This window comes from Streptomyces sp. NPDC030809, assembly GCF_055572195.1.
This window is the reverse complement of record NZ_JBVIDV010000032.1, coordinates 14,661-70,815: the sequence shown is the minus strand read 5'-3', so window position 1 is coordinate 70,815 and position 56,155 is coordinate 14,661. Positions and strand designations below refer to the sequence as shown.

The 56,155-nt window shown below is 73.0% G+C and carries 52 protein-coding genes and 1 pseudogene (1 of these 53 running past the window's edge); 24 read left to right on the top strand and 29 right to left on the bottom strand.

All coding sequences use genetic code 11. From position 1 onward, the window contains the following. Positions 1-6: the 5' portion of a BACON domain-containing protein gene (locus ACZ407_RS31610; protein WP_468134342.1), read on the bottom strand. The gene continues 1,896 nt to the left of window position 1, outside the view; 6 of the gene's 1,902 nt are visible here — the first part of the coding sequence; the start codon lies at positions 4-6; the stop codon falls past the left edge of the window. A gap of 207 nt (positions 7-213) precedes the next feature. On the opposite strand from ACZ407_RS31610, the gene radA reads away from it, so the two are divergent. The 3 genes from radA (at position 214) to ACZ407_RS31595 (ending at position 3,853) form a co-directional block, all read left to right on the top strand. Next, a complete protein-coding gene (gene radA, locus ACZ407_RS31605; protein WP_468134340.1) occupies positions 214-1,656 on the top strand; it encodes a DNA repair protein RadA in 1,443 nt (480 codons plus the stop codon). A 112-nt stretch (positions 1,657-1,768) separates the two neighbouring features. Then, the gene (disA, locus tag ACZ407_RS31600; RefSeq protein WP_468134338.1) at positions 1,769-2,893 is read left to right on the top strand and encodes a DNA integrity scanning diadenylate cyclase DisA; all 1,125 of its coding nucleotides are present in this window, start codon (positions 1,769-1,771) and stop codon (positions 2,891-2,893) included. A gap of 288 nt (positions 2,894-3,181) precedes the next feature. Then, a complete protein-coding gene (locus ACZ407_RS31595; protein ID WP_468134336.1) occupies positions 3,182-3,853 on the top strand; it encodes a DUF4360 domain-containing protein in 672 nt (223 codons plus the stop codon). Positions 3,854-3,916: 63 nt separating this feature from the next. Here the strand turns inward: ACZ407_RS31595 and ACZ407_RS31590 are convergent, their stop codons facing one another. Continuing rightward, entirely contained in the window at positions 3,917-4,759 is an 843-nt protein-coding gene (locus ACZ407_RS31590; protein WP_468134334.1) for a hypothetical protein, read from the bottom strand. Between the two features lie 191 nt (positions 4,760-4,950). On the opposite strand from ACZ407_RS31590, the gene ACZ407_RS31585 reads away from it, so the two are divergent. From ACZ407_RS31585 to cseC, 6 genes are all read left to right on the top strand, one after another. Continuing rightward, entirely contained in the window at positions 4,951-5,556 is a 606-nt protein-coding gene (locus ACZ407_RS31585) for a phosphatase PAP2 family protein (protein ID WP_468134332.1), read from the top strand. Positions 5,557-5,584: 28 nt separating this feature from the next. Beyond that, positions 5,585-6,559, top strand: a complete 975-nt coding sequence (locus ACZ407_RS31580) for an HhH-GPD family protein (RefSeq protein ID WP_468134330.1) — start codon at positions 5,585-5,587, stop codon at positions 6,557-6,559. A 152-nt stretch (positions 6,560-6,711) separates the two neighbouring features. Further along, a complete protein-coding gene (locus ACZ407_RS31575) occupies positions 6,712-7,272 on the top strand; it encodes a SigE family RNA polymerase sigma factor (RefSeq protein WP_226740914.1) in 561 nt (186 codons plus the stop codon). A gap of 35 nt (positions 7,273-7,307) precedes the next feature. Continuing rightward, positions 7,308-7,919, top strand: coding sequence for a hypothetical protein (locus ACZ407_RS31570; protein ID WP_468134327.1), 612 nt, complete (start codon positions 7,308-7,310; stop codon positions 7,917-7,919). A 9-nt stretch (positions 7,920-7,928) separates the two neighbouring features. Next, a complete protein-coding gene (cseB, locus tag ACZ407_RS31565; RefSeq protein WP_468134325.1) occupies positions 7,929-8,630 on the top strand; it encodes a two-component system response regulator CseB in 702 nt (233 codons plus the stop codon). Beyond that, positions 8,627-9,940 carry a two-component system sensor histidine kinase CseC gene (gene cseC, locus ACZ407_RS31560; RefSeq protein ID WP_468134323.1) on the top strand — a complete coding sequence of 438 codons (1,314 nt, stop codon included), beginning with the start codon at positions 8,627-8,629 and terminating at the stop codon, positions 9,938-9,940. The genes cseB and cseC overlap by 4 nt, the downstream gene beginning before the upstream one ends. A 122-nt stretch (positions 9,941-10,062) precedes the next feature. Here cseC and ACZ407_RS31555 read toward each other — a convergent pair whose 3' ends face one another. Further along, positions 10,063-11,658 carry an MDR family MFS transporter gene (locus tag ACZ407_RS31555; protein ID WP_468134370.1) on the bottom strand — a complete coding sequence of 532 codons (1,596 nt, stop codon included), beginning with the start codon at positions 11,656-11,658 and terminating at the stop codon, positions 10,063-10,065. 121 nt (positions 11,659-11,779) lie between these two features. Between ACZ407_RS31555 and ACZ407_RS31550 the strand changes: the two genes are divergently transcribed. Then, positions 11,780-12,352, top strand: coding sequence for a TetR/AcrR family transcriptional regulator (locus ACZ407_RS31550; RefSeq protein WP_468134321.1), 573 nt, complete (start codon positions 11,780-11,782; stop codon positions 12,350-12,352). Positions 12,353-12,372: 20 nt separating this feature from the next. Here the strand turns inward: ACZ407_RS31550 and ACZ407_RS31545 are convergent, their stop codons facing one another. Beyond that, positions 12,373-13,071, bottom strand: a complete 699-nt coding sequence (locus ACZ407_RS31545; RefSeq protein ID WP_468134319.1) for a M23 family metallopeptidase — start codon at positions 13,069-13,071, stop codon at positions 12,373-12,375. Between the two features lie 278 nt (positions 13,072-13,349). On the opposite strand from ACZ407_RS31545, the gene ACZ407_RS31540 reads away from it, so the two are divergent. After that, on the top strand, positions 13,350-16,526 hold the full coding sequence (locus tag ACZ407_RS31540) for an NACHT domain-containing protein (RefSeq protein WP_468134317.1): 3,177 nt from the start codon (positions 13,350-13,352) through the stop codon (positions 16,524-16,526). A gap of 83 nt (positions 16,527-16,609) precedes the next feature. Here the strand turns inward: ACZ407_RS31540 and ACZ407_RS31535 are convergent, their stop codons facing one another. After that, positions 16,610-19,132, bottom strand: coding sequence for an ATP-dependent Clp protease ATP-binding subunit (locus tag ACZ407_RS31535; RefSeq protein WP_468134315.1), 2,523 nt, complete (start codon positions 19,130-19,132; stop codon positions 16,610-16,612). A gap of 463 nt (positions 19,133-19,595) precedes the next feature. Between ACZ407_RS31535 and ACZ407_RS31530 the strand changes: the two genes are divergently transcribed. Further along, positions 19,596-20,222 carry an SCO3374 family protein gene (locus ACZ407_RS31530; protein ID WP_468134313.1) on the top strand — a complete coding sequence of 209 codons (627 nt, stop codon included), beginning with the start codon at positions 19,596-19,598 and terminating at the stop codon, positions 20,220-20,222. On the opposite strand, the gene ACZ407_RS31525 is transcribed toward ACZ407_RS31530, so the two are convergent. From ACZ407_RS31525 to ACZ407_RS31480, 10 genes are all read right to left on the bottom strand, one after another. Then, positions 20,201-20,539, bottom strand: coding sequence for a histone-like nucleoid-structuring protein Lsr2 (locus tag ACZ407_RS31525; RefSeq protein WP_468134311.1), 339 nt, complete (start codon positions 20,537-20,539; stop codon positions 20,201-20,203). The two genes, ACZ407_RS31530 and ACZ407_RS31525, sit on opposite strands and share 22 nt — an antisense overlap. 162 nt (positions 20,540-20,701) lie before the next feature. Next, positions 20,702-21,271 carry an amino-acid N-acetyltransferase gene (locus ACZ407_RS31520; protein WP_468134309.1) on the bottom strand — a complete coding sequence of 190 codons (570 nt, stop codon included), beginning with the start codon at positions 21,269-21,271 and terminating at the stop codon, positions 20,702-20,704. 10 nt (positions 21,272-21,281) lie between these two features. Beyond that, positions 21,282-21,740, bottom strand: coding sequence for a BlaI/MecI/CopY family transcriptional regulator (locus ACZ407_RS31515; protein ID WP_468134307.1), 459 nt, complete (start codon positions 21,738-21,740; stop codon positions 21,282-21,284). Positions 21,741-21,872: 132 nt separating this feature from the next. Next, on the bottom strand, positions 21,873-22,052 hold the full coding sequence (locus ACZ407_RS31510; RefSeq protein WP_468134305.1) for a hypothetical protein: 180 nt from the start codon (positions 22,050-22,052) through the stop codon (positions 21,873-21,875). A 14-nt stretch (positions 22,053-22,066) separates the two neighbouring features. Then, positions 22,067-22,699 carry a hypothetical protein gene (locus ACZ407_RS31505; RefSeq protein WP_468134303.1) on the bottom strand — a complete coding sequence of 211 codons (633 nt, stop codon included), beginning with the start codon at positions 22,697-22,699 and terminating at the stop codon, positions 22,067-22,069. Positions 22,700-22,847: 148 nt separating this feature from the next. After that, entirely contained in the window at positions 22,848-23,657 is an 810-nt protein-coding gene (locus ACZ407_RS31500) for a type III pantothenate kinase (protein WP_468134301.1), read from the bottom strand. Continuing rightward, positions 23,657-24,640, bottom strand: coding sequence for a carboxylating nicotinate-nucleotide diphosphorylase (gene nadC / locus ACZ407_RS31495; protein WP_468134299.1), 984 nt, complete (start codon positions 24,638-24,640; stop codon positions 23,657-23,659). The genes ACZ407_RS31500 and nadC overlap by 1 nt, the downstream gene beginning before the upstream one ends. Positions 24,641-24,642: 2 nt before the next feature. Beyond that, positions 24,643-26,346, bottom strand: a complete 1,704-nt coding sequence (locus ACZ407_RS31490; RefSeq protein ID WP_468134297.1) for an L-aspartate oxidase — start codon at positions 26,344-26,346, stop codon at positions 24,643-24,645. Further along, the gene (gene panC, locus ACZ407_RS31485) at positions 26,343-27,338 is read right to left on the bottom strand and encodes a pantoate--beta-alanine ligase (protein WP_468134295.1); all 996 of its coding nucleotides are present in this window, start codon (positions 27,336-27,338) and stop codon (positions 26,343-26,345) included. Before panC ends, ACZ407_RS31490 begins: the two co-directional genes overlap by 4 nt. After that, complete coding sequence (locus tag ACZ407_RS31480) at positions 27,335-28,315, bottom strand: Rossmann-like and DUF2520 domain-containing protein (RefSeq protein WP_468134293.1); 981 nt, start codon at positions 28,313-28,315, stop codon at positions 27,335-27,337. The genes panC and ACZ407_RS31480 overlap by 4 nt, the downstream gene beginning before the upstream one ends. Before the next feature lie 42 nt (positions 28,316-28,357). Here ACZ407_RS31480 and ACZ407_RS31475 point away from each other — a divergent pair, with 42 nt between their 5' ends. Both ACZ407_RS31475 and ACZ407_RS31470 read left to right on the top strand, forming a co-directional pair. Beyond that, the gene (locus ACZ407_RS31475; protein ID WP_468134291.1) at positions 28,358-29,602 is read left to right on the top strand and encodes a threonine aldolase family protein; all 1,245 of its coding nucleotides are present in this window, start codon (positions 28,358-28,360) and stop codon (positions 29,600-29,602) included. A gap of 250 nt (positions 29,603-29,852) precedes the next feature. Then, positions 29,853-31,406 carry a M28 family metallopeptidase gene (locus ACZ407_RS31470; RefSeq protein WP_468134289.1) on the top strand — a complete coding sequence of 518 codons (1,554 nt, stop codon included), beginning with the start codon at positions 29,853-29,855 and terminating at the stop codon, positions 31,404-31,406. A gap of 75 nt (positions 31,407-31,481) precedes the next feature. On the opposite strand, the gene ACZ407_RS31465 is transcribed toward ACZ407_RS31470, so the two are convergent. Further along, positions 31,482-32,417 carry an SAM-dependent methyltransferase gene (locus ACZ407_RS31465; RefSeq protein ID WP_468134368.1) on the bottom strand — a complete coding sequence of 312 codons (936 nt, stop codon included), beginning with the start codon at positions 32,415-32,417 and terminating at the stop codon, positions 31,482-31,484. A gap of 236 nt (positions 32,418-32,653) precedes the next feature. Between ACZ407_RS31465 and ACZ407_RS31460 the strand changes: the two genes are divergently transcribed. Both ACZ407_RS31460 and ACZ407_RS31455 read left to right on the top strand, forming a co-directional pair. Beyond that, positions 32,654-33,856: a sensor histidine kinase gene (locus ACZ407_RS31460; RefSeq protein WP_468134287.1), complete on the top strand. Its 1,203-nt coding sequence runs from the start codon at positions 32,654-32,656 to the stop codon at positions 33,854-33,856. Positions 33,857-33,859: 3 nt separating this feature from the next. Beyond that, positions 33,860-34,537 carry a response regulator transcription factor gene (locus tag ACZ407_RS31455; protein ID WP_468134285.1) on the top strand — a complete coding sequence of 226 codons (678 nt, stop codon included), beginning with the start codon at positions 33,860-33,862 and terminating at the stop codon, positions 34,535-34,537. A gap of 174 nt (positions 34,538-34,711) precedes the next feature. Here the strand turns inward: ACZ407_RS31455 and ACZ407_RS31450 are convergent, their stop codons facing one another. Further along, a complete protein-coding gene (locus ACZ407_RS31450) occupies positions 34,712-36,088 on the bottom strand; it encodes a PH domain-containing protein (protein ID WP_468134283.1) in 1,377 nt (458 codons plus the stop codon). Next, complete coding sequence (locus tag ACZ407_RS31445; protein WP_468134281.1) at positions 36,085-36,585, bottom strand: PH domain-containing protein; 501 nt, start codon at positions 36,583-36,585, stop codon at positions 36,085-36,087. Before ACZ407_RS31445 ends, ACZ407_RS31450 begins: the two co-directional genes overlap by 4 nt. 31 nt (positions 36,586-36,616) lie before the next feature. Here ACZ407_RS31445 and ACZ407_RS31440 point away from each other — a divergent pair, with 31 nt between their 5' ends. Beyond that, positions 36,617-37,759: an NADH-quinone oxidoreductase subunit D gene (locus tag ACZ407_RS31440; protein WP_468134280.1), complete on the top strand. Its 1,143-nt coding sequence runs from the start codon at positions 36,617-36,619 to the stop codon at positions 37,757-37,759. Positions 37,760-37,831: 72 nt separating this feature from the next. On the opposite strand, the gene ACZ407_RS31435 is transcribed toward ACZ407_RS31440, so the two are convergent. The 5 genes from ACZ407_RS31435 to ACZ407_RS31415 all read right to left on the bottom strand — a co-directional run bounded on the left by ACZ407_RS31435 (position 37,832) and on the right by ACZ407_RS31415 (position 42,148). Continuing rightward, complete coding sequence (locus ACZ407_RS31435; protein ID WP_468134278.1) at positions 37,832-38,323, bottom strand: peptidylprolyl isomerase; 492 nt, start codon at positions 38,321-38,323, stop codon at positions 37,832-37,834. A 94-nt stretch (positions 38,324-38,417) separates the two neighbouring features. After that, positions 38,418-39,617 carry a hypothetical protein gene (locus ACZ407_RS31430; protein WP_468134276.1) on the bottom strand — a complete coding sequence of 400 codons (1,200 nt, stop codon included), beginning with the start codon at positions 39,615-39,617 and terminating at the stop codon, positions 38,418-38,420. Between the two features lie 95 nt (positions 39,618-39,712). Further along, the gene (locus ACZ407_RS31425) at positions 39,713-40,693 is read right to left on the bottom strand and encodes an ABC transporter substrate-binding protein (RefSeq protein WP_468134274.1); all 981 of its coding nucleotides are present in this window, start codon (positions 40,691-40,693) and stop codon (positions 39,713-39,715) included. Between the two features lie 104 nt (positions 40,694-40,797). Further along, positions 40,798-41,460, bottom strand: a complete 663-nt coding sequence (locus ACZ407_RS31420; protein ID WP_468134272.1) for an ABC transporter permease — start codon at positions 41,458-41,460, stop codon at positions 40,798-40,800. Between the two features lie 4 nt (positions 41,461-41,464). After that, on the bottom strand, positions 41,465-42,148 hold the full coding sequence (locus ACZ407_RS31415; protein WP_468134270.1) for an ABC transporter permease: 684 nt from the start codon (positions 42,146-42,148) through the stop codon (positions 41,465-41,467). A 162-nt stretch (positions 42,149-42,310) separates the two neighbouring features. On the opposite strand from ACZ407_RS31415, the gene ACZ407_RS31410 reads away from it, so the two are divergent. After that, positions 42,311-43,276, top strand: a complete 966-nt coding sequence (locus tag ACZ407_RS31410; RefSeq protein ID WP_468134268.1) for an ABC transporter ATP-binding protein — start codon at positions 42,311-42,313, stop codon at positions 43,274-43,276. 1 nt (position 43,277) lies between these two features. On the opposite strand, the gene ACZ407_RS31405 is transcribed toward ACZ407_RS31410, so the two are convergent. Next, entirely contained in the window at positions 43,278-44,387 is a 1,110-nt protein-coding gene (locus ACZ407_RS31405) for an alpha/beta hydrolase (protein WP_468134266.1), read from the bottom strand. A 149-nt stretch (positions 44,388-44,536) separates the two neighbouring features. On the opposite strand from ACZ407_RS31405, the gene ACZ407_RS31400 reads away from it, so the two are divergent. From ACZ407_RS31400 to ACZ407_RS31375, 6 genes are all read left to right on the top strand, one after another. Beyond that, positions 44,537-46,402: a phosphatidylglycerol lysyltransferase domain-containing protein gene (locus ACZ407_RS31400; protein ID WP_468134264.1), complete on the top strand. Its 1,866-nt coding sequence runs from the start codon at positions 44,537-44,539 to the stop codon at positions 46,400-46,402. Positions 46,403-46,431: 29 nt separating this feature from the next. Beyond that, a complete protein-coding gene (gene folP / locus ACZ407_RS31395; protein ID WP_468134262.1) occupies positions 46,432-47,307 on the top strand; it encodes a dihydropteroate synthase in 876 nt (291 codons plus the stop codon). Further along, positions 47,304-47,753: a nuclear transport factor 2 family protein gene (locus ACZ407_RS31390; protein WP_468134260.1), complete on the top strand. Its 450-nt coding sequence runs from the start codon at positions 47,304-47,306 to the stop codon at positions 47,751-47,753. Before folP ends, ACZ407_RS31390 begins: the two co-directional genes overlap by 4 nt. A gap of 284 nt (positions 47,754-48,037) precedes the next feature. Then, positions 48,038-48,397, top strand: coding sequence for a dihydroneopterin aldolase (gene folB / locus ACZ407_RS31385; RefSeq protein ID WP_150209025.1), 360 nt, complete (start codon positions 48,038-48,040; stop codon positions 48,395-48,397). Beyond that, positions 48,394-49,002 carry a 2-amino-4-hydroxy-6-hydroxymethyldihydropteridine diphosphokinase gene (folK, locus tag ACZ407_RS31380; RefSeq protein ID WP_468134258.1) on the top strand — a complete coding sequence of 203 codons (609 nt, stop codon included), beginning with the start codon at positions 48,394-48,396 and terminating at the stop codon, positions 49,000-49,002. Before folB ends, folK begins: the two co-directional genes overlap by 4 nt. 48 nt (positions 49,003-49,050) lie before the next feature. Beyond that, on the top strand, positions 49,051-49,545 hold the full coding sequence (locus ACZ407_RS31375) for a DUF3180 domain-containing protein (RefSeq protein WP_468134256.1): 495 nt from the start codon (positions 49,051-49,053) through the stop codon (positions 49,543-49,545). 73 nt (positions 49,546-49,618) lie between these two features. Here the strand turns inward: ACZ407_RS31375 and folE are convergent, their stop codons facing one another. From folE to ACZ407_RS31350, 5 genes and pseudogenes are all read right to left on the bottom strand, one after another. After that, complete coding sequence (folE, locus tag ACZ407_RS31370; protein ID WP_468134254.1) at positions 49,619-50,224, bottom strand: GTP cyclohydrolase I FolE; 606 nt, start codon at positions 50,222-50,224, stop codon at positions 49,619-49,621. A 119-nt stretch (positions 50,225-50,343) separates the two neighbouring features. After that, entirely contained in the window at positions 50,344-52,365 is a 2,022-nt protein-coding gene (ftsH, locus tag ACZ407_RS31365; protein ID WP_468134252.1) for an ATP-dependent zinc metalloprotease FtsH, read from the bottom strand. Positions 52,366-52,589: 224 nt separating this feature from the next. Continuing rightward, complete coding sequence (gene hpt, locus ACZ407_RS31360) at positions 52,590-53,129, bottom strand: hypoxanthine phosphoribosyltransferase (RefSeq protein WP_468134366.1); 540 nt, start codon at positions 53,127-53,129, stop codon at positions 52,590-52,592. An 85-nt stretch (positions 53,130-53,214) separates the two neighbouring features. Then, positions 53,215-54,258: a tRNA lysidine(34) synthetase TilS gene (tilS, locus tag ACZ407_RS31355; protein ID WP_468134250.1), complete on the bottom strand. Its 1,044-nt coding sequence runs from the start codon at positions 54,256-54,258 to the stop codon at positions 53,215-53,217. A 358-nt stretch (positions 54,259-54,616) separates the two neighbouring features. Then, a pseudogene (locus tag ACZ407_RS31350) lies at positions 54,617-55,726 on the bottom strand (zinc-dependent metalloprotease); the annotation flags it as partial. Positions 55,727-56,155 lie beyond the last annotated feature (429 nt).

Genomic DNA, 56,155 nt, shown 5'->3' with positions numbered 1-56,155 from the left:
TGTCACTCCGTGACCGTAGGGGCCGGGCAAGCGACGCTCCGGAAGCCTTGAGGAGTTTTAACCCTTACGGGTGAACAGATCACACGAAGCCGGACAAGGCCGTTGACCGCGCGTGGACCTGGCGTGACCCGGGCCCCGCGCCGGCCCCTCCCGTCCTCCCCCACCCGCCCGCGCCCGCGGCCGCTGTCGGTGCCGCCCGCTACCGTGTCCGGCATGGCTGCCCGTACATCCCGTTCATCCGCCAAGGACCGGCCGTCCTACCGCTGCACCGAGTGCGGCTGGACCACGGCCAAGTGGCTCGGCCGCTGCCCCGAGTGCCAGGCCTGGGGGACGGTCGAGGAGCAGGGCGTGGTGGCCGTGCGCACCACCGCGGCCGGCCGGGTGAGCGCGGCCGCCCTGCCGATCGCGCAGGTGGACGGGCGCCAGGCCACCGCGCGGTCCACGGGGGTGGACGAACTGGACCGGGTGCTCGGCGGCGGGCTGGTGCCGGGAGCCGTGGTCCTGCTCGCGGGCGAGCCGGGCGTGGGCAAGTCCACCCTGCTGCTGGACGTGGCGGCCAAGGCGGCGAGCGAGCAGCACCGGACCCTCTACGTGACCGGCGAGGAGTCCGCCTCCCAGGTGCGGCTGCGCGCCGACCGGATCAAGGCGCTCGACGACCACCTCTACCTGGCCGCGGAGACGGACCTGTCGGTGGTGCTGGGGCACCTGGACGAGGTCAAGCCCTCCCTGCTCGTCCTGGACTCGGTGCAGACCGTCGCCTCCCCCGAGATCGACGGCGCCCCCGGCGGCATGGCGCAGGTCCGCGAGGTGGCGGGGGCGCTGATCCGGGCCTCGAAGGAGCGCGGGATGTCCACCCTCCTGGTGGGCCACGTGACGAAGGACGGGGCGATCGCCGGTCCCCGGCTGCTGGAGCACCTGGTGGACGTGGTGCTGCACTTCGAGGGCGACCGGCACGCCCGGCTGCGGCTGGTCCGCGGGGTGAAGAACCGGTACGGGGCCACCGACGAGGTGGGCTGCTTCGAGCTGCACGACGAGGGGATCACCGGGCTGGCGGACCCGAGCGGGCTGTTCCTGACCCGGCGGGCGGAGCCGGTGCCGGGCACCTGCCTGACGGTGACCCTGGAGGGTCGGCGGCCGCTGGTGGCGGAGGTGCAGGCGCTGACCGTGGACTCGCAGATCCCCTCGCCCCGCCGCACCACCTCCGGCCTGGAGACCTCCCGGGTCTCGATGATGCTGGCGGTACTGGAGCAGCGCGGCCGGATCAGCGCACTCGGCAAGCGGGACATCTACAGCGCGACGGTGGGCGGGGTGAAGCTGTCCGAGCCGGCCGCCGACCTGGCGGTCGCGCTGGCGCTGGCCTCGGCGGCGAGCGACACCCCGCTGCCCAAGAACCTCGTCGCGATCGGCGAGGTGGGGCTGGCGGGCGAGGTCCGCCGGGTCACCGGGGTGCAGCGGCGGCTCGCGGAGGCGCACCGGCTGGGGTTCACACATGCACTCGTACCGGGCGATCCGGGCAAGGTCCCGCCGGGGATGAAGGTCGTGGAAGTGGCGGACATCGGGGAGGCCCTGCGGGTGCTCCCCCGCAGGCCGGCCCGCGGAAGGAGTGCTTCCGCAGAGGGTGCCGCGGACGGATCCGCGGGGTCCGGACACCGGTAGCCACCACGGAGGCACAGCGGGCGCCGGTAGACTTTGTGCTGGTCCGCCCGCCCGCAAGCACGCCCTGGTGCCCCCGGCGCCGGGTGGCGCAACCCGCGACCGGAGGAGTGCAGTGGCAGCCAAGGACGGGGCAGCAGCATCCGGGAAGTCCGGCGCGAGCTCCAAGCACGAGGCCCTGATGCGTGCTTCGCTGAGCGCCGTCGCCCCTGGTCAGGCCCTGCGCGACGGCCTTGAGCGGATCGTCCGCGGCAACACCGGCGGCTTGATCGTCCTGGGCATGGACAAGACCGTCGAGGCCATGTGCACCGGCGGTTTCGTGCTCGACGTGGAGTTCACCGCGACCCGGCTGCGCGAGCTGTGCAAGCTCGACGGAGCCCTCATCCTCGACAAGGACATCACCAAGATCCTGCGGGCCGGCGTGCAGCTGGTGCCCGACGCGTCGATCCCGACCGAGGAGACCGGCACCCGGCACCGCACCGCGGACCGCGTGTCCAAGCAGTGCGGCTTCCCGGTGGTGTCGGTCTCGCAGTCGATGCGCCTGATCGCCCTGTACGTGGACGGCGAGCGCCGGGTGCTGGAGGAGTCGGGCGCGATCCTGTCCCGCGCGAACCAGGCCCTGGCCACCCTGGAGCGCTACAAGCTCCGCCTGGACGAGGTCGCCGGCACCCTGTCGGCGCTGGAGATCGAGGACCTGGTGACGGTCCGCGACGTCACGGCGGTCGCGCAGCGGCTGGAGATGGTGCGCCGGATCGCCACCGAGATCGCGGAGTACGTGGTCGAGCTCGGCACCGACGGCCGGCTGCTGTCGCTCCAGCTGGACGAGCTGACGGTCGGCATCGAGCAGGAGCGCGAGCTGGTCATCCGCGACTACGTGCCGGAGCCGACGGCGAAGCGTTCCCGCACGGTGGACGAGGCGCTGGCCGAGCTGGACTCGCTCACCCACGCCGAGCTGCTGGACCTGCCCATCGTGGCGCGGGGGCTGGGGTACACGGGTGCGCCCGAGACCCTCGACTCGGCCATCTCCCCGCGCGGTTACCGGCTGCTGGCGAAGGTGCCGCGGCTGCCGGGCGCGATCATCGAGCGGCTGGTGGAGCACTTCGGCGGGCTGCAGAAGCTGCTCGCGGCGAGCGTGGACGACCTGCAGACGGTCGACGGCGTCGGCGAGGCGCGCGCCCGCAGCGTCCGCGAGGGCCTGTCCCGGCTCGCGGAGTCCTCGATCCTGGAGCGGTACGTCTGACCCCGGGGCGGTACGTCTGACCCCGGGACGGTACGCCTGACCCCGGGACGGTACGCCTGTACCCGGGGTCGTACGCCTGCCCCCGGGGCTCCTCTGATCACGGCCCGCCCGGTCCCCTGATCCCCACGCGCCCGGTCCCCGGCCCCTCTGATCCATTCCGGGGCTTTGCGGAGTCCGCCCGGGCGGCCTCCCCCTTCCTCACCCTCCGCGTCGTTACGATCGCGCGTCGTCACGGCCTGGCCGGCGTACGGGTCCGGCGGGCCGCGCTCTGCGATCGGAAGGACCCCCATGCTCAAGAAGGCGTTGACCGGCGGCGCGGGTGCAGTGCTCGTGGCCGCCGCGCTGTGTCCCGGGGCGGGAGCGGCGGCGGCTGCGGCCCCGGTCCCGGCCCCCGCACCCACCGGGCAGATCACCATCGACGTGGCCCAGGTGAACGGCTCGGGCTGCCGCCCGGGCAGCGCCTCGGTGTCCGTGGCGCCCGACAACACCGCGTTCACGGTCACGTACAGCGAGTACCTGGCCCAGGTGGGCAAGGACGCCAAGGCCACCGACTTCCGCAAGAACTGCCAGCTCGGGCTGCGCGTGAACGTCCCGCAGGGGTTCACGTACGCCATCGCGCAGGCGGACTACCGCGGCTTCGCGAGCCTCCAGTCGGGGGCCTCCGCCACCCAGCAGGCCGGCTACTACTTCCAGGGCATGTCCCAGACCGTCCGCAAGAGCCACACCCTGCGCGGGCCACTGGAGGGCAACTGGCAGGCGACGGACCGGGTGGGCGTGGAGGCGCTGGAGTTCGCCCCGTGCGGTTCCCAGCGCGACTTCAACATCAACACCGAGCTGCGGGTGAGTGCCGGGACCTCCGACACCGTGAACAGCACCAGCTTCGTGGCGATGGACTCGACCGACGCGAGCTTCAAGACCGTCTACCACTTCGCGTGGAAGGAGTGCCCGGCCCGACGCTGACGGGCGGGGGGAGCCGGGGGACTTGGGCCGGATGCGGCCCGAGTCCCCCGCCCTGTGTCCGGATCAGTCGCGGTCGAGCCGGAAGGAGGCCCGGAGGTCGGGCAGTCCGGGGGCCTTGACCTCGACGAGGTAGGTGCCGGGGGCCGCTTCGCCGGACGGCGGGGTGGCGCACCGGTCGGCGGCGCTCCCCTTGCGGTTCCACTCCAGGCTGTGGGTGATGGAGGACTTCGCGGGCACCCGGAAGTACACGCTGCCCGGGCCGGCGGGGCAGTGCGCCGAGGACCACAGGGGCTTGTCGGCGTCGGTCCCGGTGATGGTCAGCACGGCGGTGCGGGGGCCGAGGTCCACCTTGCAGGTGGTCCCGGAGGTGTTGGTGGCGACGAGGTCGAACCGGGGCCGGTCGCCCGGCTCGTAGGCGATCTGCGCGCTCTCGACCTTCCACTGCACCGCGCCGGGGGCGCAGGTGGGCAGCGGGGAGTCCGCCGGGACCCGGGTGCCGCCGCCGGCGGGGGCCCCGCCGGGGTCGCCGTTCTTGCCGCTGCCGGGCTCGCCGGCCGCGCCCGTGTCCCCGCCGGTCCCGGCGTCGGTTCCGGTGCCGGCGTCGGTGCCGCCGTGGTCCCCGCCGGTGCCCGCGCCGCCGCTGCCGCTGCCGCTGCCCGACTCGTCGCGGCCGCCCGGGTATTGGCTGATCGCCGAACCGGAGGGGTTGGGGCCGGGGGTGATCGCCCCGCCCGACTCCTGCCCGCGGCCGGGGCCCTTGGCATCGGAAACGCCCTTGCCGCCATCGGAACTGACGGCCCATACGGCGAGAATGGCGAGGAGCGCCCCGACGGACGCGAGGACGGCCCTCCGGCGCCAGTAGATGGAGGAGGGGAGCGGTCCGACCGGATTGCGCAGTGATCCCACGGGGGGAACTTTACGAGAGATCGGCCGCCGATCCGTGCCCACCCGCCGTACGGGGCACGTGTTTTGCCGATCATCATCCCGCCCGGGCTTCGGTCCGCAGGTGCCGCCGCTCGGGCCCCCGCTCAAGCGGAAGCGGAATCACGCCAATCTTTTGATCCTTTGATTACTTCGATTTACGTAGGCTCTCTCGGATGGACACCTCTGCCCTGTACCGCGATGTCACCGAGTTCGCCCACCGCACCCCGGGGTGGGTCCAAGGGTTCGTCGAGGTGTGGACCGAAGCCGGACTGCTGCTGTTCGGGGCCCTGTTCGTCCACCTGTGGTGGCAGGCGCGCCGACTGGACGACCGGGCGGCCGCCCTCGCGGTCCTCGCCCCGCTGGCGACGGCCCTCGGGTACGCGGCCTCGGAGGGGCTGAAGTCCGTGGTCCAGGAGGAGCGCCCGTGCCGGGCGGTGGCCGGGGCGCTGGCCCCGCTGGTGGACTGCCCGGTGCCGGGGGACTGGTCCTTCCCGAGCAACCACTCGGCGATCGCGGGGGCCGCCGCGGTCGCGCTGGCGCTGACCGTGGGCCGGCTGGCGCTGCTGACCGTGCCGATGGCCCTGCTGATGGCGTTCTCCCGGGTGTTCGTGGGCGTGCACTACCCGCACGACGTGGCGATGGGCCTGCTGCTGGGCGCTTCGGTCGCCGCGCTCGGGATGGTGCTGGCGGCCGGTCCGGCGAGCCGGATCATCCGCTCGGTCCGCGAGGGCGGGGCCGCCGGCGCCGTCTGGTTCACCGGTCCGGGCCCCGCGCGCTGAGCCCGAAACGTGCCAGGATGCAGATGCCATGACTGCTACGCCTGCCACCCCCGCGCCCCTCGACGCTCCCCCGGCCGCCGGCTCCCCGGCCGCCCCGGAACCGGGCGTCCCCGCCGACCCCGGCGCCCTGCACGAGTCCGTCGTCGCCTGGTTCGACGAGAACGCCCGGGACCTGCCCTGGCGCCGCCCCGAGGCGGGGCCCTGGGGGGTCATGGTCAGCGAGTTCATGCTCCAGCAGACCCCGGTCGCCCGGGTGCTGCCGGTGTACGAGCAGTGGCTGGCCCGCTGGCCCCGCCCGGCCGACCTGGCCGCGGAGGCCCCCGGCGAGGCGGTCCGGGCCTGGGGCCGGCTGGGCTATCCCCGGCGCGCCCTGCGGCTGCACGGCGCGGCGGTGGCCATAACGGAGCGGCACGGCGGCGACGTGCCCCGCGAACACGGCCAGCTGCTGGCGCTGCCGGGGATCGGCGAGTACACGGCCGCGGCCGTGGCCTCGTTCGCGTACGGGCAGCGGCACGCGGTCCTCGACACGAACGTCCGCCGGGTCTTCGCCCGGGTGGCCACCGGCACCGAGTACCCGCCGAACGCGACGACCGCCGCCGAACGCCGGCTGGCCCGCGCCCTGCTGCCGGAAGACGAGCCGACCGCGGCCCGCTGGGCCGCCGCCTCCATGGAGCTCGGCGCCCTGGTGTGCACGGCCAAGAGCCCGGACTGCGTCCGCTGCCCGGTCGCCGGCCGCTGCGCCTGGCGGCTGGCGGGCAAGCCCGCGCACGACGGGCCGCCGCGCCGGGGCCAGACGTACGCGGGCACCGACCGGCAGGTCCGCGGGAAGCTGCTGGCGGTGCTGCGCGAGGCCTTGGGGCCGGTGCCGCAGTCCGTGCTGGACGCCGTGTGGGACGAGCCGGTGCAGCGGGCCCGGGCCCTGGACGGCCTGGTCGCCGACGGGCTGGTGGAACCGCTGGCGGGCGGGCTGTACCGGCTGCCGCTGGGCCGGCCCGTGGGCTGAAACGGTTCCCGGCCGCCGGGGACTGTTACACAACCTATGGATGTCCGTGCGTCCGCCGAGGTCTGGCCCGCACAGCCTCGTGACAACGCCTCCGTACCTTCGAATCCGTAAGCAACCACGGGGATGCGGTAACGGAACGGAGGCGGTCTGAGATGGCGCACGGCGAGGTGCTCGAGTTCGAAGAGTACGTCCGCACCCGTCAGGACGCGCTGCTGCGCAGCGCCCGACGCCTGGTTCCGGACCCGGTGGACGCGCAGGACCTGCTCCAGACCGCACTGGTCCGGACCTACGGCCGCTGGGACGGCATCGCGGACAAGGCCCTTGCCGACGCCTACCTGCGCCGTGTCATGATCAACACGCGTACCGAGTGGTGGCGCGCCCGCAAGCTGGAAGAGGTCCCGACCGAGCAGCTGCCCGACGCGAGCGTCGAGGACGGCGCCGAGCAGCGCGCCGACCGCGCCCTGCTGATGGACATACTCGGCGTGCTGGCGCCCAAGCAGCGCAGCGTGGTCGTGCTGCGACACTGGGAGCAGATGAGCACCGAGGAGACGGCCACGGCGCTCGGAATGTCGGCAGGTACCGTGAAGAGCACGCTGCACCGGGCGCTGGCCAGGCTCCGCCAGGAGCTGGAGAGCCGGAACCTCGACATGCGGGCTCTGGAGCGCGGCGACCACAACGTTCGTCACGAGGGGCGGGAGCGGTGCGCGGCCTGAGCGGCAGACGCCTCGGCAGAGGCTCTCTCACTGCGATGTCGGCGGGGACCCTGGTCCTCGCCGGCTCCGTGCTGTTCATGGTCGCCTGCTCTTCCGGGGGTGCCGGGCTGAAGGACGAGGGTCCGGCCCGGTCGGAGCAGGCGGCGAAGGCGCTTCCGAGCCCGGTGTCCTCCCCCACGCCGGAGTTCAAGCGGGTGGACGCGGTCGCGCTGGTCAAGGCGGATCCCAAGGTGAGCGCCGAGGTCAAGCGGGACCTGAAGCCGTGCGTCGGCAAGGAGTACCCGGTGGACGTGACGTACGGGCGGGTGACGGGGAACTCCGCGGACGACGTGGTCGTCAACGTGCTGTCCTGTGCCGACGCGGTCGGCGTGGGCTCGTACGTGTACCGGCTGGAGGGCGGCTCGTACCAGAATGTCTTCGCGGACGAGCAGCCTCCGGTCTATGCCGAGATCGACCGGGGCGACCTCGTGGTGACCAAGCCCGTGTACGGCAAGAGCGACGCGATCGCGTACCCCTCGGGTGAAGACGTGATCACGTACCGGTGGACGGGGGACAAGTTCACCGAGCACGACCGCGTGCACACGGACTACAGCAACACGGCCGACGGCGGGGGCCAGCCCGCCCCGGCCATCACAGGGAAGAACTGAGGCAGGCGGATGGCCGAGACCCATGTGCTGTTTGTGGAGGACGACGACGTCATCCGGGAGGCCACGACCCTCGCGCTGGAACGCGACGGGTTCGTGGTCACCGCCATGCCCGACGGGCTGTCCGGCCTGGAGTCCTTCCGTGCGGACCGGCCGGACATCGCCCTGCTGGACGTGATGGTCCCCGGCATGGACGGGGTCAGCCTCTGCCGGCGGATCCGCGACGAGTCCACCGTGCCCGTCATCATGCTGTCCGCCCGGGCGGACTCGATCGACGTGGTCCTCGGTCTGGAGGCGGGCGCGGACGACTACGTGACCAAGCCCTTCGACGGGGCGGTGCTCGTGGCCCGCATCCGCGCGGTGCTGCGCCGCTTCGGGCACGCCGGGGCGCACGGGGCGGGTGCCGAGGAGGAGCCGGCGGGCGAGCGCGGGGTGCTGACCTTCGGCGAGCTGGAGGTGGACACCGAGGGCATGGAGGTCCGCCGCGGCGGTGCGCCGGTGGCCCTGACCCCGACCGAGATGCGGCTGCTGCTGGAGTTCTCGACCGCCCCGGGCACCGTGCTGAGCCGGGACCGGCTGCTGGAGCGGGTCTGGGACTACGACTGGGGCGGCGACACCCGCGTGGTGGACGTCCACGTGCAGCGGCTGCGTACGAAGATCGGACAGGACCGGATCGAGACGGTCCGGGGCTTCGGATACAAGCTCAAGGGATGAAGCGGTTCACCCTGCGCACGGGAATCCGCTGGAAGATCAGTTTCGCCATCGCCGCCGTGGGGGCGCTGATCGCCACGGCGCTGAGCCTCGTGGTGCACAACGCCGCGCGGGTCTCGATGCTCGAAAGCGCCCGCGAGGTCCAGATGGAGCGGGTCCAGTTCATCTCCCGCAGCGCCGAGATCACGAAGAAGCCCCCCATCTGGGCCAAGCTCAACGACCCCGACCTGCCCCAGGAGCTGCGGGACAAGGCCCGGTCGGGCCGTCGCGGCTCCTTCGTGCAGGAGCACCGCAACGCGGCCCCCGAGGTGTGGGCCGCGGTGCCGCTGAACAACGGGCAGATCCTGTCCGTGCACACCAGCTTCACCATGAACGCCAACATGATGAAGGACCTGGACCAGGCGCTGATCGCGGGCTCGCTCGCGGTGGTCGTCGCCGGGTCCGCCCTCGGCGTGCTCATCGGCGGGCAGATCTCCCGGCGGCTGCGCAAGGCCGCGGCGGCAGCGGGCAAGGTGGCCCAGGGCAACACCGACGTACGGGTACGGGAGGCGGTCGGCGGGGTGGTCCGCGACGAGACGGACGACCTGGCGCGGGCGGTCGACGCGATGGCGGCGGCGCTCCAGCAGCGGCTGGAGGCCGAGCGGCGGGTCACCGCGGACATCGCGCACGAGCTGCGCACCCCGGTCACCGGCCTGCTGACGGCGGCCGAGCTGCTGCCCCCGGGCCGGCCGACCGAGCTGGTGCGGGACCGGGCCCAGGCGATGCGCGTGCTGGTCGAGGACGTGCTGGAGGTGGCCCGGCTGGACGGCGCCTCGGAGCGGGCGGAGCTCCAGGAGATCGCCCTGGGCGAGTTCGTCGCCCGCCGGGTGGCCACGCTGATGCCGGACGCGACGGTGCGGATCGTCGCGGACGAGATCGTGGCCACCGATCCGCGGCGGCTGGAGCGGATCCTCGGCAACCTGCTGGCCAACGCGGCCCGCTACGGCAAGCCTCCGGTGGAGGTGGACGTGGAGGGCCGGGTGGTGCGGGTCCGCGACCACGGGCCGGGCTTCCCGGAGGCGCTGCTGCGCGAGGGCCCGAGCCGGTTCCGCACCGGGTCCTCGGACCGGGCGGGCGTGGGCCACGGGCTGGGCCTGACGATCGCGGCGGGCCAGGCGCGGGTGCTGGGCGCCCGGCTGACCTTCCGCAACGTGGCGGCGCCGGGCGGGATCGAGCGGCAGGGGGCCTCGGCGGGCGCGGTGGCGGTGCTGTGGCTGCCGGAGCACGCACCGACGAGCACGGGGAGCTTCCCGATCGTGCAACTGCCGCAGTAGCGGGAGCGGTACGGGCGCTGCGCACGCGGTGCCCGGACGTGCGGTGCCCGGACACGCGGAAGGGGCGCCCGCCGGTGGCGGGCACCCCTTCCGCTGCTCTGCTGCTGCCGGGCCGGGCCGGATCAGCCGACGAGCGAGGACTCCGAAGCGGACTGCGTGCCCGGCCCGGCCTGCTGCGACTCCGCGGGCTGCGGCCCGGCGCCCCGCAGCGGGACCTCCTTGACGAACCAGGCCGCCGCGAAGCCGAGCACCGCGATCGCCGCGGCCAGCAGGAAGGCCGCGTGCGTGCCCGCGGCCACCGCGTGCTGGTACGCCTCGCGGACCGCCTCGGGCAGCTTCGCCAGGCTCGCGGCGTCCAGCTGGGCCGAGGCGCCGGTGGCGTCGGCGCCGGCCGCGCCGAGCCGGTCGGTCATGGTGTCCTGCACCTGGCTGGTGAACAGCGAGCCCATGAGGGCCACGCCGAAGGAGCCGCCGAGGGTGCGGAAGAGGGTGGACGAGGACGAGGCCACGCCCATGTCCTTCATCTCCACGCTGTTCTGCGCGACCAGCATGGTGATCTGCATCAGGAAGCCGAGGCCGGCGCCGAGCACCGCCATGTAGATCCCGGAGACCAGCCGGGTGGTGCCGGTGTCCATCTGCGCCAGCAGGAACATGCCCGCGACCATCAGCGCGCCGCCCGCGATCGGGAAGGCCTTGTACTTGCCGCTGCTGGTGGTGATGCGGCCCGCGATCAGGGAGGCGACCATCATCGACAGGAGCATCGGGAGCAGCAGCAGGCCGGAGTTGGTGGCCGAGGCGCCCTGGACGGACTGCTGGAACAGCGGGAGGTAGAGCACGCCGCCGAACATGCCGAAGCCGGTCAGGAAGCCGATCACCGACATGAGGCTGAAGTTGCGGCTGCGGAAGATGTGCAGCGGGATGACCGGCTCGGCCGCCCGCGTCTCCGCGAACAGGAAGGCGGCGGTGGACACGGCGCCGACCGCGATCAGGCCGATGATCTGGGCGGAGCCCCAGGCGTACTCGGTGCCGCCCCAGGTGGTGACGAGGACGGTGGAGGTGATGGCGACGGTCAGCAGGGCCGCGCCCAGGTAGTCGATCTTCGCCTGGACCTTCTTCTTCGGCAGGTGCAGCACCGCGGTGACCATGGCCAGCGCGACCGCGCCGAGCGGCAGGTTGATGTAGAAGGACCAGCGCCAGCCCATGTGGTCGGTGATCGTGCCGCCGACGAGGGGGCCGCCGATCATGGCGAGCGCCATGACGCCGGCCATCATGCCCTGGTACTTGCCGCGCTCGCGGGGCGGGATGAGGTCGCCGATGATCGCCATGACGCCGACCATCAGACCGCCGGCGCCGAGGCCCTGGATGGCGCGGAAGCCGATGAGCTGGCCCATGTCCTGGGCCATGCCGCTGAGTGCGGAGCCGATCAGGAAGATCACGATCGAGGTGAGGAAGGCGCCCTTGCGCCCGTACATGTCACCGATCTTGCCCCAGATGGGGGTGGAGGCGGCCGTGGCCAGGGTGTAGGCGGTGACCACCCAGGACAGGTGCTCCATGCCGCCGAGGTCGCCGACGATCGTCGGCATCGCCGTACCGATGATCATGTTGTCCAGCATGGCGAGCAGCATGGCGATCATCAGCGCCATGAGCACGACCCGCACGCTGCGCGGCTGCGGTGGCGCCGCTTCTTCCTTCCCCGCCACTGCTCCGGTCCCCGTCATCTCACTCACGTCCCGCTCCCCTGGCACTTACTTGCCGCCCGGCTAGTTCACTACAATGGGGACGGTAGACCCCTAACTTGCCGGGCGTCAAGTAAGTAATTTCGGGACTCGGGAGAGAGACATGTCCAGCAGCACTCCGCAGCGCCGCGGCAACACGCGGCAGCGCATTCAGGACGTGGCCCTGGCGCTCTTCGCCGAGCAGGGGTACGAGAAGACCTCGCTGCGGGAGATCGCGGAGCGGCTGGAGGTCACCAAGGCGGCCCTCTACTACCACTTCAAGACCAAGGAAGAGATCCTGGTCAGCGTCTTCGAGGACAAGACCCGGCCCATCGACGAGCTGATCGAGTGGGCCCGGGCGCAGCCGGCCACCCTGGAGACCAAGCAGGAGATGCTGCGCCGCTACAGCAGCGCGATGGTCTCGGGCGCCCAGCTCTACCGCTTCATGCAGGAGAACCAGGCCACGATGCGCGAGCTCAGCATCGGGGAGACGGTCAGGCGGCGGCTGTTCACGATGGTCGAGCTGCTGCGCAAGCCGGACGCTCCGCTGGCCGACCAGGTCCGCTGCGTCAGCGCCCTGTTCACGCTGCACGCGGGGATGCTCTTCCTCCAGCAGGTCGAAGGCGACCCCGAGGAGACCCGGCAGGCCGCCCTCGAAGTCGCCATCGATCTGATCACGCAGGCGCACCACGCCTGAGGCGCACCGCCGGGGAGGCGTCAGACGGTGACGCCCTCGGCGCGCAGGAAGGCCACCGGGTTGATCGCGGACCCGTAGTTCGGGGTGGTGCGGATCTCGAAGTGCAGGTGCGGGCCGGTGGAGTTGCCGGTGTTGCCCGACAGGGCGATCCGCTGGTCGGTGCCGACCTTCTGGCCGATCCGGACCAGGACCTTGGAGAGGTGCGCGTACTGGGAGTACGTGCCGTTGGCGTGCTTGATCACGATGGCGTTGCCGTACGCCGGGCCGTCGCCCGCGCCGTTCGGGCCGGCCTTGACCACGACGCCGGAGTGCACGGCCTTGACCGGGGTGCCGACGGGGACGGCGAAGTCCTGGCCGGAGTGCTTGCTCGCCCAGCGGGCCCCGCTGTTGCCGAAGGTCGCGGTCAGCGTGTAGCGGTCGACCGGGTCGGCCCACGCGGCGGCCTTGGCGGCCTTCGCCTTCGCGGCCTTCGCCTTGGCCTCGGCCTTCGCCTTGGCGGCCAGGTCGGCGGCCTTGGCCTGGGCGGCGGCCTGCGCGGCCACCAGACCGGCCGGGCCGGACAGGGCGGCGCGGGCGTCGGCGACGGCCACGGTGTCCGCGGCGAGCGCGTGGCCGGCGGCGCCGAACACCATCACGGCCCCGAGGCCGGCTGCCGCGACGGCGGTGCGGCGGCGGAGGGCGGACGGCAGGAGGCGGCCGGTACGAGCGCTCTGGGACATGCGGAACCAATCTCGGGGCAACGGGGGCTCGTCTTTGGTAACCCGCACCCGGCGGACTTCCCAAACCACCCTCTTACTACCGAAGCTCGTAGAAACCGGCCGGGAATACCACGGCATTGCGGGCCATCACCCTCGGTCGGAGGTCTCCGGGCACCCTCCCGGGATCTACTAGAATTTCTAGTACGTCCGTTTTGTTCTGTGCGGCTTGTCACCGCCGGGGACCTTCGCCTGTCCGATTCGGGACCAAAGACCCGGAACCGCCGCTACGCTCGGCCGTCGTGGACCCCACCCTGATCGGCATCCGGCTCACGTCGAGCGCCCTGGCGCCACTGATCAAGAGGCTGTTCCGCCCCGAGCTCCCGGGAGCCGGGCTGGTGGACCGGCCCGTGCGCATCTCCTCGTACGTCTCCCTCAAGGAGAAGCGCGTCCTCGGCGAGCCCGAGCTGCGGCGGCTCGCCGCGGGGCTCGTCGCCCGGGCCCTGGAGGCACCCGGGGAACGGCCGCTCCCCGAGGGCGAGGGGCCCGCCGTGGTCGAAGCCCTCACCCGGACCCTGCACGCCCTCGGCGACCTCGGCCTCACCGACGTCCAGGCCGTGGAGCTCGGCGCCGAGCAGCTGGCCAGGCGGCTGCAGGCCGCCGCGGGCGACCCCGGGCTCTCCCGGGACGCAGGCTATTTCCACGAGCGGCTGCTCGGCACCGTCTGCCTGCACGTCCTGGAGTTCTTCACCCGGCGCTCCACCTTCGTGGCCGCCACCCTCGTCCACCAGACCCGCCGCCAGGCCGAGGCCATCGCCAGGATCGACGAGCTGATCGCCCGGATCCCCCGCCAGGACGCCCGCGACACCGCCTTCGAGCGCCGCTACCTCGCGTACGTGGCCCAGCGGCACGCCACCCTCACCATCTACGGCATCGACCTGCCCCCGGGCTCCGCGAAATGGCCGCTGGACGCCGCCTACATGAGCCTGGAGGGCATCGACCGGGGCCCCGGCCGCGGGCCCGGCGGCCCTGCCGCTCGCAGCCCCGCCGGTGGCGGCCCCGCCGAAGACGGCCCGGGCCGGGCCCGCCCGCTGCGCGCCGTGCCCGACCCCGGCGCGGCCCCCGTGCCCGCCGCGGACCCGGTGCCCGCGCGCCCGCGCATCCTCCCCGCCGACCAGGCCCTCGGCGAGCACGAGCGGGTGCTCCTGCGCGGCGAGGCCGGCTCCGGGAAGACCACCCTCGTGCAGTGGCTCGCCGTCCGCGCCGCCGGGCCGGTGCCCGCCGCCCCCCTCGGCTACCTGCGCGACCTGGTCCCGTACGTCCTCCCCCTGCGCACCCTCGCCCGGCACGGCGGGCGGCTGCCCGAGCCCCGGGCCTTCCTCTCCGCCGTCGGCTCCCCGCTGGCCGGGGCCCAGCCCGAGGGCTGGGAGACGCGGGTCCTGGACGCGGGCCGCGCGCTGGTGCTGGTGGACGGCCTGGACGAGATCCCCGAGGCGGAACGAGCCGAGGCCAGGGAATGGCTGGGCGGGCTGATCGCCGCGTACCCCGGCAACCGCTGGCTGGTCACCACCCGGCCCGCCGCGGTCCACGAGGACTGGCTCACCGACGAGGGCTTCAGCGAACTGGTCCTCGCCCCGATGACCGCCGCGGACGTGGCCGGCTTCATCGGCCGCTGGCACACCGCCGCCGCCACCGGCGACCCCCGCGCGGACGCCGGCCTCCGCGAGCTCGAAGCCCGGCTGCGGGACTCCGTGCGCGCCAAGGCCGATCTGGGGCGGCTGGCGACCAACCCGCTCATGTGCGGGCTGATCTGCGCCCTGCACCGGGAGCGCCGCGGCTTCCTGCCGACGGGCCGTCACGACCTGTACGCGGCCGCCCTGTCGATGCTGCTGACCCGCCGCGACCGGGAGCGCCGCGTCGCTGCCGCCGTGGAGCTGCGCGAGGAGCCCCAACTCCAACTGCTCCAGCGGCCGGCCTACTGGCTGATCCGCAACGGCCGGACCGAGATGGCCCGGGAGCGGGCCGAGACCCTCATCGGCGAGGCCCTGCCCTCGGTCCGGGAGGCGGCGGCCGTCTTCGCCGACGGCCGCGCCGCGTACGCCCACTTCCTCGCCCGCAGCGGACTGCTGCGCGAACCCGTCCCCGGCACGGTCGAGTTCGTACACCGCACCTTCCAGGACTTCCTGGGCGCCCGGGCCGCCGTGGACGAGGGCGGCTTCGGGGAACTCGCCGCGCACGCGGGCGACGACCAGTGGGAGGACGTGATCCGGATGGCCGTGGCCCAGGCCCGGCCCCGGGAACGCGCCGAGCTGATCCGGGCCCTCCTCGCCGACGAGGGCACCCGGGCCACCCTGCTCGCCTTCGCCTGCCTGGAGTACGCGGCCGAGCTGGACCCGGCCGTACGCGAGGAGGCGGAGCGGCGGGCGGCCCGGCTGATCCCCCCGGCGGACGAGCAGCAGGCCATGCGGCTCGCTCAGGCCGGGCCGCTGGTCCTGGACCTGCTGCCGGGGCCGGAGGACGTCGGGTCGGAAGCGGCCCGGAACACGGTCCTCACCGCCGTGCACGTGGGCACCGCCCGCGCGATCGGCTTCCTGTCCCGCTTCTGCACCCACCCCGACCTCGGCGTCCGGGGGCTGCTGCTGTCCTCGTGGCGCCTGTTCGACCCGTCCGCGTACGGGGACGAGATCATCGCCCGGGTGCCGGCCGGGGACCTGAGCATCTCGGTCTCCTCCGACGAGCAGCTGGCGGTGCTGGGCCGGCTGCCCCTGCCCCCCGTACGGCTGAGGGTGGAGCAGGCGGTGTCCGCGGAGGCCCTGCACGCCTATGCCGCGGGCCACCGGATCCGCGGCCTGTCGATGCGCGGGGACGCGGCCCCCGCGGACCTGTCGTTCCTCCGCGGGCAGACGGAGCTGGAAGCGGTCGAGCTGAGCCGCTGCGAGGCCCTGCGGAGCCTGCACGGCCTGGAGGGGCTCCCCGTGCAGCAGGTGTTCCTCACGGCCCACGGCACCCCGGCCGGACTGGAGGTGCTGGCCGCCCTGCCGCGGCTGCGGGGGCTGAGCCTGGGACTCGACGGCGGCTCCTGGTCCCTGGCCGAGCTGGGCCCCGGGACCTCGCTGGAATGGCTGAACCTGATCCGGACCCGGCTCGTGGACGGCCTCGCCGGACTGGAGCGGCACCGCGGGCTGCGCCTGCTCTACCTCTCACGGGGCTCCGGCCCGAGCACCGCGGAGGACTGGCGGCGCCTCGCGTCCCTGCCCGCCCTGCGGGAGCTGGAGCTGCCGGCGGGGGCCCTGCGGTGCGCGCCCGAGGGGCTGGAGCTGCCGCCGCTGCGGCGGCTCTACCTCAACCACCTCCTGGCCGAGGATCCCGTGCTGCGGCGGGTCCCCCGCCTGTTCCCGGGTCTGACGGACCTCTACGTCGTCAACGGCCAGACCTCGGAGGTCCTGCTGCCCCGGTCGATCACCGTGCACCGGATGTAGGCGGGTGAACGGAAAAGGGGCGGCCCCGGAACCCACAGGTTCCGGGGCCGCCCCTGGTGCCGTCCGGCTGGGCCGGCAGCCGCTTACGCGCCCTTGCTCAGGTCCGGGCCGGAGCCCGTGGCCTCGATCGGGGGCACGTCGGGCAGCGCCGACTTCTCCTCGCCGCGGAAGGTGAACTTGGCGGACTCGCCCTCACCCTCCATGCCGACGACCACGATGTGACCGGGGCGCAGCTCGCCGAAGAGGATCTTCTCGGAGAGCACGTCCTCGATCTCGCGCTGGATCGTGCGGCGCAGCGGACGGGCACCCAGGATGGGGTCGTAGCCGCGCTTGGCGAGCAGGAGCTTCGCGTCACCGCTGAGCTCGATGCCCATGTCGCGGTCCTTCAGGCGCTCGTCCACCTTGGCGATCATCAGGTCGACGATCTGGATGATGTCTTCCTGGCTGAGCTGGTGGAAGACGACGGTGTCGTCGACGCGGTTGAGGAACTCCGGCCGGAAGTGCTGCTTGAGCTCTTCGTTGACCTTCGCCTTCATCCGCTCGTATCCCGTCTTGACGTCGCCCTGGGCGGCGAAGCCCAGGTTGAAGCCCTTCGAGATGTCCCGCGTACCCAGGTTCGTCGTCATGATGATGACGGTGTTCTTGAAGTCCACCACGCGGCCCTGGGAGTCGGTCAGGCGACCGTCCTCCAGGATCTGCAGGAGGGAATTGAAGATATCCGGGTGCGCCTTCTCGACCTCGTCGAAGAGGACGACGGAGAACGGCTTCCGGCGGACCTTCTCGGTCAGCTGGCCGCCCTCTTCGTAGCCCACGTAACCGGGGGGCGAACCGAAGAGGCGGGAAACCGTGTGCTTCTCGCTGAACTCCGACATGTCGAGGGAGATCAGCGCGTCCTCGTCGCCGAAGAGGAATTCGGCGAGCGTCTTGGAGAGCTCGGTCTTACCGACACCCGAGGGGCCGGCGAAGATGAACGAGCCACCGGGACGCTTGGGGTCCTTCAGACCCGCGCGGGTACGGCGGATCGCCTGGGAAAGCGCCTTGATGGCGTCCTTCTGGCCGATGACGCGCTTGTGGAGCTCGTCCTCCATGCGCAGCAGCCGGGAGGACTCCTCCTCGGTGAGCTTGAAGACCGGGATGCCCGTGGCGGTGGCCAGCACCTCGGCGATCAGCTCGCCGTCGACCTCGGCGACGACGTCCATGTCGCCGGCCTTCCACTCCTTCTCCCGCTTGGCCTTCGCCGCCAGCAGCTGCTTCTCCGTGTCGCGGAGGGAAGCCGCCTTCTCGAAGTCCTGGGAGTCGATCGCGGACTCCTTGTCGCGGCGGACTCCGGCGATCTTCTCGTCGAACTCGCGGAGGTCCGGCGGCGCGGTCATCCGGCGGATGCGCATCCGGGAGCCGGCCTCGTCGATCAGGTCGATCGCCTTGTCCGGGAGGAAGCGGTCCGAGATGTACCGGTCGGCGAGGGTGGCCGCCTGCACGAGGGCCTCGTCCGTGATGGAGACGCGGTGGTGGGCCTCGTAGCGGTCGCGCAGACCCTTGAGGATCTCGATGGTGTGCGGCAGCGAGGGCTCGGCGACCTGGATGGGCTGGAAGCGGCGCTCCAGCGCGGCGTCCTTCTCCAGGTGCTTGCGGTACTCGTCGAGCGTGGTCGCACCGATGGTCTGGAGCTCACCGCGGGCCAGCATGGGCTTCAGGATCGAAGCCGCGTCGATGGCGCCCTCGGCGGCACCCGCACCCACGAGCGTGTGCAGCTCGTCGATGAACAGGATGATGTCGCCGCGGGTGCGGATCTCCTTCAGGACCTTCTTGAGGCGCTCCTCGAAGTCACCGCGGTAGCGGGAGCCGGCGACGAGCGCACCGAGGTCGAGGGTGTAGAGGTGCTTGTCCTTGAGGGTCTCGGGCACCTCGCCCTTGACGATGGCCTGGGCCAGGCCCTCGACGACCGCCGTCTTGCCGACGCCGGGCTCGCCGATGAGGACCGGGTTGTTCTTCGTACGGCGGGACAGCACCTGCATGACCCGCTCGATCTCCTTCTCGCGCCCGATGACCGGGTCGAGCTTGGATTCGCGGGCCGCCTGGGTGAGGTTCCGGCCGAACTGGTCGAGGACGAGCGAGGTCGAGGGGGTGCCCTCGGCCGGGCCGCCGGCCGTGGCGGCCTCCTTGCCCCCGGAGTAGCCGGAGAGCAGCTGGATGACCTGCTGCCGGACCCGGTTCAGGTCGGCGCCCAGCTTCACGAGGACCTGGGCGGCCACGCCCTCGCCCTCGCGGATCAGGCCGAGCAGGATGTGCTCGGTGCCGATGTAGTTGTGGCCGAGCTGGAGGGCCTCGCGGAGCGACAGCTCCAGGACCTTCTTCGCCCGCGGGGTGAAGGGGATGTGGCCGGACGGGGCCTGCTGGCCCTGGCCGATGATCTCCTCGACCTGCTGGCGAACAGCCTCGAGCGAAATCCCGAGGCTCTCCAGGGCCTTAGCGGCGACACCCTCACCCTCGTGGATCAAGCCCAGGAGGATGTGCTCGGTGCCGATGTAGTTGTGGTTGAGCATCCGGGCTTCTTCCTGAGCCAGGACGACAACCCGCCGCGCGCGGTCGGTGAACCTCTCGAACATCGTTATTCGCTCCTCAGAGCGGTCGGGCAGTTCGGGGTCGGTCCCCGCCCTGTCCTTCCGCATGCTAGTCCCGCTGGGCGGGACAGCTCATTCCAACTGCCGACATCCGTCCCCGGCTCACCCCTCTCGGTCCTATCTACAGGGGGTGAATCCGCGTTGCACAGCCGACAACTGCTCCAACCCGATGGTGCGAGACGATGTTCCCGCAGGCCAGACAGATACCCGTTCCACGGCTACGCCGACGGCGAACGCGAGCCGGCGGCCTGAGCGTGTCGCCCCCGTTCCACTAGGCATGTCTTACCCGTAAGCAGTGACAATCCATGCCCTGGCCACCAGTCTCCTCCGCTAAGGGCGAACACGCTTGCGGCGTCGAATGCATGCGTCCGCTTGACCGGCCGTTTACGCAGGGCATTGAGCGGGGGACCGTGCGTAACTCAAGCGACTTTCGAGAGTTGCTCCGGTCATGGCGTCCACCGTCCCGCTCCCGCGGGCCCCTTTCGAACCCGCCGGCGAGCCGCTGGACACCCTCCTGGCCGAGGCCACGGCCCACTGGTACGCCCACGTGCTGGGCTGGCCGGTGGCGGGTGGGAATCCGGTGCAGCTGGTCACCGGGGTCTGCTTCGACGTGCTGGAGCTGCCGGCGGACGCGGGGTACGCGGTGCTGCGCCGCGGGGTCGCCACGGGGCCGGTGGCCCTGCTGGGGCGCCGCATGCGGATGCTGGTGGCCGCGGGCGCCGCGGAGGAGCTGGACGGGCTCCTGGAGTGGCTGGAGTGGGGCGGGATCCCCCTCGACCTGTGCGCGGTGGGCGCGGGCGGCCGGTTCACGGCGCCGCCGCCCCCGGGGCTGGTGGCGGCCGGGACGGCGGGCGGGGCCGTGGAAGCCCGTCAGGGGGCCGCCGTGTGGCTGCGGCCCCCCGAGCCGGGTGCTGCGTCACTGCTGCCCGCGCTGACCGCCCTGGGGCGGCCTGCGGGCGCCGGGACCCCCGCGGGGGCTCCCGATCTCGTACGGCTGGTCGGCGCGGCGGCGACGGAATGCCACCGGGCGCGGCTGCTGCGTACGCGGACGAATCAGGCCTTGGCCTTCTCGTAGGCCTCGCGGATCTCGGCGGGCACGCGGCCGCGGTCGTTCACGTTGAAGCCGTTGGCCTTGGCCCAGGCGCGGACCTCGGCGGTGTCCGGGTTGCCGGCGCCGGCGACGCGGGCGCCCTTGGCGCGGCCGGCCGCGGCACGGCCGCCGGTGCGGCGCCCGCTCTTGGTGTACGGCTCGAGGAGGCCGCGGAGCTTGTCCGCGTTGGCGGTGGTGAGGTCGATCTCGTAGGTCTTGCCATCCAGCGCGAACGTCACGGTCTCGTCCGCCTCGCCACCGTCGAGGTCGTCGACAAGAAGGACCTGAACCTTCTGTGCCACCGGATTTCCTTTCATCGAAAATGCAGTACGCGGAAAGGAAACCGCTTTTCCCGGGAAAACACAAACCCCTGGGAGAGGTTCAGCACCTCGACGGGACGGGAAACGTACGCGATTCGGACATAGGCCACAGGTGGGCGGGTGGCTAATACCCGGCGCGATCGATCAGAGGTGCAGAAGCATCCGGCTGTTGCCCAAGGTGTTCGGCTTCACTCGTTCGAGACCCAGGAACTCCGCGACGCCCTCGTCATAGGAACGGAGCAGCTCGCTGTAGACATCGGTGTCGACCGGGGTCTCGCCGATCTCGACGAAGCCGTGCTTGGCGAAGAAGTCGACTTCGAAGGTCAGGCAGAATACCCGGCTCACTCCGAGCTGCCGGGCGGTCTCCAGCAACTGCGCGAGGAGCCGGTGGCCCACTCCGGCGCCCTTCAACTCGCGGTCGACGGCGAGAGTGCGGACTTCGGCGAGGTCTTCCCACATCACGTGGAGAGCCCCGCAGCCGAGCACCGCGCCGTCCTCGTCGCGTTCCGCGACCCAGAACTCCTGGATGTCCTCGTAAAGGGTCACCGGGGCTTTGTCGAGCAGGATCCGCTCGTGAACGTACTGGTCGAGCAGGCGGCGCACCGCGGCCACATCACCGGTGCGCGCCCGGCGGATCGTCACTGCTTTTGCATTCGCACCCGGAATCCGGTGCGGAAGCGAATCGTCTTGAGGGTTCGGGTGCTCTGCGGCCATGGACCGGACGCTATCGCCCCGGGGTCCCGGGGGCGTCATCGGCATCCCCCTTCGGAGAGCCCGGGCCGGCGGCCTCCGCGGGCCCCTCCGCTTCGGGCTCGGGGGCTTCCTGGGGCTGGACGATCCGGACGGCGTCGCGGAGCGCTTCGCGCTGTTCCGGCGACATCATGCCGAAGAAGGCCACCAGGGCCGCGGCCGGGTTGTCGCTCGTGGACCAGGCCTCGTTCATCAGTGCGGCCGAGTAGGCGGCGCGGGTGGAGACCGCGGTATATCGATAGGCGCGGCCTTCCGCTTCCCGCCGCACCCAGCCCTTCTGGTGGAGATTGTCCATAACGGTCATGACCGTGGTGTACGCGATGGACCGTTCCTGCTGGAGGTCTTCCAGCACTTCTCGAACGGTGACCGGGCGGTTCCACTGCCACACCCGGGTCATCACGGCGTCTTCGAGTTCTCCCAAGGGCCGAGGCACACCAGCACAATAGTGCGGGATGTACCGAATCGCCCGGTCATTCACGCAAACGCGCAACAAAAAGGGGCGTGCGGCGGGAAAGCAGCCGCACGCCCCGGGCCGCCCGCGGGCGGATTGCGAGGGGGTCGCGCCTCAGGAGGCGGGGGTGTCGGTGGCCTGGCGGGCCGACTCGGCGCGGGCGAGCACGGCGTCCACGGCCGCGTCCTCCTTGGCCTTGTTGGAGCCGCCCTGGCTCTTCACGATCACGACGACGAGAGCGATGAAGAACACGGCCATCACGAAGGGGGGCACGAGCGCGGATACGTAGTCCATGCCCTTCAGCCTAGCTACCCGGCCGCCCGGCTCTCCGGCGGGGGCGCGGGCTTGCGGCGCGGCGGGAACACCTCGCCGGGGGTGGGGACCGGGCGGCCGGGCTTGGGCGGCCGGGGCTCGGCGGGCTGCGGGGGCGGGGCGGGCTCGCGGTCCCGCCCGGTGCCGCCGGTACCGCCCTCCCGGTCCCCCTCCCCCTCCTTGCCGCCGGGCAGGGCCAGCAGCCGGGTCCGGGGGGCGGGGGCGAGCCGGGCGCGCACGGACCGCTCGGCGAGGGCCCGGCACCGCTCCAGCAGGGCGGCGGCCACCGCGTTGCCGCGCAGGGCGCGCAGGGCCGCGAGGTCGTCGGGGACGGGCCGGTAGCCGGCCGCCAGCGCGTCCTGGAGGAGTTCCAGATAGCCCGCGAGGCTGCCGGGGAGGGCGCCCCGGTACCGGTCGAGGTCGGCGAGCAGGAAGGCTCTGAGGCGCCCGGCCTCCCGCACGGCCTCGTCTACGGAGTGGGCGAGGCGCAGGCAGTCCTGGACCTCCGTGGCCGTGAGGGCCGCCCGGTCGGTGTCGGAGTGGAGGGCGTGGGCGAGGGAACGCCGGAGCACGTGCAGCTCAGCAGCGCTGAACGCCATGCCGCCGCGGGATCCGTAGGGCGTGGGCATGGCCAGAAGATACGCGCTAATCGGACAAAATTCCCCGATCCGGCTTCCCGGCGCGGCGCCGGCGGGGAGGAACCGGCCCCCGGGGGTACCCCCAGCCCCCTGGGGCCGGGGGAGATCGAGGCCCGGGCGCCCGGGGGCGGAGCCCCCGTTACGAGAACGCCGGCATGTTGCGCTCGTAGACCAGGCGGAGGCCGATCAGCGTGAGCCACGGCTGGTGGTCGTCGATGACGGACGCCTCGCCCAGCACGATCGGCGCCAGCCCGCCCGTGGCGATGACGCGCACGTCGGACGGGTCCCCGTCGGGTCCGGCCAGCTCCCGCCGCATGCGCGTGACCACGCCGTCGACCGAGCCCGCGTACCCGTAGACGATGCCCGCCTGCATGGCCTCGACCGTGTTCTTGCCGATCACGTTCCGGGGCCGGGCCAGCTCGATCTTGCGGAGCTGGGCCCCGCGGACCCCGAGGGCCTCCACGGAGATCTCGATGCCGGGGGAGATCACCCCGCCCACGTACTCGCCGCGGGCGGAGACCGCGTCGAAAGTGGTGGCGGTGCCGAAGTCCACGACGATCGCCGGGCCCCCGTACAGCTCGACCGCGGCGATCGAGTTGACGATGCGGTCGGCGCCGACCTCCTTCGGGTTGTCGGTCAGGACCGGCAGGCCGGTCTTGACCCCGGGCTCGACCAGCACCGCGGGCACGTCGCCGTAGTAGCGCCGGGTGACCTCGCGCAGTTCGTGCAGGACGGAGGGGACCGTCGAGCAGATCGCGATGCCGTGGATGCCGTCGCCGAGTTCCTCGCCGAGCATCGGGTGCATGCCCATCAGGCCCTGCATCAGTACGGCGAGTTCGTCGGCGGTGCGCCGGGGATCGGTGGAGATCCGCCAGTGCTCGACGATCTCCTCCCCGTCGAACAGTCCCAGAACGGTCTGGGAGTTGCCCACGTCGATGGTCAGCAGCATCAGCGAGCCGCCTCGCGCAGGTCGAGCCCGATGTCGAGGATGGGCGAGGAGTGCGTGAGGGCGCCGACGGCGAGGTAGTCCACCCCGGTCTCGGCGTACGCGCGGGCGTTGGCGAGGGTGAGGCGGCCGGAGGACTCCAGGACGGCGCGGCCCTTGTTGTGCTCCCGGTTGAGGATCACTGCCTCCTCGGTCTCCATCGGGGTGAAGTTGTCGAGGAGGATCAGGTCCGCGCCGGCGTCCATGACCTCGCGGGCCTGGTGGAGGGTGTCCACCTCGACCTCGACCGGGACGTCCGGGAACTGCTCGCGCACGGCCTTGAACGCCTGGGCCACGCCGCCGGCCGCGACCACGTGGTTGTCCTTGACCAGGGCGGCGTCGGACAGCGACATGCGGTGGTTGACGCCGCCGCCGCAGCGGACCGCGTACTTCTCCAGGGAGCGCAGGCCCGGGGTGGTCTTGCGGGTGTCGCGGACCCGGGCGGAGGTGCCCTCCAGGGCGTCGGCCCAGGCGCGGGTGGCGGTCGCGATGCCGGAGAGCCGGCACAGGAGGTTGAGCGCGCTGCGCTCGCCGGTGAGCAGGTCGCGGGTGCGGGCGGTGACGGACAGCAGGACCTGGCCGGCCTCGACCCGGTCGCCGTCCTCCGCGTGCCGCTCGACCTCGAACTCCTCGGTGCAGACCACGGAGAGCACCGCCTCGGCGATCCGCAGGCCGGCCACGGTTCCGGCCTCGCGGGCGGTGAAGTCGGCGGTGGCGACGGCCTCTTCGGGGACGGTGGCGACGCTGGTGACGTCCTCGCCGCCGTCGAGGTCCTCGGAGAGGGCCATGTGCGCGATGTCCTCGACCTCGATCGGGTCGAGCCCGGCGTCGGCCAGGAGCTGGGCGAGGGCCGGGTCCAGGCCGCTCTCGGCGGGCTCGCAGGCGCAGTCGTCGCCGCAGCCGCCGGCGGGGTCGGTGGAGACGAGGGGGAGTTCGGGGGTGCTCACGGTCACTGCTCCTGGCTCAGGGGGTGGCGTACGGACGGGAAGTCCGCGGTCTCGGTCGGGGTGACGACCAGGGCGCGCTTCTCGGTCTTGGACAGGCGGACGACGAGGTGGCGGCGCCAGTGCGCGTCGTCCCGGTCCGGGTGGTCCTCGCGCCAGTGGCAGCCGCGGGTCTCGGCGCGGCGGCCGGCGGCGGCGACCAGCACCCGGGCCACGCACAGCAGGTTGGTGGCCTCCCAGCTGTCGGTGCCCGGCTCGGCGGTCTTGCCGTGGGTCTCCAGCTCGGACAGGGCTGCGCCGTAGAGCCCTTCGAGGGCGGCGGCGGCCCGTTCCAGGGACTCGGCGGAGCGCAGCACGCCCGCGCCCTCGGTCATGATCCGCTGGACCTCCAGGCGGGTCTCGCCGGAGAGCAGCGGGCCGGTGGAGGGCACGGGTATGCCGGGGCCGGTGCGCGGGGCGTCGGCGGCGGAGATGTCGGCGGCGATCCGCTCGGCGAAGACCAGGCCTTCGAGGAGGGAGTTGGAGGCGAGCCGGTTGGCGCCGTGCACTCCGGTGCAGGCGACCTCTCCGCAGGCGTACAGGCCGGGGACGGTGGTGCGGCCGGACAGGTCGGTGCGGACGCCGCCGCTGGCGTAGTGCGCGGCGGGGGCCACCGGGATGGGCTCGGTGACCGGGTCGATGCCGTGGGCGCGGCAGGCGGCGAGGATGGTGGGGAAGCGCTGCTCCCACATCTGCGCACCGAAGTGCCGGGCGTCCAGGTACATGTGGTGGGCGCCCTGCTCCTGCATGCGGCGCATGATGCCCTTGGCGACGATGTCGCGCGGGGCGAGTTCGGCGAGCTCGTGCTGTCCCACCATGAAGCGGACCCCGTCGGCGTCCACGAGGTGGGCGCCTTCGCCGCGTACCGCCTCGGAGACGAGGGGCTGCTGGCCTTCGGCGTCCGGGCCGAGGAACAGGACGGTGGGGTGGAACTGGACGAACTCCAGGTCGGAGACCTCGGCCCCGGCCCGCAGGGCGAGTGCGACCCCGTCGCCGGTGGAGACGGCCGGGTTGGTGGTGGCGGAGAACACCTGGCCCATGCCGCCGGTGGCGAGGATGACGGCGGGGGCGTGGACGGCGCCGACCCCGTCGTGCTGGCCCTCGCCCATGACGTGCAGGGTGACTCCGGCGGTGCGGCCCTCGGCGTCCTGGAGGAGGTCGAGCACGAGGGCGTTCTCGACGGTCTCGATGCCGGCCTCGTGGACGGCGGCGACCAGGGCGCGGGAGATCTCGGCGCCGGTGGCGTCCCCGCCGGCGTGCGCGATGCGGCGGCGGTGGTGGCCGCCTTCGCGGGTCAGCTCGATCTCGCCGGTGGCCTCGGAGGTGTCGAAGACCGCGCCGGTGTCGATCAACCGCCGCACCGCGTCGGGGCCTTCGGTGACGAGGAGGCGTACGGCGGCCTCGTCGCAGAGGCCGGCGCCGGCGACGAGGGTGTCGTCGAGGTGCTGTTCGGGGGTGTCGCCCTCGCCGAGTGCGGCGGCGATGCCGCCCTGGGCCCAGCGGGTGGAGCCGTCGTCGAGGCGGGCCTTGGTGACGACCACGGTGCGGCGGCCCGCGGCGGCGCAGCGCAGTGCGGCGGTCAGGCCGGCGACTCCGGAGCCGACGACCACGACGTCGGCCTCGATCGCCCAGCCGGGGGCGGGGGCGTGCAGTCGTATGCCAGTGGTCACTTGGGTGCTCCGAACTCCACGGGGATGTTGTCGATGAGCCGGGTCGTGCCGACCTTGGCGGCGACGGCGAGGACGGCCTCGCCGGTGAAGCCGTCGGGGACCTCGGTGAAGTCGGCGGGGTCGACGAGGGCCAGGTAGTCCAGCACGAGCGGGGGCTTCGCGCGGGCTGCCTCGTCGAGCACGGTGCGGGCGGCGGCCCGTACGGCGGCGGGCAGGCCGGATCCGGAGGCGGACACGGCGTGGGCGTCGGCGGAGGCGCGGACCTCGCCGAGCCGGGCCAGTGCGGTGGCGCGCTCGTCGGTGGCGGGGGCGGCCTCGGCGCGGGCGCGCAGGGCGGCCTGGGCGGCGAGCCGGTCGCGGCCCGCGAACAGGGCGCGGGACAGGGCGAGGGCGGTGGTGCGCTCGTCGGCGGAGAGGTAGCGGTTGCGGCTGGACAGGGCCAGGCCGTCGGGCTCGCGGACGGTGGGCACCCCGGCGATCTCGACGGGGAAGTTCAGGTCTTCGGCCATGCGCCGGATCAGGGCGAGCTGCTGGGCGTCCTTCTGGCCGAAGAGGGCGATGTCGGGCGCGGTGAGGTGGAGCAGTTTGGCGACGACGGTGAGCATGCCGTCGAAGTGGCCGGGCCGGGTGGCGCCTTCGAGGCGGGTGCCCATGGGGCCGGCGGTGATGCGCACCTGGGGCTCGCCGCCGGGGTAGACCTCGTCCACGGCGGGGGCGAAGACGGCGTCGGCGCCGGCCGCCGCGGCGAGCGCGAGGTCGGCGTCGAGGGTGCGCGGGTAGCGGTCGAGGTCCTCGTTGGCGCCGAACTGGAGCGGGTTGACGAAGACGGTGGCGACGACCTGGCCCTCGGGGCCGGCGATCTCGCGCGCGGTGCGGATGAGCGTGGCGTGGCCCTCGTGGAGGGCGCCCATGGTCATGACGACGGCGCGGCGGCCGCGGCGCGGCAGGGCCCGCAGCTCGGCCGCGGTGTTCAGCAGCAGGGCGGCGGTCACCGCTCCCCTCCTTCGGAGAGCACGCCGAGGAGGTCCTCGGCGAGTTCGGGCTTGAGCAGGCCGTGGGCGAGGGCCCGGTCGGCGGTGGTGCGGGCCATCGCGAGGTAGCCGGCAACGGTCTGCGGGGCGTGTTTGCGCAGCTCGGCGACGTGCGCGGCGACGGTGCCGGCGTCGCCGCGGGCGACCGGGCCGGTGAGGGCGGCGTCGCCGGAGCGCAGGGCGTTGTCCAGGGCCGCGCCGAGGAGCGGGCCGAGCATCCGGTCGGGGTGGGCGACCCCGGCGGTGCGCAGGAGTTCCATGGACTGGGCCACCAGGGTGACGAGGTGGTTCGCGCCGAGGGCGAGGGCCGCGTGGTAGAGCGGGCGGGCCTCTTCGGCGATCCACTCGGGTTCGCCGCCCATCTCGATGACGAGGGCCTCGGCGGCGAGCCGGAGCTCTTCGGGGGCGGTCACGCCGAAGGAGCAGCCGGCGAGGCGCTGGACGTCCACGGCGGTGCCGGTGAAGGTCATGGCGGGGTGCAGGGCGAGCGGCAGGGCGCCGGCCCGGCGGGCCGGGTCGAGCACGGCGGTGCCGTACCGGCCGGAGGTGTGCACGATCAGCTGTCCGGGGCGGACGGCGCCGGTGTCGGCGAGGCCTTCGACCAGGGCGGGCAGGGCGTCGTCGGGGACGGTCAGCAGGACCAGGTCGGCCCGCTCCAGCACCTGCGCGGGCGGTACGAGGGGCACGTCGGGCAGCATCTCGGCGGCCCGGCGGCGGCTGGCGTCGGAGACGCCGGACACGGCGACCGGGTGGTGTCCGGCGAGCTGGAGTGCGGCGGCGAGGGCCGGGCCGACACGGCCGGCTCCGACGACTCCTACGGTGAGCCGGGCGGGGCGGGGCTGCGCTGCCGGGGACGGTGATGCGTTCACGCGGGAAGGGCCTTCCGTTCCAGTCCGCGGGGGGTACCGGACGTTACGTCGCCATGCTAGCCGCTGCATTTCCCGTGGCCAGGCGGGCCGGGCCCGGTCCATGATCACCTCATGACGGAAGAGACGCGGGACGACGTACGGGGCGTGGGCGGCGCGCGCGACGGGCTGGAGGCGGGGGCCGAAGCGGCACGGGGGGAGGCCGGGGCACCGGACTCGGCCGGGGCACCGGACGAGGGGGCGGCCGAGCGGCGGCGGCTGGCCGCCTGGCGGGGCGCCCGCCGCAGGATGTGGCCGGTGACGGCCGAGCTGAGCCTGCGCGGGCAGCTGGCCCTGCTGGCGGAGCAGGCGGAGTCGGTCTACGACCTGGACGCCCCGGCGGACCTGTACGGCAACGGCGTGGTGGCCGAGCTGGAGCGGCGGGTCGCGGAGCTGCTGGGCACGGAGGACGCGGCCTTCTTCCCGTCCGGGACCATGGCCCAGCAGGTGGCGCTGCGCTGCTGGGCGGCCCGTACCGGCAACCCGGTGGTGGCCATGCACCCGCTGGGTCATCCGGAGCAGCACGAGGGCGACGCGCTCCAGGTGCTGAGCGGGCTGCGGGTGGTGCACACGACCACGGAGCAGCGGCAGCCGACCGCCGAGGAGGTCGCGGCCCTGCCCGAGCCGTTCGGCACGCTGATGGTGGAGCTCCCGCTGCGCGAGGCCGGTTTCCTGCTGCCCTCCTGGGAGGAGCTGACCGCGCTGGTGGAGGCGGCCCGCGAGCGGGAGGCGGTGGTCCACTTCGACGGGGCGCGGCTGTGGGAGTGCACGGAGCACTTCGGCCGGCCGCCGGCCGAGATCGCCGCCCTGGCGGACAGCGTGTACGTGTCCTTCTACAAGTCCCTCGGCGGCCATTCGGGGGCTGCGCTGGCGGGCCCGCAGGCCCTGGTCGAGGAGGCGCGGACCTGGCGCCACCGGTACGGGGGCCAGATCTTCCGGCAGTTCCCGGCGGCGCTGTCGGCGATGGCCGGGCTGGAGCGGGAGCTGCCGCGGCTGCCCTCGTACGTCGCGCACGCGAAGGTGGTGGCGCAGGCCCTGCGGGAGGGGTTCGAGGCCGCCGGGGTGCCGTGGTTCCGGGTGCACCCGGAGGTCCCGCACACCCACCAGTTCCAGGTGTGGCTGCCGTACGGGGCGGATGCGCTGACGGAGGCGGGGGTCCGGCAGGCGGAGGAGGAGGGCACGGCCCTGTTCCGGCGCTGGTACGCGGACGGCCCGCCGGGGCTCGCGGTGACGGAGGTGACGGTGACCGCGGAGGGCCTGGAGTGGACGGCGCAGGACGTCCGGGAGGCGGCGCGCGCCTTCGCGGCCCGGGTGGCGTAGCGGAGGCGGCGGTGCGCCTTCGGGCGCCCGCGACCGGCGATTGTTGCGGCAGTCCGTCAGTCTCGTGAACAGCAGGGCCGGTTGGCGGCATTCCGGCTGCGCGGCGGTGTCGACGTACCGATAAATGAGGTCCGCGGACCGGAATCAGCGAAAACTCTGGCGAGCGGGCCCGCTTGCTGTCTAACGTGCGTGCACCACCGCCCCACCCCCCTGATGAGCGCGCGCTCCTGCCTGCCGTGAAAGGACCTTCATGCCCTCACGCCGTATAGCCGCAGCCACCGCCACCCTGGCCGCGGCGGCCCTCGTGTCGCCGCTGCTGCTCGCCGGTCCCGCCGGGGCCACCAGCCCGGCGAGCGACGCAGCGCGGGCCGATGCCCTCGCCCGGAAGCTGGTCAAGGACGCCACCGCCAAGAACGCCTTCAAGCACCTCAAGGTGTTCCAGGCCGCCGCGGACTACAACAACGGCACCCGTGTCGCGGGCTCGAAGGGCCACGAGCAGTCCGCCAAGTACATCGAGGGCGTGCTGCGCAACGCCGGCTACAAGCTCTCCCGCCACGAGTTCGAGTTCGTCTACACGGCCCCGATCGCCGAGTCCCTGCACGTGGACTCGCCGGCCGAGCGGGACGTCCCGATCAAGCTGATGACGTACACGGCCAGTGGCCCCGAGGGCGGCATCACCGCCGACCTCGCGGTGGCCCCCGTGGACGCCGACAACAGCCACGGCTGCCAGCCGGAGGACTTCGCGGCGGGCGCCTTCACCGGGAAGATCGCGCTGATCAAGCGCGGCGGCTGCACCTTCGCCCTCAAGCAGGCCAACGCGGCCGCCGCGGGCGCGGTCGGCGCGGTCGTCTACAACAACACCACCGGCGCGCTGAACGGCACCATAGGCGACCCGGCCCTCGGCAAGATCCCCACCGGCGGGGTCACCCAGGCCGAGGGCGAGGCCCTGGCCGCCGACGCGGCGAAGGGCCCGGTCCGCGTCAGCCTGGACATCCGGGAGCTGCGCGAGACCCGCAAGACCTTCAACGTGATCGCGGAGACCCCGGGCGGGGACGAGAACAACACCGTCTTCCTCGGCTCGCACCTCGACTCGGTCGCCGCGGGCGCCGGCATCAACGACAACGGCTCCGGTTCGGCCGGCATCCTGCAGACCGCCATCGAGCTGGCGAAGTCGAAGCAGAAGGTCAAGAACAAGGTCAAGTTCGCCTGGTGGTCGGCCGAGGAGTTCGGCCTGCTCGGCTCCGAGGCGTACGTGGCCTCGCTGAGCGCCGAGCAGAAGAAGCAGATCAAGCTCTACCTGAACTTCGACATGATCGCCTCGCCGAACGCCGGGTACTTCGTCTACGACGGCGACGACTCGGACGGCGTGGGCGCGGGCCCCGGTCCCGAGGGCTCGGCGCAGCTGGAGAAGGGCATCAACGACTTCCTCGACTCGAAGTCCCTCCCGCACGAGGGCACGGACTTCACCGGCCGCTCGGACTACGGCCCGTTCATCGAGGCCGGCATCCCGGCCGGCGGCACGTTCACGGGCGCCGAGGGCATCAAGACGGCGGCCCAGGCGGCCAAGTTCGGCGGTCAGGCCGGTGTCGCGTACGACGTGAACTACCACGGCAAGGGCGACGACATCACCAACATCAACATGACGGCGTTCGACATCAACATCGACGTCATCGCCGACGCGGTGGGCCACTACGCCTTCGACCTGGCCCCGCTGTCGAAGCCGGTCGTCTCCCAGCCGACCGGCGGGGACGCGGGCAGCGGCGGCGGCCTGCACGAGGGCCACGGCCACGAGGTGACCGAGTAACCGGTCCGCTCCGGCGGTCCGGGCGGGGGGGGGGGGGGGGGGGGGCCCCCCCCCCCCCCCCCCCCCCCGCGCGCGTCACGGCACCGGCGGGATCCCCTTCGGCTCCAGCAGCCAGCCGAAGTCGCCCAGGCCGCCGCGCGCGGTCAGCTCCGCCGCCTCCCCCGCCCCCGCCAGGGCGCGTACGTAGCCGGCCGGGTCGGTCGTGGCGAGGGACAGCGGCGGGCGGGCGCCCGAGACGCCCAGCGCGGCGAGGGCCTCGCGCTGGGTGCGGAGCACGGCCCCGGGCCCGGCACAGGAGTCCAGGGCCACGTGCGCGGTGATGTCGCAGCCGCCGTCCGGGACCGGGCGCACCTCGCGGCCCTCCCGGAACCCGGCCAGCGTCCCGTAGGGGGGCCGCTGCGCGCGGGTGTGGGCGTAGTCCACGGCCACCGCGAGACCCCGGTGCACGGTGGCCGCGGCCGCCGCCCAGGCCTCGTCCCGGGTCCGGCCGATCTCGGCCCGCCCGGTGCCGGGCAGCCCGCCGCCGGGCCACCAGCGCTCCAGCCAGGCCGTGTCCGCGGGCTCCAGCGGGCCGCCGGGATGCTCGGCGCCGTCATGGTCCACGAGCAGGTACCGGCCGTCCTCGGCGAGGTCCAGCGGGACGTTGTCGAGCCACTCGTTGGCGAACAGCAGCCCGGTCGTCCCGGCCGGGGGCTCCGCCCGCCACTCGATCCGCGGGTCCAGGCCGGCGGGCCGGGCCGCCCGTTCCACGGCGTACGGGCGGACCCGTGCGGCGGTCTGCGGGGGCAGGGCGGCCAGCACCCCGGAGACCAGTTCCCCGCGCCCGGCCGCCATGTCCACGAAGTCCAGCGCGGCGGGCCGCCCCAGCGCCTCGTCCACCCGCTCCAGCAGCCGGGCCACGGCCCCCGCGAAGAGGGGGGAGGCGTGCACGGAGGTGCGGAAGTGCCCGGCGGGGCCGGGGCCGCCGGGGCGGACGTAGAAGCCGCCGGGCCCGTAGAGCGCCTCGGCCATGGCCTCCCGCCAGGGGCGGGGGGCGTGCGGCCGGTCAGGATCGGCTGCGGGGGCGGCTGCGGGGGCGGCCGGGGCTGCTGCGGGGGCGGCTCCGACCTGCTCCTTCCCGCCGGACGGGGTTGCGTTCACATCCGACAGGCTAGGGCGATCCTCCACCTTGGGGAGTACGTGCCCCGGGCACGGATCGCCCCTCCGGTTGACTCGGGCACCGCCCGTCCTTCCCTACTCTGGGTTACGTGCAGCGCCTCTACGACTTCCTCCGCAGACACCCCACGGGCGTCGACAGCTTCTGGGCTGTGATCCTCTTCGGGTGCGCCTCGCTGGAGCTCGCCGAGTCGTTCCACTCCCTGCGCGAACGCGCCGCGGCCATGCCGGCGGTGATCGCGCTCGCCCTCGCCGTCGCACTGCGCCGCAGGGCCACCCGCAAGGTGCTGTGGCTGACCGTCGGCACGGGGATCTACCAGCTGGCCGTGGGCGCCCAGCCCGGCATCGCCAACCTGGCCATGCTCGCCGTCCTCTACACCGTCGCCGCGAGCGACGAGCCCCGCTGGGTCTCCCGTACCGCCCTCGCCTGGGGGCTGGCCGCCGCGCCGCTGGCGGCGGTGCGGTGGCAGTTCGACAAGGGCACCGCCGAGGACTCGCTCCAGTTCGCCGTCTTCCTGACCGTCCCCTTCGCCCTGGCCTGGGTGCTGGGCGACTCGGTGCGCACCCGGCGGGCCTACTACGCCCAGCTGGTCGAGCGCAACGAACGGCTGGAGAAGGAGCGCGAGGCGCAGGGCAGGGCGGCGGTGGCCGCCGAGCGGGCCCGGATCGCCCGCGAGCTGCACGACGTGGTCGCGCACAACGTGTCCGTGATGGTGGTCCAGGCCGACGGCGCCGCGTACGTGATGGACGTGGCTCCCGACCAGGCCAAGGAGGCCCTGAAGACGATCTCCGGCACCGGCCGGCAGGCCCTCGCCGAGATGCGCCGGCTGCTGGGCATCCTGCGCACCGGGGAGCCCCAGGAGTCCGAGGACTACGTGCCGCAGCCGGACGTGGAACAGATCGAGGTGCTGGTCGAGCAGGTGCGCGCGGCCGGGCTGGACGTGGACTTCGAGGTGGAGGGCGCGCCGCGGCAGCTGCCCAGCGGGGTCGAGCTGACGGCGTACCGGATCGTGCAGGAAGCGCTGACCAACACCCGCAAACACGGGGGGCCGGAGGCGAAGGCCAGCGTCCGGCTGGTCTACTTCGACGACGGGCTGGGCCTGCTGGTCGAGGACGACGGCCGGGGCGCGGCGCACGAGTTGTACGAGGACGGCGGCGCCGACGGCGCCGGGCACGGGCTGATCGGCATGCGGGAGCGGGTCGGCATGGTGGGGGGCACCCTCGATGCGGGGCCGCGGCCCGGCGGTGGGTTCCGCATCAGTGCATTGCTGCCGCTTAAGGGAAAGGGATCCTGAGAGATGTCCATCCGCGTGATGCTGGTCGACGACCAGATGCTGCTGCGCACCGGGTTCCGGATGGTGCTCGCCGCACAGCCGGACATGGAGGTCGTCGCCGAGGCGGGTGACGGGCTGGAGGCGCTGGAGGTGCTGCGGGCCACCGCCGTGGACGTGGTCCTCATGGACGTCCGCATGCCGCGGCTCGACGGGGTCGAGGCCACGCGGCGGATCTGCGAGCCGGAGAACCACCCCAAGGTGATCATCCTGACCACCTTCGACCTCGACGAGTACGCCTTCTCCGGGCTGAAGGCGGGGGCGAGCGGGTTCATGCTGAAGGACGTGCCGCCGGCGGAGCTGCTGGCCGCGATCCGCTCGGTGCACAGCGGGGACGCGGTCGTCGCGCCCTCGACCACGCGGCGGCTGCTGGACCGGTTCGCGCCGATGCTGCCGACGACGGTGGAGGAGCCGCAGCACAAGGAGCTGGAGCGGCTGACCGATCGGGAGCGGGAGGTCATGCTGCTGGTGGCCCAGGGCCTGTCCAACGGCGAGATCGCCGCGCGCCTGGTCCTCTCCGAGGCGACGGTGAAGACGCACGTCGGCCGCATCCTGACCAAGCTCGGCCTCCGCGACCGGGTCCAGGTCGTCGTCCTGGCGTACGAAACGGGGCTGGTCCGCGCGGGTGGTGGCGCGTCCTCCTGACGGGGCTCCCCGACACGTCCCCGGCGGGGCACATCCAGCCCCGCCGGCGTTTGAGGCGCGGGGGTCCGGGGGCGGAGCCCCCGAAACCGGAGGCGGGGCGGAGCTTCCGTGCCCGGCCGGGGCACATTCAAGCCCCGCCGGCGATTGAGGCGCGGGGTGCGGGGCGGAGCCCCGTCAGGTCAGCCAGCGGTCGGGGCGGGCGTCGGCGCGCCCCGTGCGGGAGCGGTCCGCCTGGGCCAGGAGGAGGGCCGCGGCCTCGGCCGCAGGCCGCAGCCGCGCGGTGACCGTCCCGTCGGCCCCCGTGTCCACGTGCACGTCCGCGACCCCCCGCGCCCGCTCCCACGGCCCCTGGCTCAGCCGCACGCTCTGCACCTTCGCATGCGGCACCAGCTCCGTGCGCCGGCACAGCCGGCCCCGCCGGGCCGCGAAGACCTCCGCGGAGACGGCCAGCCCGTACCCCTTCCACCACAGCGGGACCACCCACCGCGCCCCCCGCCGCGGCGAGGGCGCGAACTCCAGGGCCGCCGGATCGACCCCGGGCAGCACCCGGGCGATCAGCGCGGCCGCCGCCTCCCGGCGGGCGACCGGCACGAGCACGTCGTTCTTGGTGCCGGCGACCGCCAGCTCCACCCGGACCCAGCCGCGCCGCCGCCACAGCAGCGGTTCCACGAGGCGTACGGTCTGCACCCGCCCGGGCGGCACCGTCTCGTGGGCCCGGTCCAGCAGCCCGTGGTCGAGACGCAGCCCGTCCGGGGATTCCGCGACCGTCCAGTCGTATTCGGCGAGGAACCGCCCGGCGCTGCCGGACCAGGCCGCGCCGAGCACCGGCACGACGGCCGCCACGGCGGCCCACGGGCTCGCGCTCACCCACCAGACCAGCACCGGGAGCACCACCCCGGCCGCGACGGCGGCCCACACGGCGCCGTTCAGGAGGAAGGACACGGCCAGGTCCCGCGGCGCGACCCGCAGCAGTTCGCGGGCCGGCGCCTCCCCCGCCTCCGCCGCCGCCTCGGGGGCGAAGCCGGCCGCGCGGGCCAGCAGCTCGGCGCGCAGGGCCTGGGCGTCCCGTTCGCCGAGGTAGGCGAGCTCGTCCTTGTCCTCGGTGCCGATCACGTCGAGCTTCAGCTTGGCCACCCCGGCCAGCCGGGCCAGCAGCGGCCGGGTGACGTCCACCGCCTGGAGCCGGTCGAGCCGGATGTGCGCGGTGCGGCGGAACAGCAGTCCGGTCCGGATCCGCAGCTCGGTCTCCGTCACCGCGTAGTAGGTGAACCACCAGGTCAGGAACCCGTACAGGCCGGCCAGCAGGAGTATCGCGGCGAGGACCGCCGTGCCGAGGCCGGTGGACAGGCCGTGGGACCACTCGCGGGCCCGTTCGGGCTGCTGCACGACCAGGCCGGCCAGCACGGCCAGCGGTGCCCAGGCCCGCCGCAGGGGGGTGACGGGGTGCAGCCTCCGCTCCCCTTCCCGCAGCCCGTTCGCCCGCCCGCCGGCCTCCCGCGCCCCGGACAGGCCCTCCCCGGTCCCGCCGCCCGCGCCGCCCGGACCCTTCACAGCCCCGCCGACCTTGCCTCGCCCAGCTCCGTGAGCCGGTCGCGCAGCCGTTCGGCCTCGGCGGGCAGCAGGCCGGGGATCCGCGCGTCGGTGGCGGCCGCGGCCGTGTGCAGCTGTACGGAGGCCAGGCCGAAGCGCCGTTCCAGCGGCCCGGACGTGACCTCGACCAGCTGCATCCGGCCGTACGGCACCACCGTCTCCTCGCGCCACAGCACCCCGCGGGCGATCAGCAGGTCGTCGGCGCGCTCGGTGTACCGCCAGGACCGCCAGTTCCGCCCGAGCACCACCCAGCCCCATCCGAGCAGGGCGAGCGGCAGGGCGGCGAAGGCCGCCCAGGCCGGGCCCGCGAACACCCCCAGCAGCACCCCGCCCACCACGGCCGCCGCCATCGTCCACACCGCCAGGAGCAGTCTGCGCAGCTTCAGCAGACCCCTCGGAAGGCCGGTCCACTGCGGTCCGGCGGTGCCGCCGCGTCCATCGGTCGTCCCCGTATCCATGGATCAACCCTAGGGCTGAGACACTGTGCGCATGACGGAGACGACGGTCGGCATCGGCGGTGCTGCGGAGAGCACCGACATGGTGCTCAACATCGGGCCCCAGCACCCTTCCACGCACGGCGTGCTGCGCCTGAAGCTCGTGCTGGACGGCGAGCGCATCGTCAGCGCCGAGCCGGTGGTGGGCTACATGCACCGCGGCGCGGAGAAGCTGTTCGAGGCGCGCGACTACCGCCAGATCGTCATGCTCGCCAACCGCCACGACTGGCTGTCGGCCTTCTCCAACGAGCTGGGCGTGGTCATGGCCGTCGAGCGGATGCTCGGCATGGAGGTGCCGGAGCGGGCGGTGTGGATGCGCACCCTGCTCGCCGAGCTGAACCGGGTGCTGAACCACCTGATGTTCCTCGGCTCGTACCCCCTGGAGCTCGGCGGCATCACCCCGATCTTCCACGCGTTCCGCGAGCGCGAGGAGCTCCAGGCGGTCATGGAGGAGATCTCCGGCGGCCGCATGCACTACATGTTCAACCGGGTCGGCGGCCTCAAGGAGGACCTGCCGCTGGGCTGGCTGGGCCGGGCCCGCGCCGCCGTGGCGGACGTCACCTCGCGGATGGGCGTGTACGACGACCTGGTGGGCGGGAACGAGATCTTCCGCGGCCGTACCCGCGGGGTGGGCGTGCTCTCGGCCGAGGCCGTGCACGGCTTCGGGGTCAGCGGTCCCATCGCGCGCGCCTCGGGCGTGGACTTCGACCTGCGCCGGGACGAGCCGTACCTGGCGTACGGGGAGCTCCAGGACACCCTGCGGGTGGTGACCCGGCAGGAGGGCGACTGCCTGGCCCGTTTCGAGTGCCTGCTGGAGCAGACGCACAACTCGCTGGAGCTGGCCGTGGCCTGCCTGGACCGGCTGGCGGAGCTGCCGCCGGGCCCGGTGAACCAGCGGCTGCCGAAGGTGCTGAAGGCGCCCGAGGGGCACACGTACGCGTGGACGGAGAACCCGCTCGGCATCAACGGCTACTACCTGGTGTCGAAGGGCGAGAAGACCCCGTACCGGCTGAAGCTGCGGTCGGCCTCGTACAACAACATCCAGGCCCTGACGGTGCTGCTGCCGGGCACGCTGGTCGCGGACATGGTCGCGATCCTGGGCTCGCTGTTCTTCGTGGTCGGCGACATCGACAAGTAGCCGGCGGACCGGCACACGGCGGAGGCCGGCACCCCCGCGGGGGTGCCGGCCTCCGGCGCGCCGGGGTGCGGCTCAGACGGTGCCGCAGTCCTCGATGACGATCTTCTTGCTGGTGCGGCCGGACTGGCTGCCCAGCGCCTCGATGGCGGTGACCACGTCCATGCCGGAGACGACCTCGCCGAAGACGACGTGCTTGCCGTCCAGCCAGGAGGTGACGATCGTGGTGATGAAGAACTGCGAGCCGTTGGTGTTCGGGCCCGCGTTGGCCATGCTGAGCAGGCCCGGCTTGGTGTGCTTCAGCTCGAAGTTCTCGTCCGCGAACTTCTCGCCGTAGATCGACTTGCCGCCGGTGCCGTTCTGGTTGGTGAAGTCACCGCCCTGCAGCATGAACTCGGGGATCACGCGGTGGAACGGGGAGCCCTTGTAGCCGTAGCCGTGCTGGCCGGTGGCCAGCTCGCGGAAGTTCTGGGCCGTCTTCGGGACGATGTCGTCGAACAGCTTGAACTCGATGCGGCCGAGCTTCTCGCCGTCGGCGGACACCTCGAAGAAGACGTTCTGACCCATGCTCTGCTCCTCTGGGATTTCGGTTCGGTCGCATCCGAGCATAGGAGACGGCCCGTACGGAGCCCGTCACCGGCCGCCACGGCCGCCGACGGCGTCAGGAGATCGCGGTCCGCAGCGAGGCCACGTCGATGACCTCGGTCTCGTCGTGCGCGGTCAGGTCGATGACCTGGCCGACGGCCCCGTGACCGGGATCGCGCGGCTTGAAGGCGGGGTCGGCGGACTCCGCCTTGTGGACCGCGAGGGCCTCGGCGCCGACCACGTCGGCGAGGTCCTCGTTCTGCACGGCCTCGATGGCGGCCTTGGCCCGGTCGGCGGTCTTGGTGCCGAAGAAGTCGAAGCCGCCCTCGACGCGGGAGGCGCTGCGGCGGGCCGGGGCGTACGGCTCGACGCTGGTGGCGGCGGGGGCGGGCCGGCGCGCGGGCAGCGGAGACGTTTCCGCATCGGCGGGCCGGGCGGCCGGTACGGGCTGCTGCACGGGTACGGCCGACTGCGCGGGCACGGCGGCCTGCGGGGGCACGGGCGCCTGCGCGGGCGCGGCCGGCTGCGGGCGTACGGCCGAATGCGCGGGGACGGGCGCCTGCGCGGGCACGGGCTGCTGCGGGCCCGCGGACGGTCCGGCGCCCGGCGGCAGCGCGGCGGCCGCCTGCGGGCCGGCCGGGAGGGCGGCCGGTGCCGGCCGCTCGTGCTCGGCGGCCGCCGCGGCCTCCGCCGCCGCCTCCGCCTTGCGCAGCAGGGCCGTCAGGGCGGCGTTGGCGCGGGCGTAGCCCACCGGGGTCGGGGCGCCGGCCGCGGTGCGCTCCTCGGAGACCGCGGGCAGGGCCTTGGCATCGGCGGCGGCGGTGACCTCGATGGCCAGCAGCCGCTGCGCTTCGAGGGCGCCGGCCCGCTCGGTCTCGGCGGTGGCGTACCGGCGCAGCAGGGCCGCGTGCTCCCCGCGCAGCTTCGCGAGTTCGACCCGCTTGGAGCGCAGCTTCTTGTCGAGCTTGGCGCGCAGGGCCCGGGACTCTTCGAGGTCGGACTCCAGCTCGGCCAACCGGTCTTCGGTGCGCCACTCGTCCCGCACCCGGGCCCGGGTCAGTTCGGCCACCTTGCGGCCCGCAGCCCGGTCCCAGCCGCGCATCACGACGGCGCCGGCGACGGCCGAGGCCGCGGTGAGCGCCACCAGGAGACGCAGCGCCAGGGGCTCCGCGAGCAGCCAGGCGAGGGCGGCGGCGGCGAGCGGCACACCGGCTATCGCCGAGGGCGTCAGGAGCCGGTGCAGGGGCTGGGATTGGCGGTGGCGTCCACGGGGCATGGCCTGAAATTTACAGGGCGTGGCCCCCGTGTGGGGCAACCGGCGGGCAATCTGTTTCCCGTCGGTTGCCCCACAAGTCGATCACGGTCGGGCGGCTACTTCTTCAGCAGGCCCTTCGACTCCAGATATGCCTTGGCGACGTCGGCCGGCTTGGCCCGTTCGGCATCCACCTTGCGGTTGAGTTCCACGAGGTCGGCCGTGGTCAGGGCCTTGGTGAGCTTGTCGAGGACGGCGGCGACCTCGGGGCTGCCCGCTTCCTTCGCATTCACCACCGGCAGCACGTTGTCGGCGTTCTGGAGCTTTTTGTCGTCCTCCAGCAGGACCAGGCCGAAGCTGTCCAGGGTGGCGTCCGTGGTGGTGGTCAGGACGAGCTGGTCCACCCCGTCCTTCACGGCCTGCTTGGCCTGCGGGGTGCCCACTCCCTTCGGGTCGATACCGGAAACATCGATTCCGTATTTCGACTTCAGGCCCACCGCGCAGAAGGGCCGGACGGCGCATTCGTCCCCGGCCGCGATCTTGACCTTGATCTTGGAACGACCGAGGTCCGAAAGGGTCTTGAGCTTGTTCTTCTCGGCGAATTCCCGGCTGACCGCGAATGCGTTCTGGTCCACCGCCGCACCGGCCGGCAGCACCTTCAGGCCGAGCGGCCCGGCGAGCTTCTCCAGAGCCGCCACCGTCGCCGCCACGTCGCTGGACGCGACCGGCTTCTGTTCGGGCGCCTTCGGACCGTTCACCTTGGCGTTGAGGAATTCCGCCAGGGTGGCCGCGTATTCGGGCACCACGTCGATCTGGCCCTTCTCCAGGGCCGGCTCGTACAGCTCGCGGCTGCTGACGGTGGTGATCGAGGCGCCGTACCCGGCGTCCTTCAGCAGCTGCGCGTACAGCTCGGCCAGCACGTTCGACTCGGTGAAGCCGGCCGCGCCGACGACCAGCGAGCCCTTCGCCGCCGTGCCGGACTGCGCGGAGGCGCCGCCGTCCTTGCTCTTCTCCAGGCTGTCGCCGCCGCATGCGGCGAGCGAGCCCGCCAGCGCCAGCACGCCCAGGGCCGCGCCGAGGACACGCGAGGTCTTGCTCATCAGAACTCCGTTCACGGGATGGGGACTCGGACAGGGTGGAGCGAAACCTTCGGGGGTGGCGGCCGGGGCGGCGGGCCGGGCCGGCCGCCCGCGGTCCGGCGGGGTCAGCGGCGCACCGGGCCCAGCATCCGGTCCACGGCCACCAGCACGCCTTCCACCACGAGCGCCAGCAGCGCCACCAGCAGGGCGCCCGCGACCACCTGCGGGGTGTTGTACGTGGTGAAGCCGGCGGTGATGATGCGGCCGAGGCCGCCCTGCCCGACCATGGCCGCGATGGTGGCGGTGGCCACGACCTGCACGGCGGCCGAGCGCAGACCCGTCATCACCAGCGGCCGGGCCAGCGGGAGTTCCACCTGCCGGAAGACCTGCCCGCCGGACATCCCCATGCCCCGGGCGGCCTCCACCACCGCCCGGTCCACCCCGCGCATGCCCACGTACGCGTTGGTCAGCAGCGGCGGGACCGCGAAGAGCACCAGGGCGGTGACCGTGGGCACGTAGCCCGCGCTGCGCAGCGGGGAGACCATGAACAGGGCGAGCACGGCGAACACCGGCACGGCCCGCCCCACGTTCGAGACGTTCACGGCGAGCGCCCCGCCGCGGCCCAGGTGCCCGAGCCACAGCCCGACGGGCAGCGCCACCGCGCACGCGATCAGCAGGGCCAGCCCGCTCACGTACGCGTGCTCGGCGAGCCGGTGCCACACCCCGTTCTCCCCCGACCGGTTGGCCCCGTCCGCGAGCCACTCCCAGGCCTGTCCCAGCACGCCCACGGCCTCAGGCCCCCTTCGCCGCGGCCGCCCGGGCCCACGGGGTCAGCAGCCGCTGGAGGCCCAGCAGCAGCAGGTCGGCGGCGAGGGCGAGCAGCACGCACAGCACCGAGGCGGTGAGCACCTGCGCCTTGAAGGAGGTGCCGACCGCGGGGGCGATCAGGTTGCCCAGGCCGCCCTTGCCGACGATCGAGCCGACCGTGGTCAGGGCCACGGTGGAGACGGTGGCGATCCGCACCCCGGCGAGCAGGGCGGGCAGCGCGAGCGGGAGTTCGACCTGCCAGAGCAGCCGGGCGGGCCCGTAGCCCATGCCGCGCGCCGCCTCCCGCACCTCCTCCGGTACGGATTCCAGCCCGGCCAGTACGTTCCGTACGAGGATGGTCAGCGAGTACAGCACCAGGCCGGTGACCACGAGCGAGGCCGACAGCCCGAACAGGGGCAGCAGCAGGGAGAACATGGCCAGCGAGGGGATCGTGTAGAGGAGGGTGGTCAGGCCCAGCACGGGCGCGGCCCAGCGCGGGCCGCGGCGGGCGAGCAGGGCCAGCGGCAGGGCCACCAGCAGGCCGATCGCGACGGAGAGCGCGGTGATCCAGACGTGCTGCACGGTGGCGTCGGTCAGCTCCTGGCTGCGCGAGCGCACGTACTCCCAGCAGACCCAGTCGTTCGCCACCAGGCAGTTCGGTGCCGCCATCCCCCTCACCCCCCGTCAGCGTGCTCGTCCCGTACGCGTGTCCGGCCGTTGCGGCCGCTCCTTGCGACCCTAACCCGGTACGGGCGGCGGAGCGGTGATCTTTTGCACCGGGGCAACACTCCCTTCACGCAACCCTGTCATCGCTGCGCGAAGATGGACGGTGTGATCCGATTCGAGCATGTGACCAAGCGCTACGCGGACGGGACCACCGCCGTGGAGGACCTGTCCTTCGAGGTGGCGGAGGGGGAACTGGTCACGCTCGTCGGGCCTTCGGGCTGCGGCAAGACGACCACGATGAAGATGGTCAACCGGCTCATCGAGCCGAGCAGCGGGCGGATCCTGCTCGGCGGCGAGGACATCGCGGCCGCCGACCCGGTGGAGCTGCGGCGGCGCATCGGCTACGTGATCCAGCAGGTCGGGCTGTTCCCGCACAAGACGGTGCTGGAGAACACGGCGACCGTCCCCCGGCTGCTGGGCCGCGGCCGGGCGCAGGCCCGGGCCCGGGCGGCGGAGCTGCTGGAACTGGTCGGGCTGGACCCGGCGGTGTACGGCGGCCGCTACCCGGAGCAGCTGTCGGGCGGGCAGCGGCAGCGGGTCGGGGTGGCGCGGGCGCTGGCGGCGGACCCGCCGGTGCTGCTGATGGACGAGCCGTTCGGCGCAGTGGACCCGGTGGTCCGCGAGCGGCTCCAGAACGAGTTCCTCGCCCTCCAGCGGTCCGTCCGGAAAACGATCCTGCTGGTGACGCACGACCTGGAGGAGGCGGTCCGGCTCGGGGACCGCATCGCCGTCTACGGGCACGGCACCATCGAGCAGTTCGCCCCGCCCGCGGAGGTGCTGGGCGCGCCCGCGAACCCGTACGTGGCGGGCTTCGTCGGATCGGACCGCGGGCTCAAGCGGCTGGCGGTCACCCCGCTGACGGCGGCCGACCTGGAGCCGGCCGAGGCGGCGGAGCCGGCGGGCCCGGAGGTGGCGCTCGGGGTCTCCCTGCGGGAGGCGCTGGCGCTGCTGCTGCAGGAGGACTCGGGGCGGATCGCGGTGACGGATCCGCAGTCGGGGGCGCGGGCGGGGGTGCTCACCCCGGCGGGCGTGCACCGGGCCCTGCGCCGCGCGGAGCCGCAGAAGGGCTGATTCAGGCCTGGAGGCGGCCGCTCAGCCAGACGAGCATCGGCGGGATCTCGCGGCGCCAGGTGTTGAAGTTGTGGCCGCCGCTGTCGAGGATGATCGAGGACACGCGGTCGGGGGACTTCACCTCCGCGATGAACTGCTTGGTGCCCTTGATGTTGCTCTCGCCCTTCTTGCTGCTGGTCACGAGGAAGGACGTGCCGGCCGGGGTCTTCTGCTTCAGGCTGCGGAGGATGTCGGCACGCTGTTCGAGCGCCTTGTCCCCGTGGAAGAGGTCGCCGGTGGTCGGGTCGTCGGCGGCCTGGTAGTACGCGGACAGGCCCACGGCCACGCCGAAGGTGTCCGCGTGGTGGATGCCCATCTTCAGGGCGCAGTAGCCGCCGGTGGAGTTGCCCACGAAGGCCAGGTTCTGCGGCTTGCCGCCGACCCGGTAGCTCGCGCGGACCGCCTGGGGCACGTCCTTCGCGAAGAAGGTCTCCGTCTGCGGGCCGCCCGGGATGTCCACGCACTCGGTGTCCCGGGGCGGGGCCACGGTCGGCCGCATCATCACCAGGATCATCGGCTTCATCTTGCCGGCCTTGGCCTGCTTGAAGGCCGTCATCGGGTAGTTCAGCCCTTTGACCAGGTTCTCCGCGATGCCCGGGTAGCCGGTGAGGACCACCGCGGCCGGGAAGTTCTCCTTGGCGTACTGCGGCTGGAAGTACTCCGGGGGCAGCCAGACGAACCCGGGGCTGGCTATCTTCGAGTGCTGCCCGGTCAGGACGATCTGCTGGATCTGGCCGGCCACGGCCGGCTTGCCGCCGCCCGGCACGTCCAGCTTCCGGGTGCCGGTCACCCGGATGTCCTTGGCGCCGGCCGAGTGGTCGACCACCACGCCCATTTCCTTCTCCTGACCGAACAGGTCGGCCCAGCTGCCGTAGAAGAGAAACGATTTGTTCGCGGCGAGGCCGACCGCCGAGAACAGCGCCAGCTGAGTCGCCAGCAGCAGGCCGATCCGGCCGGCGTAGGCGCGCCAGGTGCGGCCCGACAGGCGCGGCCAGTACCAGACCGTGGCCGCGAAGAGCAGCACACCGGCCAGGATGGCGATCGCCAGAACCGTATTGCTGGTGAGACCCATGAGCAGTCTGTGACTTTCTGGTGGCGGGTGGAGTTTTTTCTGCCGAAACAGTGAACCCGCTCCCACTCTGCGCCGTCCTAGTGTGCGCACATGTCCGGATGCCGCTGTGGCAGCTCGGCCACAGGATCACTCACGGAACACGGGAAGCGATGTCTAGCAGGATAGATGGCGATAAGTCGGGACAGGTTCCGCACAAGGTCCGCCGTATCCTCCGCGGGCCAAAGCCCGAGTCGGTGCCCGGGCTGGTCGGCACGGCCGCTGCCGTCGTCGGCCTCCTGGACATCGCGGCGGGCGTCTTCCCGCGCTTCCGGCACAGCCGGATCCACGCGGTCACCGAGGTGCTGCCGGGCTCCCTGGGGCCCTTCGCCGCGGCCCTCGCGCTGAGCGCCGGCGTCCTGCTGCTGCTGCTCGCGCACGGGCTCAAGCGCCGCAAGCGCCGCGCCTGGCGGGCCGCCGTGGTCCTGCTGCCCGCCGGGGCCGTCGCGCAGTTCACGTACCGGCACTCCGTGATCGGCGTGCTGATCGCCGCCGCCCTCCTCGCGCTGCTCCTGCGCCACCAGGGTGAATTCAACGCCCTGCCGGACCCGCGCAGCCGCTGGAAGGCCCTGGCCAACTTCGTGCTGATGAGCGCCGGCTCCATCGGCCTGGGCCTGGTCATCGTCAACTCGCACCCGCGCCGGGTGATCGGCGACCCGGGCATCGCCGAGCAGATCACGCACGTCGTCTACGGGCTCTTCGGCTTCGAGGGCCCCGTCGACTACTCCGGCCGGGTGTCCTGGACCGTCGGCTACTCCCTCGGCGCCCTCGGCATGCTGACCGCCATCACCACCATCTACCTGGCCTTCCGCCCCGAGCACCCGGCCGCCCGGCTGACCGCCGACGACGAGGCGAAGCTGCGCGAGCTGCTCGCCAAGCACGGCGGCCGCGACTCCCTGGGCCACTTCGCCCTGCGCCACGACAAGGCCGTCGTCTTCTCCCCCAGCGGCAAGGCCGCCGTCACCTACCGCGTGGTGTCCGGCGTGATGCTGGCCTCCGGAGACCCGATCGGCGACGTCGAGGCCTGGCCCGGCGCCATCGAGCGGTTCATGGACGAGGCCCGCGCCCACTCCTGGACCCCCGCCGTCATGGGGTGCAGCGAGACCGGCGGCGAGGTGTGGACCCGCGAGACCGGGCTGGACGCCCTGGAGCTCGGCGACGAGGCCATCGTGGACGTCAAGGACTTCTCCCTGAGCGGCCGCCCGATGCGCAACGTCCGCCAGATGGTCAAGCGCATCGAGCGCAACGGTTACAGCACCAAGGTCCGCCGGGTCAGCGAACTGGACGAGACCGAGCTGGCGCACGTACGGGCCGCCGCGGCCGCCTGGCGCGGCACCGACACCGAGCGCGGGTTCTCCATGGCCCTCGGCCGGGTCGGCGAGGCGGGCGACGGGGACTGCATCATCGCCACCGCCCACCGCGCCGACGAGGAGGGCGCCCCGGCGTCCCCGTACGGCGACCTGAAGGCCGTGCTGCACTTCGTGCCGTGGGGCCCGGACGGCATGTCCCTGGACCTGATGCGCCGCGACCGCGCCGCCGACCCCGGCATGAACGAGCTGCTGATCGTGGCCGCCCTGCAGGCCTGCCCGGACCTGAAGATCGAGAAGGTCTCGCTGAACTTCGCGATGTTCCGCTCGGCCCTGGCCCGCGGCGAGAAGATCGGCGCCGGCCCGGTGCTGCGCATGTGGCGGGGGCTGCTGGTCTTCCTTTCCCGCTGGTTCCAGATCGAGTCCCTGTACAAGTTCAACGCGAAGTTCCGGCCCCGCTGGGAGCCCCGCTTCGTGGTCTTCCGCACCACCCGCGACCTGCCCCGCATCGGCTTCGCCGCGATGCAGGCCGAGGGCTTCGTGACCCTGGCCCTGCCGCGGCTGCTGTCGCGCCGGTCCACGCCCCGGCAGCGGCCCTGCGCCCACGCCACCGTGACCGCCGCCAAGGTCGTGGCCCAGGCCCCCGCCGAGCGCGAGGTCCAGGCGGCGTAGCCCTTCTCCCCCGGCCCTACCCTGGAGGCATGAACACGTTGCGCGGTGCAGGCAGCGCCAGGGGCCGGGTCGAGGGGCTGCCGGACTGGGACCGCTGTGCGGTGATGGGGGTCGTCAACGTGACCCCCGACTCCTTCTCCGACGGCGGCCGCTGGTTCGACACCTCGGCGGCCGTCAAGCGCGGGCTGGAACTGATTGCCCAGGGCGCCGACCTCGTCGACGTCGGCGGCGAGTCCACCCGGCCGGGCGCCAGCCGCGTGGACGCCGAAGAGGAGCTCCGCCGAGTCGTCCCGGTGGTCCGCGGACTGGCCTCCGAAGGGGTCACCGTCTCCGTGGACACCATGCGGGCCGCCGTCGCCGAGCAGGCGGTGGCCGCCGGGGCCGTCCTCGTCAACGACGTCAGCGGCGGGCTCGCGGACCCCGCGATGATCCCGGCCGTCGCCGCCGCCGACGTGCCCTTCGTGGTCATGCACTGGCGCGGGTTCAGCGCCGACATGAACAGCCTGGCCGTGTACGACGACGTGGTGGCCGAGGTCACCGCCGAGCTGCGCGCCCGCATGGACGCCGTCATCGACGGCGGGATCTCCCCCGAGCGGCTGCTCGTGGACCCCGGCCTCGGCTTCGCCAAGCAGGCCGAGCACGACCTCGCCCTCGTCGCCCACCTCGCCGAGCTGCACGCCCTGGGCCGCCCGCTGCTGGTCGCGGCCTCCCGCAAGCGCTTCCTCGGCCGGGTGCTGGCCGCCGATCCGGCGGCCGCCCCGCCGCCGGCCCGCGAGCGCGACGCCGCCACGGCCGCCGTCTCCGCGATCGCCGCCCACGAGGGGGCCTGGGCGGTACGGGTCCACGAGGTGCGGGCCACCGCCGACGCCGTACGCGTGGCGCGGGCCGTCGAGGGCGCCCGGTGAGCCCGAGACGCTCCGAGTCGGAGGCCGTCGAGCAGCTCAACACGGCCTACTACGACGCCATGGAGCGCGGGGACTTCGAGGAGCTGTCCGGGCTGTGGCTGGACGACGAGATCTCCTGCGTGCACCCCGGCTGGCCGGTGCTCTCCGGCCGCGGCGAGGTGCTCCGCTCGTACGCCCTGATCATGGCGAACACCGAGTACATCCAGTTCTTCCTGACCGACACCAAGGTGACGGTGATCGGGGACACCGCCGTGGTCACCTGTACGGAGAACATCCTCAGCGGGGGGCCGGCCGAGGACGGCGCCGGGCTGGGCCCGCTGGTGGGCCAGCTGGTGGTCGCGACGAATGTGTTCCGCCGCACACCCGCCGGCTGGCGGCTGTGGTCCCACCACGGCTCCCCCGTGCTCACGGACTCGGACGAGGACGAGGACGAGCCGGGCGGCTGAGCAGGGCCCGCCCGCCGGTGCGCCCCAAGGCCCCCGGCCCCCTGCGGCCCCGCGCACCCCGCCCGTCCGGCCGCCCCGTACGGGCCGGCGGAAGGCTGTCGTCCGCCCCCGCCGGGCACACGCGATCCGGAGGCGCAGGGGGCCGTTCGGCCACCCCATGCGCGCCCGCTGTCACCGCTCGCAGGTAAATTCGAAGGAGGACGACGCCGACCGCACTCGGCGTAGGCCCATGGGACCGGGAAGCCCCGGGACCGGAAGAACCTACGAAAGCAGGAGTGATTCGCGTGGATCGTGTCGCGCTGCGCGGCCTCAAGGCTCGCGGGCACCACGGCGTCTTCCCCCGGGAGCGCGAGGAGGGCCAGACCTTCATCGTGGACCTGGTGCTCCACATCGACACCCGCCCGGCGGCGGCCGACGACGACCTGGCGAAGACCGTCCACTACGGGGTCGTCGCCGAGGAGGTCGTGGACGTGGTCCAGGGCGAGCCGGTGGACCTGATCGAGACCCTGGCCGAGCGGATCGCCCAGCAGTGCCTCAAGCACGAGGCCGTGGCCCAGGTCGAGGTGGTCGTGCACAAGCCGGACGCCCCGATCACGGTCCCCTTCGACGACGTGACCATCACGATCACCCGGAGCCGCGCATGAACGACGGCATGAACGCCCAGAGCGACCCGACCGTCCAGCCCGTGCCGGCCTCCGTGGTGGAGGCCGTGGACGCGGCCGACGTCACCCTCTCGAACCCGAAGTGGGCGGTCGTCGCCCTCGGCTCGAACCTCGGCAACCGCATGGAGACCCTCCAGGGCGCCGTCGACGCCCTCGGGGACACCCCCGGCCTGCGCGTCAAGGCCGTCTCCCCGGTCTACGAGACCGAGCCGTGGGGCGTGGACCCCGGCTCCCAGCCCTCGTACCTCAACGCGGTCGTCCTCGTGAAGACCACCCTGCCCCCGGGCTCCCTGCTGGAGCGCGGCCAGGCCGTCGAAGAGGCCTTCGACCGGGTCCGCGAGGAGCGCTGGGGCCCCCGCACCATCGACGTGGACATCGTCGCCTACGCGGACGTGGTCTCCGACGACCCCGTCCTCACCCTGCCGCACCCGCGCGCCCACCAGCGCGCCTTCGTGCTGGCCCCCTGGCACGACGTGCAGCCGGACGCCCAGCTGCCCGGCCGCGGACCGGTCGCCGCGCTGCTGGCCGCGCTCGGCACGTCCGGTGTCACGCCGCGCCCCGACCTGGAACTCCGCCTGCCGGAGTAGTCGTTAGCCTGTGGACTGCCAGCAGTGCGGAAAGCGGGGAGCGGGCACGTGAAGCAACTGAGGCCGGTCGTCCTTGCCGGCATCTTCCTGATCGCCGGGGTCCTGTCCTGGGCGGGCGCCAAGCTCTGGAACGCGTACGGCACCCTGCCCGGGGTCCCGCTGGCGGCCCCCATCGTCCTCGCGGTGATCGCGGTGGTCCTGCTCGCGACCGCCCTGTCGCTGCGCGCCCGGCTCCGGGCCCAGCGCGAGCGGCGCCCGGGCGCCAAGGGCGTGGAACCGCTGATGGCGGCCCGCTCGGTGGTCTTCGGGCAGGCCAGCGCCCTGGTGGCGGCCCTCGTGGCGGGCATGTACGGGGGCACGGGGCTCTTCCTGGTCCTCGACGGCCTCGAGGTACCGGCCCGCCGGGACCAGGCCCTCTACGCGGGCCTCGCGGTCCTCGCCGGCGCCGGGGTGATCGCCGCGGCCTTCTTCCTGGAGCACGTCTGCAAGCTCCCGGAGGACACCGACGAGAACGGCTCGGGCAACGCCCGGGCCCGCGCCTGACCCCGCACCGCACGCGAAGAGCCCTGATGCCCGGCCGGGCATCAGGGCTCTTCGCGTCCGCGCCGGGGCGCGGTCAGCGGGCCATTATCAGGCTCATGGCCTCGTTGCGGGTCGCCGTGGCGCGGAGCTGGCCGCGGACCGCGGAGGTGGTGGTCTTCGCGCCCGGCTTGCGGATGCCGCGGACCGACATGCACATGTGCTCGGCCTCGATCACCACGATCGCGCCGCGCGCCTCCAGGATGTCCATCAGGGAGTCGGCGATCTGCGTGGTCAGGCGCTCCTGCACCTGCGGGCGGCGGGCGAAGACCTCGACCAGCCGGGCCAGCTTGGACAGGCCGGTGATCTTGCCGCTCTCCGCCGGGATGTAGCCGACGTGGGCCACGCCGTGGAACGGGAGCAGGTGGTGCTCGCACAGCGAGACGATCTCGATGTCCTTCACGAGGACCATCTCGTCGTGCCCGAGGTCGAAGGTCGTCGTCAGGACGTCCTCCGGCTTCTGCCACAGTCCCGCAAGGATCTCCCGGTACGCCCGGGCCACGCGGGCCGGGGTCTCCAGGAGGCCTTCGCGGTCCGGGTCCTCGCCGACCGCGATGAGGAGCTCACGGACGGCGGCCTCGGCGCGCTTCTCGTCGAACTCGCCGATCTTGCCCACGCCGTCGAGAGTCACTGGGTCGGTCATCTGTGCCTCGTTCCTGTGTTCCGAACCCGCATGCGAACGTACGCACGCGAAAGTGCCGCGCCCCCCAGGCTAGAACCTGGGGGGCGCGGCATCCATTCCGGGCCGGTCGGGGCCGGGGATCAGGCCTCGGAGCGGTCCTCCGGGCCCACCTCCAGACCCTTCTCCGTGGAGACCGGGGCCGCGCTGCCGTTCGCCGCGTTCGTCAGCGACAGCTCCTTGGGGGAGAGCACCGGCGGACGGGTGGACGGGGTGCGGCGGGCGGAGCCGGTCCACGCGGGGCGGGCCGGGCGCTTGACGATGGTCGAGAAGATCTCGGCGATCTCCTCCTTGCCCAGCGTCTCCTTCTCCAGGAGGGCGAGGACCAGGTTGTCGAGCACGTCGCGGTTCTCGACCAGGATCTCCCAGGCCTCGTTGTGCGCGGTCTCGATGAGCTTCTTGACCTCTTCGTCGACCAGCGCCGCGACCTCTTCCGAGTAGTCGCGCTGGTGCGCCATCTCGCGGCCCAGGAACGGCTCGGTGTTGTCCCCGCCGAACTTGATCGCCCCGAGGCGCTCGGTCATGCCGTACTGCGTGACCATCGCGCGGGCCGTGGCGGTGGCCTTCTCGATGTCGTTGGCCGCGCCCGTGGTCGGGTCGTGGAAGACCAGTTCCTCGGCCGCGCGGCCGCCCAGCATGTACGCCAGCTGGTCGAGCATCTCGTTGCGCGTGGTCGAGTACTTGTCCTCGTCGGGCAGGACCATGGTGTAGCCCAGGGCCCGGCCGCGGGACAGGATCGTGATCTTGTGGACCGGGTCGGAGTTCGGGGAGGCCGCCGCGACCAGGGCGTGGCCGCCCTCGTGGTACGCGGTGATCTTCTTTTCCTTGTCCGACATGATCCGGGTCCGCTTCTGCGGGCCCGCCACGACGCGGTCGATCGCCTCGTCCAGCATGTGGTTGTCGATCAGCTTCTTGTCCGAGCGGGCGGTCAGCAGGGCCGCCTCGTTCAGGACGTTGGACAGATCGGCACCGGTGAAGCCGGGGGTGCGGCGGGCGACGGCCGACAGGTCGACGTCCGGCGCGACCGGCTTGCCCTTCTGGTGGACCTTGAGGATCTCCAGACGGCCCTGCATGTCCGGCCGGTCGACGGCGATCTGCCGGTCGAAGCGGCCCGGGCGCAGCAGCGCCGGGTCGAGGATGTCCGGCCGGTTCGTGGCGGCGATCAGGATGACCCCGCCCTTCACGTCGAAGCCGTCCATCTCGACGAGCAGCTGGTTGAGGGTCTGCTCGCGCTCGTCGTGGCCGCCGCCGAGGCCCGCACCGCGGTGCCGGCCGACGGCGTCGATCTCGTCGACGAACACGATCGCCGGAGCGTTGGCCTTGGCCTGCTCGAACAGGTCGCGGACGCGCGAGGCGCCGACGCCGACGAACATCTCGACGAAGTCGGAACCGGAGATCGAGTAGAACGGGACCCCGGCCTCGCCCGCGACGGCGCGCGCGAGCAGGGTCTTGCCGGTGCCGGGCGGGCCGTACAGCAGCACGCCCTTGGGGATCTTGGCACCGACGGCCTGGAACTTCGCCGGCTCCTGGAGGAACTCCTTGATCTCGTGGAGCTCCTCGACGGCCTCGTCCGACCCCGCCACGTCGGCGAAGGTCGTCTTCGGGGTGTCCTTGGTGATGAGCTTGGCCTTGGACTTCCCGAAGTTCATGACCCGGGAGCCGCCGCCCTGCATCTGGTTCATCAGGAACAGGAAGACGACGACGATCAGGACGAACGGCAGGAGCGAGAGCAGGACCCCGAGGAACGGGTTCGTCTTGTCGGGCGAGACCGAGTAGCCGCTCGGGATCTGGCCGTTGTCGGAGTTGGTCTGGAGCTGCTTGGCGATCTCGACGCCCTGGTCGCCGATGTAGTTCGCCTGGAACTTGCTGCCGCTCTCGTCGTCGAGCTTCTGGCCGTCCTTCAGCTCGATCTTGATCATCTGGGAGTCACCGGTGGTCAGCTTCGCCGACTCGACCTGGTTCTGGCTGATCGCGTGCAGAACCTTGCTGGTGTCCACCGACTTGTAGCCGCCGGACGAACCAACGACATTCATCAACACGACCACGGCGAGGACGGCCAGCACGATCCACATGACCGGCCCACGGAAGTATCGCTTCACGTCCATCCATACGGGGTGGCGTGCACCCCGTCCCTCCTGCCCGTAGGTAAATGCTGCTGCGAGTGAGACTGTGAGTAAGAACTGCTCTTCGGTTCTTCGGAATGTACCCCTGCATTGTCACCCGTGGCATCGCGCTACGGCTGACAAACCCGCCTTCCCCTGCTCCAACGGCAGGAATCCCCGGCAGGTTCCCCGGCGGCAGGGCCGCCGGGGACTCGCAGACGGGTGACTCAGCCGCCGTAGACGTGCGGCGCGAGCGTGCCGACGAAGGGCAGGTTGCGGTACTTCTCGGCGTAGTCGAGGCCGTACCCGACGACGAACTCGTTCGGGATGTCGAAGCCGACCCACTTCACGTCGATGGCGACCTTGGCGGCCTCGGGCTTGCGCAGCAGCGTGACGACCTCGAGGGAGGCCGGCTCGCGGGAGCCCAGGTTCGACAGCAGCCAGGACAGCGTCAGGCCGGAGTCGATGATGTCCTCGACGATCAGGACGTGCTTGCCCTTGATGTCGGTGTCGAGGTCCTTGAGGATCCGGACCACGCCGGAGGACTGGGTGCCGGCCCCGTACGAGGACACCGCCATCCAGTCCATGGTGAGCGGGGTGGACAAGGCGCGCGCCAGGTCCGCCATCACCATCACGGCGCCCTTGAGGACACCGACGATGAGCAGGTCCTTGCCCGCGTATTCCGCATCGATCTTCGCGGCCAGCTCGGCCAGCTTCGCGTCGATCTCTTCCTTGGTGATGAGCACCGACGCGAGGTCGCTGCCCATGTCCTTCTCGTCCACCCGTATCACTTTCGTTGTCGGCCGGGGCTCCGGGGGATGCCCCGGAGGACTCAGCCGTGTTTCAGCACCATCAGCCCTGCCGGATGACAAGTCTGCCACCCTGGCGCCGGGCCTCGACGCGGCCGGGCAGGTTGATGGCCCCCTGGCCGCGCCATCCGGTGATCAGCCGGTCGACTTCTTCGATGTGCCGGGCGAAGAGCGAGCCGGCGGGGGAACCGGCCGCGACGACCGCCCTGCGCAGCACCCGGCGGCGGACGGCCGGGGGCAGGGCGTAGAGCTTCGCGCACTCCAGCTGGCCCGCCTCGTCCCGTACGGAGGCGTCGGCCTGGGCGGCCCAGGAGTCGAGCGCGTCGGCATCGTCCCGGGACAGCTGGGCGGTACGGGCGAGCGCCTCGACCACGCCCTTGCCCAGGGCCTTCTCCAGGGCGGGCAGCCCCTCGTGGCGCAGCCGGGAGCGGGTGTAGGCCGGGTCGGCGTTGTGGGGGTCGTCCCAGACGGGCAGGGACTGGACCATGCAGGCCTTGCGGGCGGTCTGCCGGTCGATGTTCAGGAAGGGCCGCCGGTAGCGGGCCGGGGCGCCGCCCGTGCCGCCGGACTTCTCGGCCATGCCGGACAGCGAGCGGATGCCGGAGCCGCGGGCGAGTCCCAGCAGGACGGTTTCGGCCTGGTCGTCGCGGGTGTGCCCGAGCAGGACGGCGGCGGCGCCGAGCCGCTCGGCGGCCTCGTCGAGGGCGGCGTAGCGGGCGTCGCGGGCGGCGGCTTCGGGTCCGCCGTCGCGGCCGACGCGGACGGAGACGGCTTCCACGGGGTCCAGGCGCAGCGCGGTCAGGCGGGTGGCGACCTCGGCTGCGCGCAGGTCCGAGCCGGGCTGGAGGCCGTGGTCGACGGTGATCGCGCCGGCGCGGACGGAGAGTTTGGGGGCCTCGAAGGCGAGGGCCGAGGCGAGCGCCATCGAGTCGGCGCCGCCGGAGCAGGCGACGAGGACCAGGGGGCGCGCCGCGGCGGAGCCGGCGGGGAGGCCGGCGGCGGGGGCGGTGGTGGTGTCGGTGAGGACGTCGTGGAGTACGCGGCGGACCGCCAGGCGTATCGCTGCGACCGCAGGATGGGGACCCATGTCCGGTGCCCTTCGGTGGAGTTGGGGTGCCTCGGGGTGTTTCTTCGGGGTGTGGCTCGGGGTGCACTCGGGGCGCTCCGGCAGCGGCCGCGCGGGGCGGGGCCGGGCCGGATGTCACTCAGAGTGCGTCGATGGTGACAGAGACGAGCCGTTCCCTGAGCATCGCACGCCTATCCACGGCCCACGGTCCCTCGGATGGGTGATGCTGGGGGCCCCACAGAGGCACCTTTGTGCCCCACGCGTCACTCGTTTCGCGTCAGCGTTCCCCATTCTCACGGTCGGTGCCGTCCCCGCGGGAGCCGTCGTCCCCGCGGGTCCCGTCCGCGCCGTTCTCGCGGGTGCCGTTCTCGCGGATGCCGTGCACGCGGGCGACCCAGTCGGCGGGGCGGGCGATCTCGGCCTTGGTCGGGAGGGTGTTGGGCGAGGTCCACACCCGGTTGAAGCCGTCCATGCCGACCTGGCCGGCCACGGCCCGTACGAAGCGCTCGCCGTCGCGGTACTGGCGCAGCTTGGCGTCGAGGCCCAGGAGCCGGCGCAGCGCCGCGTCCAGCCGGCCGGCCCCGGTGGCCCGGCGCTTCTGGAACTTCTCGCGGATCTCGGCGACCGAGGGCACGACCTCGGGGCCGACCCCGTCCATGACGTAGTCGGCGTGCCCCTCCAGCAGGGACATCACGGCGGTCAGGCGGCCGAGGACCTCGCGCTGCTCCGGGGTCTGCACGAGCTCGACCAGGGAGCGGCCCTCGCCCGACTCGCCGTCGGGGCGGGCCCCGGCCAGGGACTGGGCGGCCTCGCGCAGCCGCTCCAGCACGGTCGCCGGGTCCATCTCGGTGGCGCCGAGGAAGGCCTGGATCTCGCCCTGGAGGTGGTCGCGCAGCCAGGGCACGGCGGTGAACTGGGTGCGGTGGGTCTCCTCGTGCAGGCAGACCCAGAGCCGGAAGTCGTGCGGGTCCACCTCCAGCTCGCGTTCGACGTGGACGATGTTCGGGGCCACGAGCAGGAGCCGGCCGCCGCCGTGCGCCGAGCCGGGCAGGTCGCGGCCGGCCGGGGCGAAGGTCTCGTACTGGCCGAGCACGCGGGAGGCCAGGAAGCTGAGGAGCATGCCCAGCTCGACGCCGGTGACCTTGCCGCCGACCGCGCCGAGCACGGCCCCGCCGGGGCCGGAGCCGCGGCGTTCCTGCATCCGGTCGAGGAGGGGGCCGAGGAGGGCGCGGAAGCCGGCGACGTTGGCCTTGGCCCAGCCGGCCCGGTCCACGACGAGGACCGGGGTGTCGTGCACGTCCGCCCCCTCGGGGAGCATCCGGGTGTACGCCCGTACGTGCCGCTCCGAGGCCTTGGCGTGTCTGCGCAGCTCGGCCACCACCGCGCGGGCCTCGTCCCGGCTGACCTCCGGGCCGGGGCGTACCAGTCGGGTCGCGGTCGCCACCGCGAGGTTCCAGTCGACCATCTCCGCACCACCGATGCTCGTCATGCGTCAACCGTACGTGTCCCCCCGCCACCCCCTCCAGCCACCGCCCCCGCCTTTTCCCCCCGGGACCCCGCCCCCGACCCCCGCGCCTCAAACGCCGGCGCGGCTGAAGTGGGGGCTCCGCCCCCGGCCCCCCGCGCCTCAAACGCCGGCGGGGCTGGAGTGGGGGCTCCGCCCCCGGTCCGCCGCGCCTCAAACGCCGGCGGGGCTTGATTTTGCCCCGCAGGGTCTGTCCTGCCGCGCCCATTCCAGCCTCGCGGGGCAAACCCAGCCTCGCAGGGCACACCTCCAGCCTCGCCGGGCACGCTCCAGCCTCGCGGGGCACACTTCCAGCCTCGCCGGGGGGTGGGGGGGGGGGGGGGGGGGGGGGGGGGAGGTGGGGGGGGGGGGGGGGGGGGGGGGGGAGGGGGGGGGGGGGAGGGAGGGGGTGGG

Bases quoted from the DNA above. Each gene is read 5' to 3' on its own strand.
- radA (WP_468134340.1), top strand. From the start codon at position 214: ATGGCTGCCCGTACATCCCGTTCATCCGCCAAGGACCGGCCGTCCTAC.
- ACZ407_RS31595 (WP_468134336.1), top strand. From the start codon at position 3,182: ATGCTCAAGAAGGCGTTGACCGGCGGCGCGGGTGCAGTGCTCGTGGCC.
- ACZ407_RS31585 (WP_468134332.1), top strand. From the start codon at position 4,951: ATGGACACCTCTGCCCTGTACCGCGATGTCACCGAGTTCGCCCACCGC.
- ACZ407_RS31580 (WP_468134330.1), top strand. From the start codon at position 5,585: ATGACTGCTACGCCTGCCACCCCCGCGCCCCTCGACGCTCCCCCGGCC.
- ACZ407_RS31575 (WP_226740914.1), top strand. From the start codon at position 6,712: ATGGCGCACGGCGAGGTGCTCGAGTTCGAAGAGTACGTCCGCACCCGT.
- ACZ407_RS31570 (WP_468134327.1), top strand. From the start codon at position 7,308: ATGTCGGCGGGGACCCTGGTCCTCGCCGGCTCCGTGCTGTTCATGGTC.
- cseB (WP_468134325.1), top strand. From the start codon at position 7,929: ATGGCCGAGACCCATGTGCTGTTTGTGGAGGACGACGACGTCATCCGG.
- cseC (WP_468134323.1), top strand. From the start codon at position 8,627: ATGAAGCGGTTCACCCTGCGCACGGGAATCCGCTGGAAGATCAGTTTC.
- ACZ407_RS31555 (WP_468134370.1), bottom strand. From the start codon at position 11,658: ATGACGGGGACCGGAGCAGTGGCGGGGAAGGAAGAAGCGGCGCCACCG.
- ACZ407_RS31550 (WP_468134321.1), top strand. From the start codon at position 11,780: ATGTCCAGCAGCACTCCGCAGCGCCGCGGCAACACGCGGCAGCGCATT.
- ACZ407_RS31545 (WP_468134319.1), bottom strand. From the start codon at position 13,071: ATGTCCCAGAGCGCTCGTACCGGCCGCCTCCTGCCGTCCGCCCTCCGC.
- ACZ407_RS31535 (WP_468134315.1), bottom strand. From the start codon at position 19,132: ATGTTCGAGAGGTTCACCGACCGCGCGCGGCGGGTTGTCGTCCTGGCT.
- ACZ407_RS31530 (WP_468134313.1), top strand. From the start codon at position 19,596: ATGGCGTCCACCGTCCCGCTCCCGCGGGCCCCTTTCGAACCCGCCGGC.
- ACZ407_RS31520 (WP_468134309.1), bottom strand. From the start codon at position 21,271: ATGGCCGCAGAGCACCCGAACCCTCAAGACGATTCGCTTCCGCACCGG.
- ACZ407_RS31510 (WP_468134305.1), bottom strand. From the start codon at position 22,052: ATGGACTACGTATCCGCGCTCGTGCCCCCCTTCGTGATGGCCGTGTTC.
- ACZ407_RS31505 (WP_468134303.1), bottom strand. From the start codon at position 22,699: ATGCCCACGCCCTACGGATCCCGCGGCGGCATGGCGTTCAGCGCTGCT.
- ACZ407_RS31500 (WP_468134301.1), bottom strand. From the start codon at position 23,657: ATGCTGCTGACCATCGACGTGGGCAACTCCCAGACCGTTCTGGGACTG.
- ACZ407_RS31480 (WP_468134293.1), bottom strand. From the start codon at position 28,315: ATGCAGCGGCTAGCATGGCGACGTAACGTCCGGTACCCCCCGCGGACT.
- ACZ407_RS31475 (WP_468134291.1), top strand. From the start codon at position 28,358: ATGACGGAAGAGACGCGGGACGACGTACGGGGCGTGGGCGGCGCGCGC.
- ACZ407_RS31470 (WP_468134289.1), top strand. From the start codon at position 29,853: ATGCCCTCACGCCGTATAGCCGCAGCCACCGCCACCCTGGCCGCGGCG.
- ACZ407_RS31465 (WP_468134368.1), bottom strand. From the start codon at position 32,417: ATGGCCGAGGCGCTCTACGGGCCCGGCGGCTTCTACGTCCGCCCCGGC.
- ACZ407_RS31455 (WP_468134285.1), top strand. From the start codon at position 33,860: ATGTCCATCCGCGTGATGCTGGTCGACGACCAGATGCTGCTGCGCACC.
- ACZ407_RS31445 (WP_468134281.1), bottom strand. From the start codon at position 36,585: ATGGATACGGGGACGACCGATGGACGCGGCGGCACCGCCGGACCGCAG.
- ACZ407_RS31440 (WP_468134280.1), top strand. From the start codon at position 36,617: ATGACGGAGACGACGGTCGGCATCGGCGGTGCTGCGGAGAGCACCGAC.
- ACZ407_RS31435 (WP_468134278.1), bottom strand. From the start codon at position 38,323: ATGGGTCAGAACGTCTTCTTCGAGGTGTCCGCCGACGGCGAGAAGCTC.
- ACZ407_RS31430 (WP_468134276.1), bottom strand. From the start codon at position 39,617: ATGCCCCGTGGACGCCACCGCCAATCCCAGCCCCTGCACCGGCTCCTG.
- ACZ407_RS31425 (WP_468134274.1), bottom strand. From the start codon at position 40,693: ATGAGCAAGACCTCGCGTGTCCTCGGCGCGGCCCTGGGCGTGCTGGCG.
- ACZ407_RS31415 (WP_468134270.1), bottom strand. From the start codon at position 42,148: ATGGCGGCACCGAACTGCCTGGTGGCGAACGACTGGGTCTGCTGGGAG.
- ACZ407_RS31405 (WP_468134266.1), bottom strand. From the start codon at position 44,387: ATGGGTCTCACCAGCAATACGGTTCTGGCGATCGCCATCCTGGCCGGT.
- ACZ407_RS31400 (WP_468134264.1), top strand. From the start codon at position 44,537: ATGTCTAGCAGGATAGATGGCGATAAGTCGGGACAGGTTCCGCACAAG.
- folP (WP_468134262.1), top strand. From the start codon at position 46,432: ATGAACACGTTGCGCGGTGCAGGCAGCGCCAGGGGCCGGGTCGAGGGG.
- folK (WP_468134258.1), top strand. From the start codon at position 48,394: ATGAACGACGGCATGAACGCCCAGAGCGACCCGACCGTCCAGCCCGTG.
- folE (WP_468134254.1), bottom strand. From the start codon at position 50,224: ATGACCGACCCAGTGACTCTCGACGGCGTGGGCAAGATCGGCGAGTTC.
- ftsH (WP_468134252.1), bottom strand. From the start codon at position 52,365: ATGGACGTGAAGCGATACTTCCGTGGGCCGGTCATGTGGATCGTGCTG.
- hpt (WP_468134366.1), bottom strand. From the start codon at position 53,129: ATGGGCAGCGACCTCGCGTCGGTGCTCATCACCAAGGAAGAGATCGAC.
- tilS (WP_468134250.1), bottom strand. From the start codon at position 54,258: ATGGGTCCCCATCCTGCGGTCGCAGCGATACGCCTGGCGGTCCGCCGC.